Below are 57,671 nucleotides of genomic sequence, written 5' to 3' on the forward strand. Positions count from 1 at the left end.
TGAACAACTCAATACAGCTAAAACTAATTGCTACTCACTTATTAGCACAAAGAGATGAAAACCCAGCACGTTCAAACTTTCCTAAAGAGTTAGTACTAGACTCGACTGACGATGCAATAGAAGTACAAAAGTTGATGATTTACTTAAATGATCAAACAGTATATGGCTGGAAGTGTATGCTGCCTTTAGATAATGGCTCAATTATATTAGCGCCTCTTTTACATGCACCTATAAAACAAGCTGAAAATTGCCCACTGTATACAACAAAAAATAAAGCGCTTATTGAACCAGAAATTGCATTTATTTTACAAAGCGATTTACCAAGTAATAATACCTATACAAATGAAGACGTGGATACTGCATTTGCTAGCGCCCACTTGGCACTTGAGCTTATCCAAAAAAGGTTTGATGAAGACACTCCAAGCACTCACATTGAAAAGCTGGCCGATGGCCTATCTAATCAAGGCGTGTATTTAGGCCCACAAATAGATAAAGCCAAAGCGTATAACGCAAGTACTGTAAATATTAACGTTAAGCAAACTGAGTTGGAGTTAAACCTGGCGGGTGTGCATCCTGCAGAGCTTGCGCAGCTTCCACTTTATTGGGCGGTTAATTACTTATCAGCAAAGGGAATTAATTTAAAAGCAGGGCAAGTGTTTATAACTGGTTCTTACTGTGGTGTTGTTGAGCTTAATACCAATGAGCAAACATGTATTACATATGAAGATTTAAATACATTTAATGTGACATTTTTATCCCATTAAGCGTAATACACATTTTAACGGTCATAATAAAACAACCCACTAATTAGCGGGTTGTTTTTTATTTGGCTAAATTTTAATTATTGATTTTAGAGAGTAGTGCAGGATTTATTACGAGATTTCGTACGCCGTGAGCATGATCTTCATTAAAGGTGTTACTTTCACACCATTTGCCAACACTGTTTATATCAACCTTTGCTACTTTTGGTTTAACTGACCATGTTACTTGAAAAGGAGAGCCTGTCTCGTTGTAACTAGGACCAGTAGTTGAACCGCTATAAACAACCGGTTTACCCGTATTTGTAGGTGTAGCAATAGCTTGATAGTAACCATTAACAGATGACACGGTGCTTATTTCAGCAAAATCAAGTGCGTTAGCATCGTTTACTAATACATATACTTGGGCTTCAACACGTAGTTGCGGATTTTTAATCGAATCACTTAAACAGCTACCCAAGGTAGGGCCTGGTTTTACAATTGCTGACGTATGAACGTTATGAACCTCAATGGTATCGCCAACTAAAAGCGCGCCGTGATCGCTCGGACAAATTTCAATTTTTGCTGGTTTACTTTCACTTTTAGTTAAAGAGCCTGAATATAAGTAGCCACTTTTAAAGCCTTTTCCATTACCATTTCCGGCATATTTACTAAACTCGCCACCGGCATGTTCAGCATTTTTATGAAAGTGTATATTACATAAGTTCATATTTGATGAAGTTGGGGCATGAGAGAAAACTACGGTGTTTTCGCCTTTATAATTATCAATATTGCGTGGAGATTGTGGGCCAAAGCCTTTATTCGCAGTGTTTTTAGCAAGTGCTGCACGCTGCATTTTTATTATGTCGTCATTTGCTATTTCGTGGTTAGCTTTAGCTAGCGTATTAAAAGACAGGATAGTGATTACAGCAGAAATTACACTTATTTTTGTTTTGATTGTCATTGAGTCAGTGCCTTTAAATCATGTTTTACGTAACAATTAAGTTAACAGATCTTGTTTTTCGTAAAATAATCCTAAAATAATAAATAATCAAACTATTGCAAAGCTATTTTATAGATAAGTCGTATTTTAAAATAAGTGCATCTATATAGCGGGTGCGTAATGTGTGTTGTTTTTCATGATCGGCGCCATGCCCTAATGCTTTGTTTAAAAGCTTCATGGCGGGGTGCAGTAGCGCTCTTTCTTCTTGGTTTAAGCTCGTTTTACTGCGCAGTTCTGTAATGTCGTCAACTAATAGCCTGCCAATATCTACCGAGACTATTTCGTCTATTAATCCATTTTGAGTAAGCACGCCGTACTTACTGCATAAAAACTGTTGCCAAATTTGCTGCAAGTGCTCGTCTATTTCGCAGCCAAATAGCTCTTCGCTAAACGTAAATCCTTGCTGAGCGAGTTTAGTTAGGCTTGCAGTATATTGCTGTGCAAAATAATTAAAAGCATGGCTTGATGATTCTATTTTTTGTTTTAAAAGACCTTGACCCCAATTAACACAGCCGCGCGGGTAATAGTCGTCATACTCTTCGCATTCATACAAACCTGAATATGAGCTGCAGCTAAGTTGACTTTTAATACAGTAACTTGGTTTTGGGAAAACGCTTCGCTCTTGCCAAGCTAAAAGTGTATCTGCATCTATATTTAATGCTTGGCACAGTTCATCGGTGTTATAAAAATGAGTTGCTAAGTAATCAGATAAACGCATAAAGCCTCTGGTATCGTTAAAAATAAAGTACTGTTCATATATACAGTTGTTCATTTTGTATTACCAAACTTAATAACACAAGAGATTTTATAATTAAATGTGGGTTTACACCTCCAAAAGTACCGGCAATTATGTTACAAATAGCGCAAGTTTTATAAATAATGATTTTTTATGCGCACCCTAGACCAAATTAAACAAGCAAGCCTTATTACAGCTATTAAAACGCCATACTTAGCAAACGGTGAAATAGACCTAGCAAAGTACGATGAACTCGTAGAAATACAAATTGCAGCAGGCGTTGACGGCATTGTAGTTGGTGGCACAACAGGCGAAGGCCAGTTAATGAACTGGGAAGAGCATTTAATGCTTATAGCGCACAGTGCAAACAAGTATGGTGACAAACTGGTTATTGTTGGTAATACCGGTAGTAACAACACCCGTGAAGCGATTAAAGCAACTAAATATGGCTTTGCCAGCGGTATGGATGCAGCACTGCAAATTAATCCGTATTACGGACGTACGTCAATTGCGGGTGTTAAAGAGCACTTTAAGCGCGTACTTGATATTGGACCTGCCTTTATTTACAACGTAGCAGGGCGAACAGGTCAAGACCTAACACCTGATATTATTGAGCCACTCGCTAAACATGAATATTTTATTGGTGTAAAAGAGTGTGGCGGTAATGAACGTATTGCCCATTATGAACAACAAGGTATTGCATGTTGGTCGGGTAACGATGACGAAAGTCATGATGCGCGCCACACACATAAAGCGCACGGTGTTATTTCGGTTACTTCTAACCTTATACCTGGTTTGTTCCGTCAGTTAATGGATACTAAAAATGATGAGTTAAATACATCATTACAACCATTAATGAACTGGTTGTTCTGTGAACCAAACCCCATTGCTATTAATACCGCGTTGATGATGACAGGTGCAGTAAACCCTGTATTTAGATTACCGTATTTACCGCTTAGTGATGAGCAGCAAGCTCAAGGCGAAGTATTAATTAATGAGTTGAATAACAACGATGTTGTTGGCGGCACAGCTAAGTGTATAAAGCAGGACGATATAGCCCTCCTTTCCTAGCAATATGAGCAAGCACTGAACAAAGTGTTAGTTCAGTGCTTTTTGTTAATGATTATTTACTTCTATTGCTAAAATCGGTAAAATTCCTTCCCTTATATCTTATAAAATATGCAGAGCTGTGAAATTTGTTGTTGAAGAACTCGCTATATGGATAAAGCCCGAACAGCGACAAATAAAAGAGAGTAATTGGTTTGATTCCTCTGTATTAAATCTTAGTTGGGTGCCTGCTATGCAGCGACGCCGAATGACTTCCTTTATTAAAATGGCACTCTTTAGTGCTCATCAAGTAAGCACTCAAGGTAACTACGTTAATTTACCGAGTGTTTTTTCTTCTCGCCACGGTGATTTTCACAAAACGTCTAACTTACTTATTGATGTAGTAAATGATCAGCCACTGTCGCCCACTGGTTTTGGGTTAAGTGTGCATAATGCCGCATCGGGACTTTTTGGGATAATACAGGGTAATACAAGTGCTACAAATGCTATTGCTGCAGGAGCCGAAAGCTTTATTTATGCACTCGTAGATGGCTTTGTAAGACTTGCTGATAACGATCAGCAACACATGTTAATAGTTCATACCGATGAGACTCTCCCCGATATTTACGCTCAGTACGCCGATGAACAGCAAATAGCACACTCTATTGGTTTAATAATAAGAGCGCCGCAAAAAGGCGAACCCCATTTTAGTTTAAACAAAGTATTTAATACGGGCATGGAAAAAAGCGACTTACCAATGAGTATTCAATGCGCTAAAGCTTTGTATGAGCGAAGCAATACATTACTTGTTCATAACACGCTTGAGCACGATTGGCAGCTTACATACCATGCTTAAAAATGTACAAAGGCTATGTGGGTTGATTTGGCGGACTATTGCTACTGCATTTTGCTTTTCAGTTTTTGGAATGGGTGGTTTAGTATTAGCCTTTATTGTTTTTCCTGCTCAGCGCCTATTTCAAAGTGACTCAGTTAAACAAAAGATTAAGGCTCGAAAAACAGTACATTACAGCTTCAAATTGTTTGTTAGTTTAATGCATGTAACGGGCGTTATTCGATTTCATGTTAACGATAAAGCAAAAATTGAAGGCTTAAAAGGGCAACTGATATTAGCAAACCATCCTTCTTTAATTGATGTTGTTGTCTTAATTTCGGTAGTAAAAAATGCAGATTGCGTAGTAAAGGCGCATTTATTTAAAAATCCTTTTATGCGCGGCGTTATTAAAAGCACCGGCTATATAAGTAATGACGATCCGCAGGAGCTATTACGAGAGTGCGAGCGCAGTTTGCAAAAGGGTAATAACTTAATTGTATTTCCTGAAGGGACACGGACAGAGCCTCACAAAACATTAAAGTTTAAACGAGGCGCTGCAAATATTGCAATTAGATGTCATGCGCCCATTACTACTTTTTTAATTAAAATGAAGCCAAACACTTTAACCAAGGGCACACCTTGGTATAAGGTCGCGCCATATCAGGCGCATTTTACAATGGGGCTTGCGAGCCAGCAGTTTAATTGTGCAACGTACGACAGCGATATGCCTGCGATGCAATCACGCCAATTGACTAAAGATTTACAACATTATTTTACACAAGAGCTAAAAAATATATGAGCGAATTAAAAGAACAAATAAAACAACTGATTATCTCAAGCCTTGACCTTGAAGACATGACCACTGCTGACATACAAGATGATGACGCTTTATTTGTAGATGGCCTAGGACTAGACAGCATAGATGCATTAGAGCTTGGTCTTGCGATAAAGAAGCAATTTGATGTGAAAATAGATGCAAACTCTGATCAAACTAAAGCGCACTTTGCCTCAGTTAATTCTTTAGCAAAATTTATTGAACAAGCACGTTCTTAATATATAAAAGTAGGAAGAAAGATGAAAACCGCTGCTGAAATTTATGATGTATTACACGGCATTTTAGAAAACGAATTTGAAATAGACCCAGAAGATATTAGCTTAGAGACTAACCTGTACCAAGATCTTGATTTAGACAGTATTGATGCAGTTGACTTAGTTGTGAAATTAAGAGAAATCACAGGTAAAAAAATTGAGCCTGATGCCTTTAAACTTGTGCGCACAGTGCAAGACATAGTCACCGAAATAGAAAAGTTAGTTAACTAATACTATGTTAAAAGCAGTTTTAACAACGTTAATTATGATTTGCTTGGCTTGCTACCCTATTATTGTGTACGTAGGCCTTACGCGTTTTAATAGTCAGATTATTACAGTATTACTGCTATTTTTACTCGGGCTTAGACTTTGGTTAAGCAGAGCCTTGTTTGATAAAATGCCGTGGTTAAAGCCCGCTACATTTTTAGCTGCCATTACTATTTTGATTTCCAAGGTAATGGATAGCGATTTAGGGCTGCGTTTGTATCCCGTAATCATTAATTTAGTCATGTTAGTTGTGTTTGCGTATTCTTTGTATAAAGGGCCTTCTATTATTGAAACCTTTGCGCGCATTACTGAGCCCTCACTTGATGAAAACGGTGTAATTTATACAAAAAAAGTAACGCTAGTGTGGTGTGTTTTTTTTGTATTAAACGGTGGCATTGCCCTGTACACCAGTATTTTTAGTAGCCTAGAAACCTGGGCTTTTTATAATGGTTTTATTGCTTACTTAGCTATGGGCACATTGTTTGCTATAGAGTGGCTAGTCAGACAAAAAGTAAAAAGGAACGCCGGTGTTTAATGCTTTTCAAAGTAATGCGATAAGAACATGTTTTAATCATACTGATAATGATATTTCGGAGCGTCAGTTTGTTAGTGATATAAACGAAGTTTTAGCAAAGCTATCAACGTTAAATGCTAAATCATCGGTTGTTTTATACACCACAGACACCTACAAATTTGCCGTGTACTTATTTGCTTTGGCACTACACGGAAACACAGTGATTTTGCCGCCTAATGGGCAACCTGCAACGTTAAACTCCTTGCTTAAACAAACACCTTTTTTTATTGGTGAGTCTGAATTAGTAGCCGATTTAGAGGCTGATTTTTTAGATATAGGAACCTTAGTCAATCAACCTCACTTTGTATCTATTGAAACAATTAAATGGCCTCAAGAAGGCACAATTGTTTTTTACACGTCGGGCTCGTCGGGTAAAGCAAAGCCAATTGTAAAAACGTGGCAGGTAATAAATAAAGAATTAAGTACATTAATTAATAGCTACGCACTGATTGATAATCCTATTTTTATAGCGAGTGTTTCGCATCAGCATATATACGGCTTATTGTTTAGATTGTTGTGGCCATTACGTGCAGGAAAGGTTGTAAATACAGAGCTATTGCATTATCCAGAACATATAGCTACAAAGCTCAAGTTATTTAAAAAAGTAGTGTTTGTTTCAAGCCCAGCGCAGTTAAAACGGTTATGTATTGATAATGTTTTAGTGGATGATAAGTCTCATTTACAATGGATTTTCTCATCAGGTGGACCGCTATTAAACGAAGATGCTGTATCGTTGTTTACGCAATTAAATAAACCAGTTACACAAGTTTTTGGTAGTACCGAAACCGGTGGTATTGCATATCGACAAGTTACTTCACTTGAAAAGGTTAGCCTTTGGCAGCCTTTTTCGGGTATTAAAGTACGGGCTTTGGACGATCAGCGTTTAATTTTAAACTCACCGCTCGTTCGCGACAAAAATTACCCTTTAGATGATAGAGGCGAAGTACTTAAAAATGGTCAATTTAGATTATTAGGCCGATTCGATCGAATTATAAAATTAGAAGAAAAACGATTAAGTTTAGATGAACTAGAACAACATTTGTGTACTAGTGAGTGGGTAAGTGAAGCTAAAGTAATCGCCTTGCCTGGTGAGCGGTTAATTGTAGGCGCTATTGTTGTGCTTACGCATAAAGGGCAGATATTTTTTAATGGTGACGGTAAGTTAGCTACAAATAATTTATTAAAAGCGCATGCATTAGCGCGCTTTGAGCGAATTTGTATCCCTAAAAAGTGGCGTTTTGTAGATCAATTACCATACAACTCACAGGCAAAGTTAAATTTAAAAGCATTGGAGAGTCTTTTTGCAAAAGTTGACTAAAACACAGCCTGATTTACTGTCTTGTGAAAAAGCAGAGCAAAAGTATAAATTAAGCTTACTAGTTCCTCATGATTTAGATTATTTCAAAGGACATTTTACGGATGGCCCAATACTCGCAGGTGTTGTGCAATTAGACTGGGCTGTGGCTGCAATTTGCAAACATTATAATGTTCAGCAACCTGTTAAAAATGTTGAAGTATTAAAATTTCAGGTAGTGATTACCCCAGGTATAACAATCGAATTATTGCTAGAGCAAAAAGCAGAGAATAAATATACCTTTTCGTATAATTCAAACAAAGGACAGCATGCATCTGGCCGTGTTATTTTTGATAGCCTGATAAATGAATAACTTTTGTATTGTTATCCCAAATTATAATCACATTACGGTTATTGATGATGTACTGAGCCAATTATCGTCATTTAATCTTCCTATTATTATGGTTGATGACGCAAGCAACGTCGAAGCTAAAAATGTGTTTAGTAAGCTTGATGCAAAACACGCGCAGTTGAGTGTAGTTACCCACGACGATAATCAAGGCAAAGGCGGCGCGGTACAAACCGGCTTAAAGCAAGCATATAAGCTAGGTTTTTCGCATGCGATACAGGTTGATGCTGATGGTCAGCATGACTTATCTGATATTAAAAAACTAATAGCGCTTTCAAACGCTCAGCCTAAAGCGCTTATAAGCTGTTGCCCAATATATGACGATTCAGTGCCTAAACACCGTTATTTAGCACGTTATTTAACGCATGTTTGGGTATGGATTGAAACGTTAAGTTTTACAATTGTAGATTCGATGTGTGGCTTTAGAGTATATCCGCTTGAGCAAAGTACAAAGCTAATTGATGAGGTATCGCTTGGAAAACGCATGGATTTTGACCCCGAAATTTTAGTGCGTTTATATTGGCGCAATGTGCCTTTTGTATTTTTACCTAGCCAAGTAATTTACCCCGAAAATGGGCTTTCTCATTTTCAGCCATTACACGATAACGTGCGTATTTCGTGGTTACACACCCGCTTGTTTTTTGGAATGTTGATTCGCTCTCCTGTGTTAATTTGGCATAAATTAAAGAGGCGTTATGGCCGCTAAACACTGGTCTAAAATGCAAGAGCGCGGTAATTTCTTAGGTATTCAAATACTGTTATTTGCTCATAAATTACTGGGTAGAAAAGGGCTGTGGATTGTTTTGTTTCCTGTGGTTTTTTATCTTTTTTTAACAGGAAAAGTAGCGCGTGTAGCATCTAAAGCGTTTTTAGCGCAGGTTAATGTTTACCAAGGCAGTAAACAACCTGTTACGTTTAAAATGCAATTAACGCACTTTTGCAGTTTTGCAGATAGCGCATTAGATAAAATTGATGCTTGGCTTGGGCGAATAACCCAACGTGATATTAAATACACTAATGAGCATTTATTTGCTGAGCTAGATGAGCAAAATCAAGGGGCTATTTTTATAGGTTCCCACTTGGGTAATTTAGAGGTGTGCAGGGCACTTAGCCAGCACCGCAGCAGTAAAAAAATAAATGTACTGGTGTTTACCCATCACGCTGTTGAATTTAATAAAATGCTTAAAAAGATTAACCCAGATGTGTCGGTTAATTTAATACAAGTGACTGATATGGGGCCTGACTTAGCTATTTTACTAAAAGAAAAAGTAGAGCAGGGAGAAATAATCGTTATTGTTGGTGACAGAACAAGCACAACAACGGCTTCTCGGTCGGTACAGGTACCGTTTTTAGGCAAAAATGCCCCATTTTCACAGGGGCCTTTTATATTAGCCGCGCTGCTTGATTGCCCTGTTTACTTTTTGTTTTGTTTAAAAGATAAAAAAAGCAAAAAGTATCAAGTGATATTTGAACGTTACAGCCAGTCATTAAAAATGCCTCGACGAGAGCGACAGCAGGCGCTAACACTTATTATTACTGACTATGCACAGCGTTTGAGTTATTACGCAGCTTTATATCCTTATCAGTGGTTTAATTTTTACGATTTTTGGAAAAGTGATCAGCAGGTAGTGCGCGATCAATCAATGGAGAACAAGTGTGACTGAACAAAATATACAGCTTTTTGGCAATCAGCGATTATCAATTGAAGATATTGTTCGAGTTGCCTTTAATGAAACACAAGTGCAATTAAATAGCTGTGAAACTTTTAGCGTTAAAATTAATAGCGCTTTGCGTTTTTTAGACACACTTTTAAAAGAAGATGGCGTGATTTACGGCGTTACTACTGGTTACGGTGATTCTGTAACGGTGGCTGTACCCCTTGATTTAGTTGATGAATTACCTCTGCATTTAACTCGCTTTCACGGCTGTGGACTCGGGGATGTATTTAATAAAGTTCAAGGGCGTGCAATTTTAGCGACCCGCTTAACATCACTTTCTCAGGGCTACTCTGGTATTAGCTGGGAAATGCTGCATCTACTTAAAGATTACTTAAATAACGATATAGTGCCTGTGATCCCGCAAGAAGGGTCAGTAGGTGCCAGTGGCGATTTAACACCGTTATCTTACGTTGCAGGTGCGATGGTAGGCGAGCGTGATGTGTTTTACAAAGACCAAGTACGTAACAGTGCTGAAGTTATGAAAGAAGTTGGCTTAGAATCTCTAACACTAAGGCCAAAAGAAGGTCTTGCCGTTATGAATGGCACAGCGGTAATGACTGCATTAGCGTGTTTAGCGTTTGATAGGGCTAATTACTTAGCTAAACTGGCGAGCCGTATTACTGCATTATCAAGTTTAGCGCTTAAAGGAAATAGCCATCATTTTGATGAGATATTATTTTCAGTTAAGCCACATCCTGGGCAGCAGCAAATTGCACGTTGGATAAGAGACGATTTAAACCATCACGATCACCCTCGTAATGCAGACAGACTTCAAGATAGGTATTCAATCCGTTGTGCACCCCATGTTATTGGTGTTCTGCAAGACAGTCTGCCGTTTTTTAGGCACATGATAGAAAACGAGCTTAATTCAGCAAACGATAACCCAATAATTGACGGCCAAGGTGAGCATGTATTACACGGCGGGCATTTTTACGGAGGCCACATTGCAATGGCAATGGATAGCATGAAAACAGCCGTTGCAAACCTTGCTGATTTAGCAGACAGACAAATCGCTTCTTTGGTTGATACTAAGTACAACAATGGGCTACCTTCAAACTTGTCTGATAGTGCACCAGAGCGCCGTTATATTAATCATGGTTTTAAAGCGGTTCAAATTGGCTGTAGTGCTTACACAGCAGAGGCGTTAAAACTAACCATGCCGGCCAGCGTTTTTTCTCGCTCTACAGAGTGTCATAATCAAGATAAAGTGAGTATGGGAACTATTGCGTCTCGCGATTGTTTACGTATTTTACAGCTAACAGAACAAGTGTTAGCAAGTACGTTATTAGCAAGTATTCAAGGTGTTAGATTGCGTATAAAACAAGGCGATCTTGAGTTTTCGACTTTAACGCAAAATATGCAAAACATGTATACCGATATAACTGATTACTTTGAAAACCTCACTGAGGATAGACCAATGGAAGCCGTGCTAAGGCAAACAATAGGGTATATTCAAACTAAACGTTGGGCGTTGTATGAATAGTAAAGGTGCATTATTAACGCATGTGGTAGAAATCGAAATTCCATTTCATGACTGCGACCCAATGAATGTTGTATGGCATGGTAACTACCCACGTTACTTAGAAGTAGCGCGCTGCGAGTTACTGCGTTTATTTGATTATGATTACCCGCAAATGCATGAATCGGGCTACGCGTGGCCTATTGTTGATATGCAAATAAAGTATGTCGCCTCAGCAGTATTTACTCAAAAAATTAAAGTAGCGGCTTATTTAAAAGAATACGAGAATAGACTACGGATTGATTACGTAATCACTGACTCGCTAACTAATAAGCGCCTTACTAAAGCCTCAACCACGCAAGTTGCGGTTGAGGTTAGCTCCAAAGAAATGCAATTTGAATCACCCGCTATTTTATTTAATAAGTTAAAAGCGGTTTTGAATTAAATTTTTATTTTATAGGCGATTAAATGAATTTTTTAAAATGTTTTACATTGAGCATAGCTATTAGCTTTTTACTGTTTTGCACTGTAGTAAATGCAGCAGCTATTAAAGGTGAGTTTAAGCAATATAAGCAATTTAATGGATTTGCTAAGCCTTTTATTTCGTCGGGTGTTTTTTCGTTAATTGATGAAAAGCTCATTTGGCAAGTGAAAATGCCTGTTGAGAGTATGCTCATAATAGAAAACGGCAAAGTGCTTGCACAAAATGCCAATGGTGAGTTAATACCACAACCTGGTAGCGAGCAATTTGTAGGGTTACTGAGTGACTTACTCAGCGTAAATATGAGTGCGCTGGAAACACGTTTTGATATTGCTAAAATGCAAGACAGTTGCACACAGTTAACACCAAAAGAAGCGATGTTACAGCAATTATTTAGTGATTTTATTTTATGTGAAACTGCTAAGCAAGTGAGCAGTATTACACTAAATGAGCACTCAGGAAATAACACAAAAATTGAGTTTACTTATTCCAAATAAAATTATGTTTTTAAATAATGCAGTGGTTAATTAAGGGAATAGTGCAGTGACAAAACGAATTACCGTTATTGTAGGGTGGTTTAGCAGTTTAATTTTACTTTTTGCTGCAGCTTTTTGGCTGTCTAAACCAACGTTTAGCGCCGATATGTTTAGCTTATTGCCAAAGTCGCACTCCCAAATTGCACATGCGGAAGATGTTTTTTTTCAGCAAAATGCTAACCGTATTATGTTCTCGTTTGCAGGAAATAATAAAAATAAAGCATTTGATGATTTCCAAAAATGGCTCGACGATAATGCAATTAAAAGCACATTTAACTTTCCGTCCGTTAACGATTTAGCGCAAACATTCTCACCTTTCAAACATGCGTTATTAAGTGATACTTACAAGCAAATATTAATCAAAAAAACAACGTTTGAATATTATTACCTTGAGCAATTAAATCAGTTAGGCAACCCATTTGTAAGTGCTACCTTAAGCAAAGATACAAGTTTGAGCTTAGCGGCATTTATAGAAGATAACTTAAAACAAAGCCAATTGTTTACGCTTGAACAAGGTCGTTTAACTCGACGTTTAAAAGGCGTTGAATACAGTGTCATTTTGGCAAACTTAGCGCCCGAAAATTTAGGGGTTAATAAATCAATTGATTTAGCTGGCTCGATAATTAAACAGATTAATATACTTAATAAAACCTACCCTGATTTAAGCATTACTTACTCTGGTGTGCTATTTCATACGGCTGAAAATGCTGAACAAGCTAAATACGAGATGAGCCTGTTTGGTGGCATTAGCTTATTAGCCCTTATTGGTATGGTATTTTGGGTATTTAGGCGTTTAAACAGTATTTTATTAGCAAGCTTTACCGTACTGAGCGCACTTATTGGTGGCGCTATCGCTATGGTGTTGCTGTTTAATACTATTCATTTATTAACGCTTGTTTTTGCAGTTACCTTGATTGGTATTGCCATTGATTATGCATTCCATGGTATGACTGACTTAGCAAAAAAAGAGCATGAAAAAGGCTACAGCAAAGGGACACAATCTGCGCTTTTACTCTCTCTTATTACGACTACGCTGGGTTATTGCTGCTTACTAGGTGCACCACTAACGTTATTATCTCAAGTTGGTGTGTTTGTTATTGCGGGTTTAGTGAGTGCTTGGCTATTTACAGTTTTAGTTTTGCCATTGTGGCAATCTACACTCAGGTTATCGCCTTCGAGTTTATTGATGAGTCAAAAGCTCATTAAGGTTTTTTTATACTGCAATAGTTTAAAAAAACCAATACTCATTACGTTATTAGTCCTTATAAGTGCGTTATTTTTGATAAAACCTATTAGCTTTAATGACGATGTAAAGCTATTAAATGCAAGCTCCGAACATTTAATGCTAAACGAAAAAAAGCATTTGTTATTACTTGGGCAATGGGATAGCCAAATTGTTTTTATGTTTGCAGATAGCGACGAAGCGCTATTACAAAAACAAGAACAATTTTTAAAACGCTTAACCCAACTAAACCCTAATTTTAAACATAATAGCATTAGCCATTGGTTGCCTAGTTTACAAAAGCAGAGGGATAACCAAGCCTTGTTTGAACAGGCAAAAAACAAAGGGACTTTGAATATTGCTGAGCGCGTTACAGGGCAAGTGCTAGCAAGTACAAAAGCGCCCTTATTAACTTATGAAACACTCGCCACGAGTACATTTAAACCATTACTGCTTTCTCAAATGGTTGTTGAGTCAGAACAATCGATAACGTGGGTGTCTATTTCGGGTATTTCATCTGATCAACTAATTAATGAGGTTGAAAAAAACAATGGAATTTACCTTTATAATAAACCTAAACAAATTAGTGCTTTATTAAGTGATTACCGTGAATATTTACTATTAAGCCTAGTGCTTGCGGGTTTTATTAGTTGGCTGCTTTTTAGTTGGCGATTTACGATTAAGATAGCGCTGCTGCAGGTGACCATTTTATCTGTTGTGGTGTTGAGCATGCTTTGGGTATGTAATGCGATTCAAGGTAGCTTGTCGTTATTTAATTTACTCGGTGCGTTACTTGTTATTGCCTTAGCAATTGATTACCTCGTTTTTTATCAAATAAATAAGTTAGAGCCCAAAAATGTGTTAGCGATTAGCTTATCGGCTGCGTCATCAATGTGGGTATTTGGCATGTTGAGTGCATCTGATACACCGGCTATTTTTAGCTTTGGGCTGAGTGTAATGGTAGGGATTTTAGCTATTTACTTTTTATCACCGCTGAGTGTTTTAAAGCCTCAAAAGGAACAATAATTTGAATAACCTTGAGCAGTACGATGTTGTTGTTATTGGCGCTGGGCCTTCTGGTGCATTGGCTAGTAGTCTTTTAGTTCAAAAGGGATGGCGGGTACTGGTACTTGAACAGCAGGCGTTTCCACGTTTTTCAATTGGTGAAAGCTTACTGCCGCAATGTATGGCGTACTTAGAAGACGCGGGCTTAATCGATACACTACATAACAATGCAGCGGCTTTAGGTTTTCAGTTTAAAGATGGCGCTGCTTTTCATCGGGCAGGGCAAAATACAACTATAAATTTCACTGAAAAATTTACTAAAGGCCCAGACACTACGTATCAAGTGAAAAGAGCCGACTTTGACAAATTATTAGCAGACAAAGCACAAGGACAAGGCGTAGAAATCAGATATAAGCACACGGTGGTTGACTACTGTGATGAGCCAAATGGTGCATCATTAGTGGTACACAATGAGCAGCAGCAAGCTTATCGCGTTAATGCCCGATTTGTATTGGACGCAAGTGGCTTTGGGCGTGTATTACCAAAATTGTTAGATTTAGAGCTTCCTTCTAACTTTCCTGTTCGAAGCGCTTATTTTAGTCACTTTAAAGACAATATTAGTGATACAAGCTTCGATCGAAATAAAATTTTGATTACCGTACACCCTCAATATTCAGACGTGTGGTATTGGCTTATTCCCTTTAGTGATGGTACTGCGAGTATTGGGGTTGTGGCGCAGTCAGAGCGTTTTAATGATGATGAATCTAGCGATTTACTAAATCAATTTATAGAGCAAGACCCTTATTTAAAAACACTGTTAGCACAGCGTGAGTTATTAACTCCAGCAAAAAATATAAAAGGCTACTCGGCAAATGTGAGTAAGTTATATGGTAAGCACTTTGCTTTATTGGGTAATGCGGGGGAATTTTTAGACCCGGTATTTTCATCAGGTGTAACAATTGCACTCAAATCTGCAAATTTAGTTGCCCCACTTGTTGATCGCTATTTAAAAAACGAAGTCGTCGATTTTGACGCTCACTACGCACAGCCATTACAAGCTGGAGTCGATTGTTTTAGAACATTTGTAACAGGGTGGTACGATACGCGTTTTCAGGATGTGATATTTTACTCTGAACAAAATACTCAGGTGCGAGAAATGATTAGTGCTATTTTAGCGGGCTACGCATGGGATACAAATAACCCATTTGTTGCACAAAGTGAACGCCGTTTAAATGTGTTGGCTCAGTTATGTCAAAATTAATTAAGTATGTGGTGTGTAGTGTATTTATATTTGCTGTATTGAGCGCATGTACGAGTTTTACAGCATCTAAAAATAGAGTGTATCTATCACCTAATATTCAATTAAATATTAATAGTGTGCCAGCACAAATGTTTGATAAGTCTTGGCAGCATGTTTTGTATATTACGAATCAGCAAAACACACACACTGTATTTGCCCAATTAGCTATAAATGACAAAGGTGCAATTAAGTTATTGTTAATGACAGTGCAAGGCTTTCCGATTATGGAGCTTGAAAAACCTTTAAATGGCCCAGTAAAAACACGAAATATGCTGGCGGTAGAAGGGATAGACCCTCATTATATTTTAGCGGATATTGCATTAGTACATTGGCCAGTAGCATTTTTACAAAAGCAGTTAGAGGGTGCTTTAATAGAGCAGGTTGGCTCTAATCGGGAAGTATTTAACGATGAAGGTACATTTATCACCATTGACTATAGTGATGAGTCGACAACGTTGAACAATATTTTACATCAGTATCAAATAACATTTAAAAAGGTAGAACAGTGACATATTGGCTGAATGATTTAGGCATTGTGAGTGCGATGGGCATAGGCCAAGATGCAACCACAACAAGCTTAAATAAATATAACCCTGCAACTCCTTTATTAACTTTAAATAAAAGTTTAAGTGCTGAGCAAACTCCGCTGTATGTCGGGCAAGTTCAGTCTATTGCTTTATCAAATAATAAACGTATCAATACATTTATTGATCTAGCTTTAGAGCAGATTAAGCCAACCTTAGATAAACTTTCGCATATTGATAAGTCGCGTATCGCAATTGTAATGGGTACTAGTACATCAGGTATTCATGATGGCGAAAGAGCGCGTAAAAACTATGAAAGTACAAAACTCTGGCCTGATGACTTTAGTTACAGTGATCAAGAGTTAGCTACACCCGCTCATTATATTGCACATAAAATAGGGGCTCTAGGGCCTTGTTACAGTATTTCTACTGCGTGCACGTCGAGTAGCAAAGCGTTAATTAGCGCCCGAGCTTTGCTAAATGCTGATTTAGCCGATGTGGTAATTTGTGGTGGTGCGGATAGTTTGTGCCAATTAACAATTAATGGCTTTGACTCGCTCGCTTCTTTAAGCTCGGGTTTATGCCAGCCTTTTTCTAGCACCAGAGACGGCATTAATATTGGTGAAGGGGCCGCTTTATTTGTAATGACTAAAAATAAGCCAATAACAAATAACGGCATTATGTTACTAGGCAGTGGCGAAAGCTCAGATGCGCATCATATGTCAGCCCCCGATCCTAATGGGATGGGCGCCCAAGCCTCAATGGAAAAAGCACTAAAAAGCGCAAAGTTATCCTGTGGTGATATTGATTATATTAACGCTCACGGTACGGCTACTGTAAAAAATGACGAAATGGAAGCACTTGCAATTAATCGCGTGTTTGGCAACAATACCCCGCTTAGCTCAAGTAAGCATTTAACAGGGCATACTCTTGGTGCTGCAGGCGCCATTGAAGCCGGTATATGTTGGTTATTATTAAAAGACAGCGGCCAACATATGCTGCCGTATAACGCGATTAAAGAAGGCAGTGATTTGGCTGATATAAAAATAATAAAACAAGCGTTTAAGCCCGCTCTTAAATATTGCTTATCTAATTCATTTGCGTTTGGCGGTAATAATGCCAGCTTAATATTGGGAGTTAACGTTGACTAATTACCCTATAGAGCAAGTAGTCCCGCATGATGCGCCTATGATTTTAATAGATAGCCTTTTAACACACAGCGAAGATGAAGCTCAATGCGGCGTTACTATAACTGAGCAAAGCCCTTTTTTTAGTCCTGCAATTAACGGCGTACCTAGCTATATTGGTGTTGAGTACATGGCGCAGTCTATTGCCGCTTACGCTGGTGCGTTAGCGAATGATGAAAATAAACCTGTAAAAATTGGTTTTTTAATTGGCACGCGAAAGTATCAAACTTATCAACCGTGTTTTAAAAACGGCAGTAAGCTGACTATTGAAGTGAAAAAGCTATATCAAGAAGAGTCAGGTTTAAGTGTATTTGAATGCCAAATACTCGTGTGTGAAACTCTACTTTGCCAAGCAAAAATTAATGTATTTCAGCCTGAAAACCCGTTGGAATTTATAAGAGAAAATCAATGACAAAAAGAATTTTAGTTACGGGTTCAAGCCGTGGTATTGGTAAAGCTATTGCGTTAAAACTTGCTGAGCAAGGGTTTGATATTGCAGTACATTGCAGAGCGGGTGTTGAGCAAGCTCAAGCAACATGCGATGAAATTAATGCATTAGGTAGAACCACCAGTTTATTACAATTTGATGTATGCGACAGAGAGCAGGCCAAAGCACAAATAATAGAAGATATAGCTCAGCATGGCGCTTATTATGGCGTGGTGTGTAATGCAGGTATTACTAACGATATGGCATTTCCTGCTATGCAAGGGGAAGACTGGGATTGTGTAATACGTACAGGCCTTGATGGGTTTTATAATGTAGTACACCCAACTGTAATGCCTATGGTACAAAGCCGTAAAGGTGGGCGAATAATTACAATGTCATCGGTGTCAGGTATTGCAGGTAACCGAGGACAAGTAAATTATAGTGCAGCAAAAGCCGGTATTATTGGGGCCACTAAAGCACTTGCATTAGAATTGGCAAAACGCAAAATCACAGTTAATTGTGTGGCACCTGGTTTAATAGAAACCGCGATGACTGATGAATTACCTATTGATGAAATGATGAAAATGATACCCCTTAAACGCATGGGGAGCGTTAAAGAAGTTGCGGGAACAGTCGCTTTTTTAATGTCTGATGATGCAGCTTACATAACACGCCAAGTGATTTCGGTTAATGGTGGCATGGTTTGATTAAACGCGTTGTTGTAACAGGGATGTCGGTGGTCACTGCATTGGGCGATGATTGGTCTGAATTCAAACAAGCCTTAATTAAAGGCGAAAATGCTGTTGTTACTATGCCAGAGTGGGATATAGCTGACGACCTCAATACTCGTTTAGCCGCGCCAGTTAAACACTTTGAGCGACCAGGTCATTACAAACGAAAACAAATCCGTTCAATGGGGCGAGTGTCACTTATGTCAACTCGTGCTACTGAATGCGCACTTGAACAAGCCAAACTACTCGAGCACGAAAGTCTAACAGATGGCTCTACGGGTATAGCGTATGGCTCATCTACGGGCTCTACTGAGCCATTACTCGCCTTTGCAAATATGATGGAAACGGGGTCGATGTCAGGTGTAACAGCCACGAGTTACATTAAAATGATGGCGCATACTGCCCCTGTAAATGTTGGTGTGTTTTTTGGTTTAAAAGGGCGTGTTATAACAACAAGCTCTGCTTGTACATCGGGATCTCAAGGAATAGGCTTCGCCTATGAAGCGATTAAGTTTGGCCGACAAAAAATAATGGTGGCTGGTGGAGCAGAGGAATTATGCATCACAGAGGCTGCAGTATTTGATACGCTTTATGCAACATCTACAAAAAATGAAACACCAAAACAAACACCAAGACCTTTTGATAAAAATCGCGATGGCTTAGTGATAGGCGAAGGCGCGGGTACACTTATTTTAGAAGAATACGAACATGCAAAAGCGCGCGGAGCAACAATATTAGCTGAGGTGGTTGGTTTTGGTTGTAATTCTGATGGACAGCACGTTACTCAACCAACATCAAAAACAATGCAACTAGCGATAGAAATGGCACTGCAAGATGCCAATTTAGAACCAGAAAAAATTGGTTACGTTAATGCTCATGGTACATCAACAGATAAAGGTGATATTGCCGAGTCTCACGCAACGTTTAAAGCATTGGGCAGCAAACCTATTAGCTCGTTAAAAAGTTATTTGGGGCATACATTAGGTGCTTGTGGTGCAATAGAAGCATGGGCAAGCATTAATATGATGGCAGATAACTGGTTTGCACCAACAATTAATTTAGATAACGTTGATGACGAATGTGCTCAGCTTGATTACATAAGGCATCAAGGGCGTGAGATTAATACCGATTACGTGATGAGTAATAACTTTGCGTTTGGTGGTATTAACACCTCTTTAATATTTAAACGCTATAAAGTAGATTAAACACGTTAAAAGATAAGTTATAACTAACTGTTAGCTCGTTTTTACTGTATAATTTGCGACCCTTGATAATGTGGCCGTAGGTTATACAGCATGAATTTTAAATCTTTTAGTTTCGCTCCTGAAATCATCCAGGCGTTGGACGAACTTAACTATCACACCCTTACGCCCATTCAGCGCGCAGCAATTCCTGCTGTTCGTAAAGGTAAAGACGTTTTAGCCAGTGCACAAACTGGTACCGGCAAAACTGCCGCGTTTGCTTTACCTATCATCCAAAAATTGGTTGAGTCTGAACTCAGCACAACTAATGCACCTCATGCATTAGTACTTGCTCCAACGCGTGAACTTGCAGAACAAATTGCAAATAATTTTAGAGATTTTGCAAAGCATACATCACTTAAAGTCGTTAGCTTATTTGGTGGTGTTAGCACAGCCGGCCAAGCAAATGCTTTAAAAGAAGGTGTAGATATTGTTGTTGCAACGCCAGGTCGTTTATTTGATCATATTCGTTTAGGTAACTTAAGCCTTGCAAGTGTTAAGCACCTTGTTCTTGATGAAGCTGACCGTATGCTTGATATGGGCTTTATTGAAGATATGCAAAACGTTATTAAAAGCTGTGCAGAAGAGCGCCAGATTTTACTTTTCTCTGCTACATTCCCTGCAGCAATTAAACAATTTGCATCTAAAGTATTGAAACAAGCTGAAATAGTCCGTGTTGATCAAACTAACAGTACAGCAAGCACCGTTGAGCATGTTGTTTACCCAGTTGAAGAACGTCGTAAGCAAGAGCTACTTTCTGAATTGATTGGTAAGAAAAACTGGCAACAAGTGCTTGTCTTCGTAAACATGAAAGAAACAGCTGATGAGCTTGTTAAAGAGCTTAACCTCGATGGTATTCCGGCAGGCGTTTGCCACGGTGATAAATCTCAAGGTAACCGTCGTCGTGCTTTACGTGAATTTAAAGAAGGCAAGGTACGCGTATTAGTGGCTACAGAAGTCGCTGCTCGTGGTATTGATATTGATGGCTTACCTCGTGTAATTAATATTGATTTACCATGGCTTGCAGAAGATTACGTTCACCGTATTGGCCGCACAGGTCGTGCTGGTCGTCAAGGTCAAGCAATCTCATTTGTTAGCCGTGAAGAAGAAAACACTTTGTTTGAAATTGAAACGCTAATCGGCCAAAAAATCAAACGTGTATATTTAGAAGGTTATGAAGTAAGTAACCGTGAAGTACTCATTGATAAAATTGGTAAAAAACCAGCGCATTTACGCCGTACACGTTCTAACAAGTTATCAGGACAAGCAACCGGTGAAGCGAGAGCAGTAAATCGCTCACGTATTTCAAGCGTTCGTAAAAGCTTAAAAGGCGAAAAACTGTCACTTAAAAAGTCATAGTTAACGCCGTTTAGTTTAAAAAACCTGAGTTTACTCAGGTTTTTTTGTGCCTGGTGATAACACCTCATCAATAATATTTGCGTATACATAAGCCGCTTGCTCGTCCTCTTTATTTGCTATTATGGACAAACCAACCGGTAAACCACTTACTTTTCCGACCGGTAGGGTTATGTGCGTTGTGCCAGCAATAGCAGATAACGAACTACTACTGCCATTAAAATTATCACCATTAACTAAGTTTGTTTTCCAGGCCGGTGATACTGTAGGCGCTATAACAATATCAAGCTTGTTGTTTTTATATACATTAACAATGGCTGTCGTTGCTAAAGTGCGATAGCGTTCTTTAGTCTCCTGGTATTTTTGTTTGTTAGTTAAATCAATAGCCTGCGATTGAACTAGGATGTCTTGCTCAAAGTGGGGCATTTCTGTTTTTTTATTTTGAATATTAAAATTAATAAGTGCTTTTAGGCTTTTAACAGCCACTTGTGTTGGAGTGTTTGCGAGGTAATGATTAATTTCGGCTTTGAAGTCGTAAAGTAAAATATAGTATTCATCAGCAAATAGCGTATCTAAGTTATCAGTAATATCTACATTAATAACAGTGTGTCCAGCCTGTTGTAATGCTTGTAACTGCTTGGCATAAAGGCGCTGCGTTTCAACTGTAAATTTGTCGCTAGGCAGTGCACCAATAATAAGTGACGATTTTGATTTTATATTACCTGTTTTTAATTCAAACCCTGTAGTTGTTGCATCAAGGGAGTCCTCACCTTGCAAAACAGATAAAACCAGCAGCGAATCTTTAAGAGAATGCGCCATCGGCCCTACTGAATCTTGGCTACTTGAAAGAGGCACAACACCTGAGCGTGATACTTGGCCCATACTCGGTTTTATTGCATAAACTCCATTTACTGAAGCTGGGCACGTAATTGAACCGTCTGTTTCAGTCCCTAATGCTATGGGCGCAAAGTTAAGTGCTACCGCAACAGCAGAACCTGCGCTAGAACCACATGGGTTACGTGTTACATCGTGCGCATTATGTGTTTGTCCGCCTACGGCACTCCAGCCTGAAGATGAATAGGATGAACGAAAATTTGCCCACTCACTTAAATTAGCTTTACCTAAAATTATAGCGCCCGCATTACGTAGTTGTTTAACAACAAAAGCATCATTATTAGTAACGTTATTTTTAAGTGCTAAAGAGCCAGCCGTTGTAGGAAGTGTGCCTTTAGTTTCTATATTATCTTTAAGAAGTACAGGTATTCCATGTAATGGCCCAGCCCAAGTTCCATTGACGGCAAGTTCATCTAACGTTTTAGCTTGAGCAATCGCTGTAGGCTCTAAACTAATAACCGCATTATAGTGTGGATTAAGTTTATTAATTCGGTCTATATAATTTTGGGTGAGTTGCTGTGCATTAATAGAATTATTTTTATATGCACTGTGAATTTCATCGATGGTTTTTAGTTCTTGTGCTTTAGCGTTAAAAATTGCCAATACACTAAGCAACGAAAAGGTAAATGTTTTGATCATTATTGAGGTGCTTAAGGTGTTATTATTTTCTATACATTTAGCACAAAAAAGCCTCACAAAGTGAGGCTTTTCGATAAACAGCTTAAAAAAGAGGTTTAAGCGTTTTCTAGCATAGACAGTGCGACCGCTTCAGCCGCTTTAATACCATCAATACCCGCTGATAAAATACCGCCAGCGTAGCCTGCGCCTTCACCTGCAGGGTAAAGCCCTTTGGTGTTAATACTTTGGAATGTTTTATCACGCTTAATACTAATAGGCGACGAAGTACGTGTTTCAACGCCGGTTAATAAACCGTCGTTAGTTGAAAAGCCACGAATTTGTTTATTAAACGCTGGTATCGCTTCGCGAAGAGCATCAATTGCAAATTGTGGTAGCACTTTACTCAAGTCGGTTAACTTAATACCGGGTGTGTAAGAGGGTTGTACTTCACCTAAGTTTTCTGATGATTTACCTTTCAAAAAGTCGCCAATTAACTGGGCTGGTGCATCGTAGTTGCTACCACCAAGCTCATACGCTTGCTCTTCAAGTTTACGTTGTAAGTCTATTCCGGCAAGTGGATTACCTGGGAAATCTTGCTCCGGTGATATGCCTACCACAATAGCGCTGTTAGCGTTGCGCTCACTGCGTGAATATTGGCTCATACCGTTGGTAACAACGCGGCCCTCTTCAGAGGTTGCAGCGACTACTGTGCCACCTGGGCACATACAAAAGCTGTAAACTGTGCGGCCATTGTCGCAATGATGAACAAGTTTATAATCGGCAGAGCCTAAAATTGGGTTTCCTGCATTTGTACCAAAACGACATTCATCGATCATTGATTGTTTATGTTCGATTCTAAAACCGACTGAGAATGGCTTTGCTTCAACATAAATCCCCTTTTTGTGGATCATATCAAACGTGTCGCGTGCGCTGTGACCAACGGCTAATACAACATGGCGAGTGTTTAGTTGCTCGCCATTTGAAAGCGTTAAACCTGTTACTTGCCCGTCGTCTAAATGAATATCGTCAACACGTGTGCTAAAGCGAATTTCGCCGCCTAGTTCTATTATACGAGCGCGCATTTTTTCAATCATGGTGACAAGTTTAAACGTACCAATGTGTGGCTTACTTACGTATAAAATTTCATCGGGTGCGCCAGCTTCTACAAATTCAGTAATGACTTTACGACCGTAATGTTTTGGATCCTTTACTTGGCTGTATAACTTACCGTCTGAGAATGTACCTGCGCCACCTTCACCAAATTGTACATTTGATTCGGTATTAAGTGTGCGTTTACGCCAAAAACCGAACGTGTCTTTTGTACGTTCACGTACCTCTTTACCGCGCTCTAATATAATGGGATTAAAGCCCATTTGAGCAAGTAATAAGCCTGCAAATAAACCACAAGGGCCAAAGCCAATCACGACAGGGCGCTCTGTTATATTTTCGCTGGCTTGGGCTACAAATTTATAGTTTGTGTCTGGCGCTACTTTTACATGTTGGTCTTTTTCAAATGCTGCGAGTAAATCAGCTTCGTTATCTACTTCTATATCGAGTGTATAAATAAGTAAAATTGCAGTTTTTTTACGTGCATCATAACCACGTTTAAACACATTAAAGCTGTGCAATTGTTCTGGTTGGATTTTTAGTTTATTTACAATTGCTTGGCCAATTGCATCTTCGTCATGATCAAGTGGCAACTTTATTTCGGTTAAACGTATCATTTATATCTCTTTTAGGTGTCATAGCGGGTTTTTAATTACCGCTCACAATAAGGGGATGTAGGGCACAGTTGGTGTGCAAACATAAGGCGCGTATTTTACGTTAAAATAGGGTGATATGGCACTTATTTATTGTATTTTTGGGGTGGATGGGTATGATCCGCAGCTGTTATTTAAAATCTTAGGTATTAAAATAGTATGGCGTTTGTAGTTACCGAAAATTGTATAAAATGTAAGTACACCGATTGCGTTTCAGTGTGCCCAGCAGATGCATTTTTTGAAGGCCCTAATTTTTTAGCTATTAGCCCAATTGATTGTATTGATTGTGGCTTATGTGTCCCTGAGTGTTCAGCTGATGCTATATACCAAGAAGATGAATTACCAGAATCTCAAAAAGAGTTTACTGAATTGAATGCTGAACTTGCACTGGTCTGGCCGCGCATTACAGAGGTTAAACCTGCACCAGAGGACGCTGATGTATGGAATGGCATAGACGATAAACTTAAACTACTCGAAACATAATACGTAACAATTAGTTACTCCTTTATCATTAAATAGTTAATTTTTTATTTCAAAGTATTAACAAATGTACCTGGATAAATTACAATCCCCAGCTTAAGTTACTCCCTATGAGTAATTACAGTCTAAATGGATGTTTATGCAGTACTTTATAACTATAATAAAAAAGTTTACCTTCCTATTTTTAAGTTTCGTTTTATTACTCTCAAGCCTTGATGTAGCGGCTAGTAAACAGCAAGTATCCTTATCTCGTATTGATTCAAATATCACTATTGATGGTGTTATGGATGAAGCGCACTGGCAAAATGCGACACGTATACCTCTACTCTACCAAGATGAGCCTAACGAAAAAGGCACACCTCCTGTAAAAACTGATGCCTTTATTTACGAAGATGGCACAAACTTATATGTTGCCTTCATTGCAGAGGATCCAAACCCTGAACAAATTCGTGCATCACTTCGTGACCGCGATACGCTATGGGAAGACGACGTAGTCATTCTTGTTATTGATACATTTAATGATGAACGCAGTGGTTATGAATTTCATGTGAATCCCCTTGGTGCACAAGGCGATATAAGAATGACCGATACTGATGGATGGAGCTCAGATACCTCATGGAATGCTATTTGGGATAGCGCGGGACAAATTAACGAGAAAGGTTACATTGTTGAAATGCGTATTCCTTTTAAGGCACTGCGCTTTCCTGAAAATAAAAAAGAGCTAACGTGGGGTTTTTCAGTCATGAGAAACTACCAACGTGATGTTTTATATCAGCTATCAAATATGGGATTTGATAGAAATATAAAATGTAGCCTTTGTCAGTTTGATAAGTTAGTGGGTTTTAGCGATATTGAATCGAGTAAAAATATTCAATTAACCCCTACATTGACAGCACTTCGTAATGATAATAAATCTGAATTACCGGGTAACTGGGATAATGGTGATATAGATACCGAAGTGGGCTTAGATTTGCGCTGGGGTTTAACCAAGGACGCTGTTTTAAATGCGACTATCAACCCAGATTTTTCGCAAGTAGAAACAGACTCTTTAGAGCTCGATGTAAATACAACCTTTTCTATTTATTATGCTGAAAAACGTCCTTTCTTTTTAGATGGAGCTTCTTACTTTAAAAGCAGCTTATTTGAGCTTTTATATACACGTACAATTGCAGAGCCTACTTTAGGTGCAAAATTAACGGGTAAAACGGGTGATCATAGTTATGCGTTAATGCTCGCTGATGACGACAATAGTAATATTTTACTGCCAACGAATCAGGGCTCTGGCTTTGCAAGCTTAAACGAAAAAACGAATGCGGCCGCAGGGCGTTATCAATATGACCTAGGTCAGCAGGGTACTATTGGCCTTTCAAGCACGCACAGAGAAAGTGATGACTATCACAACACTGTATTATCAGTGGATGGTAGCTACTGGTTTAATCAATCGGATACTCTTTTGTATCAAGTATCATCTGCTGATACACGTAACTCTGAATTTTTAATTCAAAATTATAACTTATCTGAAACTCAGTCAGATGAAGCATATGCCCTGGAACTTACCCGCGATAAACGTGATTACAAATTATTTGCATCTTATGAAAATATTGGGCAGGACTACCGCACCGATTTAGGTTATCAAGCTAAAGTTGATTATGAAAAAGTAGGCTTTGGTGGCGGACAAACATGGTACAGAGATGAATCTGATTTACTTACCTCATGGTCATACGAAGCTGACTGGGATAAAACGTGGGCGCAAAACGGCGACTTACTTGAAGAAGAATACGAAGGCTTTTTAAGCTTTAAAGGCCAAAAACAATCTATTTTTGAAATTGGTTTAGTGCACCGTTATGAAAACTTTAATGGCAATTTTTACAATCAAAATATTGGTTATATTTACACAGGGTTCAAACCGACTAAAGATTTAAAGCTCACCTTATATACCGAATATGCAAGCCGTATTGACTATACAAATGAACAGCTTGGTGATGTGTTTAACGCTCAAACACAAGTTATATGGGATATTAACGACCACTGGCAGCTCGATGTAAAACATAACTACAGTCAATTAGACAACCCGCAAGGGAAACGTGTGTTTACTGCTAACTTGGTCGACTTTAGACTTCATTATAAATTTAGCATGCGTTCAATTCTTAAATTAATTTTACAATTTGAAGACATTGATAGAGACGAAAACGCCTACTTTTACCAAGTTAGTCAAATCAATAAAGACTATGGCAGCCAGCTTGTTTACTCATATAAAATTAATGCGCAAACACTGTTTTATTTGGGTTACTCAGATAGAGGTTACCAAGACGATTCTCTTAAAAATATTGAGCGAGATCAGCGTACATTTTTTACAAAAGTTAGCTATGCATGGCAGCTTTAAATAAAAATAATAATTGTACCTGCGATAGTTGTTACATTCCTAGGTTGTGTAGCAAGGCATGATTTTGAAGAATAATTTTAGGAAATGGTGTATTGAAGCATCGGGAATGTCAGAAAGGATTAGCAAATACAGATACTAAAGGCTGTAATGGTGTGGCCTAGATTGACGCGGAAGAAAAAACAAAAGAGAGCTTATCGACGGTATGTATTAAATTTTAAACAATTAGAACCTTTTTGTTTATTTTTGTTAATGCCACCTATACTATATATCAAATATAGTTAGTTAATCCGTTATTGTTACAAATTTTTGTTATTCTAATGGCTTAGGATTATATCAATGCTTGCGTAGTACTAAATGCAAGCGATATAATCCGCTTTTGGTAATAGGTTTAATAGGAGAAGCAAAATAGATGGATTTTTTTTATGAGTAAACTTAAACCGTTCGGTTTTATTTTTCTAATTATAATTCTATTTTGTTTTTGCATAAACATAGAATTAACGAATCAGATTAATCGTATAAATTTATTTAGTACTAGTGTTGATATACGAAGTTTCGAAATAACGAATACCACTCTTGATATGGCTCCTTGGTATAATCCGATCTTAAATGGCCACTATATAATTGAGCAGCCCACTGCTGACTTTTTGCTTATTAAAACCACTGACACCCAGTTTGTAGCTGCTGATTCAAGTAAGTTAATTATAATGACACTTGCATCACCTATTAATTTTTTACTTTTATGTATCTTAATATTTGGTTCTGGCCTGTACTTACGTAGAGAACGTAGGAAGCGTCATTATAAAAATCAAATAGCGGAGCTTAATCTTCAAGCCAATAGCTTACTCACTGCATTTAATTTGCAAGTAAAACCGGCAGAGAATCCTTTGGGTGTAAGCAGCTTAAGCCAATCAATAAATAGTTTAAATACGCATGTGGCTAATTATGTAAAACAAACACAAACCAGTATATGCCAAGACAAACTGACGCTATTAATTGACCGCCATGCTTATATTGAACATATCGACAGACAAATTAATCATGCGAATCAGGAAGATCTCAAGTGTGCACTCCTGTTTATAGACCTTGATGGTTTTAAACAAGTAAACGATTCGTTTGGTCACAGTTTTGGTGATGAAATATTAGTTCAAGTTGCTAGCCGACTTGCGAATGTTTTACGCCACCATAAATTAAGTAACATAAATAGTGCTAACCAATTAGAGCAAAACTTATCAAGGTTAGGAGGAGACGAGTTCTCCATTTTTATAGAATTACTTGATGATAGCGACAGAGTTGTTGAAATTGCTAAGCACGTGCTAAGTGAGCTTGAAAAAGACTTTGTGCTTGGCAATAAAATAGTAAAAATTAGTGCCAGTATTGGTATTGCGGCTTACCCAGAAAGTGCATCAACGCCTCAAGCGCTTTTACAATTAGCCGATGTAGCTATGTATAGAGCTAAAAGTGATGGTAAGGGAATATTTAAAGTTTACTCGCCAGAAATGGGTAACAAAATGCGCCGTTACCATTATTTACTTGAAGAGCTGCGTTTAGCGGTCGCTTGTAAAGATTTTTACTTATCTTTTCAGCCAATTGTGCATGTTGAAGATTGTATGATTGATTATTTTGAAGCGCTTACCCGGTGGGACCACCCAGTTGAGGGTATGATCCCCCCTTCAGAATTTATTCCAATAGCAGAGGAGTCTAATTTAATATTAGAACTTGGCGATTGGATTATGCTTGAATCATGTAGGCAAATGGCTGCATGGCACAATGCAGGTATGCGTAAAGTAAAAATATCAGTAAATGTTTCGGGCATTCAATTAAAGCACCGTGACATTTATGATTGGGTAATGAAGAAGCTCAAAAAAACCGGTTTACCGGCTACGTCTTTAATGCTTGAAATTACCGAATCAACATTTATTAAAGCCAGTCCTAAAATAATTAAAGAGCTAAGTAGGCTAAGAGAAGAGGGTATCACTATTGCTATTGATGACTTTGGCACAGGTTTTAGCTCGTTGAGCACATTAGCGGATTTACCAATAGATGTTATTAAAATTGATCGCTCGTTTATAGCTCAAGCTAATAAAAGCCAAAAATATAATGATATATTAAATACAATTAGTGAGCTTGGACAAAAGCTTGGCCTTAAAATTGTAGCAGAAGGCGTTGAAGAAATAGGGCAGTTTGAACTTGTTAAAAAAATGGGTGTGAGTTCTGTTCAGGGTTATTTAGTAAGTCGACCTGAGTCATCAGCTAATGTAGGTAATAAAGTATTACGCAATAACACTAGTAACCTTTCAGCATCGGGTACAAGTGCTTGGGATATAGTTAGTTAGTTTACAAATAAAAATGCCACTCTAAATAGAGTGGCATTTTTTGTTTAATCAGTAATTATTGTATTAAAGATCAAATGTGCGAGAAACGGCAAGTACGATACGCTCATCAGCATAATCGTAATCTAAGCTTGTGTTTTCAGCGGCCACTTCAATACCAAACCCTTCATAACTAGTTTGATATGCTAAACGGTAATGATTGTATGATTTTTTCTCGTTTACGTCCCACGCCCATTTTTGTCCATCAAGCGAGTTTGAAATATCAAAGCTTGCACGTAGTGCATGATTTGGAGCCAGCTCATAGGTGTGTGCAATCATTGAGATTACATGGCCTCCACCTTGACCAAAATAATCCCAGCTGTACCAAAAGTTAAGCTCAGTTTGGCCGTATTCACTTGCATAACCAAACTTAGTGTAAGCTTCAGCGTAGTTACCATCGCTGTTATTACCTTGATAAGTGTAATAAGCAATACCGTAGTCAACGCTCAATTGCTCATTAAGCTGCACATACTTACCTACATAAGCATCAAGTTCAAAATCAGTGTCATCACCAAAATCAACATTTGAAGCCCATACGCCTGCGTATACACCGCTATCAAAAGCATAGTCTAAACTGCCTTGAATAGCAGGATCGCTATCAGTTTGGCTCACACCGTTAAATGTATAATCAGAGGCTGCTGTGATTGTTGTTGACCAATCAGCAGCTGCGGTTGTTGATAAAAGTGCAAATGGTAGTGCTACTACAAGTTGTTTTAGTTTGTTATTCATTGTTTATCCCTAGTGTACAGTGTCTATTTTTGTGTAATCAATTTTATTTTCTTTTGGTGAACTATCAATATTCGTTACTGTTTTAAATTTGTTATAGCCAATAAATGCGGCACAAACAAAGAACAAACCAATGACTAACGCGCCTACCCATTGAATTTGTAAAAATTCTAATTTAAACAATAACGTAAGTAGTGATAGAGCAACAACATTTCCGATCATGTATTTCATTTTGCCAAAACGCTTTACGGTAAAGTTTAGGTTATCTGTGTATAAGCGCACTAACGAATCAAGTGAGTTAATTACAAATACAATACCTACAAACACCATCGCAAAGTTTTTAATTCCCTGAGTCGAAATGCCTGCTTCGTGGTATTGGTATAGCACGCTAAACCAGATTGCAATTGGAATTGAAGGAAATATTAACATTGCACCAAGTACTTGGTATGTTTTAAGACCCCCGACAAAACGTGATGTAAATTGACCAATCATTATGCTCCACGCAAACCACCAAAATAAATAAAACTCATGATAGTCATTAAGTGGTAAAACAAATTCATTAAGATTAGCGAAATACGTTCCGATTGATCCTAGGTTATCTGTAAATGCTGACATCTCATTGTCGCCCATTGCAAAAGCGCCAACCCACATAAAGGCAATCAATGCTAAAAACAGCCACGTAGTAGAAATACTTAAAATACGAACATATTTAATATCTGTACTCGAGTACACAGCAAAACAAATAGCAGCGAATACGATTAGATAAAACTCAGGAGCTACACTTGAATCATCAGCCAATCCAGGTAAATACCAAGATAAATTGTTCAATAATAAATAAGCGGTGAATGCGCATGTACCAATAATTACAACATTATTGATAAATTTAACCCAAGGAATTTCGAAAAATTTCACTTTAGGTTCTATTACACAGAAATAAAAGCACGTAAGAAAGTAAAATCCCCAGATCAAAAATCCCCAGTAGCCAAACTCAATAGCCAGTGGATTTGCAAACGCGTATTCTGGGCTTGCTTTTATGTCTGCATAACCTGCAAACTCAGTTAAAGGAAACATTATAAGACCTACATCAAGGCCTGACGTAAATAGTATAGCGATAAAAGTAAACGTTTTTACCGGTGTTACACCTACTACGCGAACATTACCCCATTTAAGTAAGATAATAATAACCGCTAGTAAAGTAAAAATGATGCCAGCATTAAGCCAAATAGTCATTGTTACCCTCCAGTAATGAATAAAAATAATTCATAAGCACTCCGTATTTTATTGTTTTATTCTCGCATTAACACAACGTAACCTATTTACATCGTGTGCCACTGCAAGGCACGCATTGGTTTAGCCCGACGAGACCAAACCTAAGCATGTGGCTAAAGTTAGATCTCCGTACTACGTTGTGTTTCTTGCCAGTTTGTTGTTATGGCAACATTCACATCCGATTTCTGTAATGGTTCTTTACCTAAAATTATGTCAGCTGCTTTTTCGGCAACCATAATAGTAGGCGCATTCAAGTTTCCGTTAGGAACTGTTGGGAATATAGATGAGTCAACAACACGTAGTCCTTCAATACCATGTACTTGCGTATTTGAGTTAACAACGGCCATATCATCCTCACCCATTTTGCATGAGCAAGAAGGGTGGTAGGCACTTTCTACGGCTTGGCGTACAAAGGCATCTATTTCTTCATCTGTTTGAATATGTTTACCAGGTTGAATTTCTTCATCGCGGTATTCATCAAAGGCACTTTGTTCGATTATGTCGCGTGTTAAGCGAACGCACGCTCTGAAGCCTTCAATATCGTCTTGGTGTTCAAGGTAATTAAATAAAATGGTTGGTGGTTGCTCAGGGTTCGCAGAAGCAATAGTGACACTACCGCGACTTTTTGGTTTGTTATGACCAACATGTACCTGAAAACCATGACCTGCAAATGCACTTCTACCATCGTAACGCATAGCCGCTGGTAAAAAGTGATATTGAATGTCTGGCCATTCAACACCTGGTTTTGAGCGAATGAACGCACACGATTCAAAATGATTCGTTGCACCTAAACCCGAACGCGTTAATAACCAGCGCGCGCCAATCAAACCTTTTGATACAATGCCTAGCTTGCCGTTAAGTGTGATAGGTTGCTTACACTTGTATTGAAAGTAAAACTCAAGATGATCTTGTAAGTTTTGACCAACACCTGGTAAATGATGCTGTACTTCAACGCCTGCTTTTTCAAGCACTTGAGTATCACCAATACCAGAGAGTTGTAAAATATGTGGAGAGCCAATTGGCCCTGCACTTAGTACAACGTCTTTTGCAGCATGTGCAGTTTTAACGTCGCCATTTACTTTGTATTCAATGCCAGTGGCTTTTTTGCCATCTAAAATCACGCGTTGTGCTAGTGCACCTGTAATAATTGTTAAATTACTACGTGATTTAACAGGGTCTAAATACTCACGAGAAGCAGAGCTGCGCACGCCGTCTTTTACGGTCATGTGCATTGGGCCAAAACCCTCTTGCTGCGACGCATTATAATCATCTGTAGAAGCGTAACCGGCTTGTACACCTGCTTTGATAAAGGTGCGGTAAAGCGGGTTTTTCATTTCGTTGCCGTTATTAACGCCAAGCGGGCCTTTGCCACCACGGTAAGTATTTTCACCAAGGTAAAAGCTTTCTGCTTTTTGAAAATACGGTAAACACGATTGGTAATCCCAACCGTTTGCACCGTGTTGCTGCCATTCGTCAAAATCTTTTGCGTGGCCACGTACATATACCATGCCATTAATAGATGACGAGCCGCCTAACACTTTGCCTCGAGGACAATGCATCTCACGGTTATCTAAATGAGGCTCAGGCTGCGTATGAAACTGCCATGCGTATTTGTCACTATTCATAGGAATAGATAACGCGGTTGGCATTTTTATAAAAATACTTTTATCGCTACCGCCAGTTTCAAGTAGTAACACGCGGTTACTTGAATCTTCAGATAAACGGTTTGCTAAAACACAACCCGCCGAACCCGCGCCAACAATAATATAGTCGTAATGATTACTCATAGTAGGGCGCCTTAAAATGGGCTTTCTATGTCGGCCATACCAACATAAATAGACTTAGTTTGCGTGTATTGATCAAGAGTTTGTATACCATTTTCACGGCCAATGCCCGATTGCTTATAACCGCCAACTGGCATTTCAGCAGGTGAGTTACCGTATGCATTAATCCAACAAATACCGGCTTGTAACTTATGAATAACGCGGTGCGCACGTTTAATATCGCTAGTAAATACGCCTGCGGCTAAGCCTAGGTGAGTCCCGTTAGCGCGTGCAATAACATCGTCTTCGTCGTCAAAAACAAGCACGCTCATTACAGGGCCAAATATTTCTTCTTTAACAATAGTCATGTCGTCATTACAATCAATAAACACAGTCGGTGCCACAAAATAGCCATTTGGTGCAGATTTAGGTGAAAGCGTTGTACCACCGGTTAATAGCGTTGCACCTTCTTCAATACCTTTATTAACGTAGCTCATTACTAGTTCTTGGTGCTTTTTAGAAATAAGTGCGCCAAAGTTAGTATTTAAATCTTGTGGGTCGCCAGCAATAATGTTTTTCTCAGTGCGCGCTTTAAGCTCATCAATAAACTGCTGATATACATTTTTATGAACGTAAATACGTGTACAGTTAGTACAAATTTCGCCTTGCGTATAAAAGTTACCTAACATAGCAGCACTAACCGCTTGCTCAATGTTGGCATCATCAAATACTAATAGTGGAGATTTACCACCAAGTTCCATCGTGACATCTTTTAAAGTACCGGCAGCACTTGCTACTACTTTTTTACCTGTGCCTACTTCACCCGTAAATGATACTTTATCAATATCGCTATGCTGCGTTAGCCACTGGCCTACATCGCCCGCGCCTTGAACAACATTAAATACACCTGCAGGTACGCCAGCTTCAACAAAGACTTCTGCGAGTTTAAGTGCGCCCAGTGGTGTTTCTTCTGATGGTTTAAATATAAATGCATTACCAGCTGCAAGGGCAGGGCCCGACTTCCAACATGCAATTTGTAGTGGGTAGTTCCATGCACCAATACCCGCACAAATACCTAATGGCTCTTTACGTGTGTAGTAAAAGTCATCACCAACCATTTGTTGTTGGCCTACTTGTGCTGGCGCAAGGCCTGCAAAGTATTCAATTACATCAGCGCCGGTTTCAATATCAACACAATTTGCTTCTTGCATTGGTTTACCGGTGTCGAGTACTTCTACAAGTGCTAGCTCATCGTTGCGCTCGCGTAAAATAGCCACTGCTTTTAATAAAATGCGGCTACGTTCAATGGGTGTCATTGCTGACCACTGAGCAAAACCTTGCTTTGCACTGGCAATGGCTGCGTTTTGAATAAATTCGTCGGCAATTTCTACTGCGTAAATAACCTCGCCCGTTGCTGGGTTTGTTACATCAAATGTTTTGCCGTTCTGGTTTGCAAGAAAATGGCCGTTAATAAAATTTTGATAGACAGGTGTAGTCACGCTAGGCTCCATATTGCTTGATAAGTGAAAGTACGTAGCTTTTTGCTAACTTTTCACTGTGTTTAAACTGATTATTGTCTGATTTACTCAGTACTGCTCTTAACCATAGGCCATCGATCATTGCGGCGCTAAGTTCTGCAGCTTGCTTTGCTTGCTCAATAGGCATTAATTGCTTAAAAGAAAATGCTAAATTACTTTGCAAGCGTTTACTGTTTACGTTTTGTAGTCTGTGTAATTCTTCATCATGCATCGATTGCGCCCAAAAACTTAACCACGTTCGGGTTGTATCATTACGCTGTTGTACAAGCGCAAAGTTGGCTTCGATAATAAACATTAAACGCTCAGTGGCAGTGGTTTGATGATTTACTTTACTTATTAAGCCTTGTTTTAAGCTTGTTAGTAAGTATCTAACAGTGGCTTCAATTAACCCCTGCTTACCACCAAAATAATGACTAATAATACCTGACGATAAACCGGCATTTTTACTAATGCTGTTTATAGTTGTGCCTTGTAGTCCATTAGTTGCAACTGACTCTATAGTCGCGTCAATTAGCTGCTGACGTCTGACAGGTTCCATTCCGACTTTAGGCATAATTTTTATTAATTGAACGTTCAATAAACATAAGCTTAAGGTAATAGCTCTAACAATTCAAGGCTGAAGTAAATATCTAGATGCCAAAATGTAGATTAATCATTAATAAAAGCGCAACTAATGCGATAAAGAAGATAAGGTTTTACTTTGTTTTATTTTATTTAAAACAAAGGCTTGTGAATTTTATTTTGAAATTAAATAATAGTAATGATTTGTTTACAGCAACAAATGAATAAAATGTTCAATAATCATTAGTGCAGTAATAGTTAGAGTACTAATGGTATTAATTTAATGCAAAAGGGCACTAAACCTGCAATTGCTTAGTGCTCTAATAAATTTATATAGAGAGTAAACTTTGTAGTTTTATCGTTTTAAAGCGCTTGGTTTTGAAAGGTCAGGCATTATTAATAACGCCTTTAAAAAGTAGGGGGTAACGTCTTAGTCTATTGCCAATATAGTCATCAGCTAAAATTTGCTGGCAAATAAAGTCTATATCTTTGCTTGCTTCAAAAACCCAATCAAAGCGCTCTATAGCCAGTAAAAAACCACGCTTTAAATGAGTTTGAGCACGGTACTGTTCTAAATTGTCTTGAATAATTGAGACTTTGCTTGGATCAGCTCTAAGCTCTTCTACTACTTGGTTTATAAAAGTAGTATTGAGCTTACTGGTAGGGCGGTGTCTGCGTTTTCGTGGGTGCATTAGCTCTCGTTTGCAATGTTATATAATTTTTTCAAAAAGTCGTCTTTATGCTTTTCATGTTCGTAGTCAAGGTGGTAAGTATTATGAAAACCAAAGCGCAGTTCAACGCCGCTACCTTGTAGGTATACTGTGTAGCCATCTACGTCTGAATAAGCAGTAACACCTTGATAATGCTTGCCTTCATTAGTCATTTCACCTTTTTGAATTATACGTTCATATACGGCTAAAATCTGTTTATTGTCGATTTCGTTTTTCATGTTTTATGCCCTTCGTTTAGTAACTCATACGATACAGATATGAGGGTCGATCATCTTAAAAACAATAGCTAAAAAAGTGTGATATTGCTTTGTAATTTCGCTTTTTTAAATTATGCTCAAAACTCATTTATTGTTGAGCTTAGAGCATGATAGACAAGGCGTTACTACTAAAAACTCGTGAGTTATCGGATCAATTAATTGCATTGCAAACTCCAATTAGGATACTCGATGCTATTAATTGGGATAAACAAACTAAAGAGGAGTTTTTTAGACAGAAATGTCAAAAAAACCCACTCATCGATCGTGCATATTATCAACAGCGCGACCTTGGTTTTGTACCTAGCGAGTTACGCCAGGCATTTTCTACTTTGCACCGTAACATTATTAACCAATTGGGGCAGTTAAATCCGATTGCTCAATATATGGGAAAAATGTGCACCGAGTATAAAACGGTATTAAGTATGCTTGAGTATCGTGGAACGCCAGAGTTTCATGACTTATCAGTGGAGTTATTTGGACACCCTAAAGACTTATTCCATGCTGGTGAGCCCTCACTTTCTGAGCTAGCTAATATGCTAGATAAACCGCTGCAAAATTTACTTATAGCCGACATACTGCCTGACGACCCTAAAAATATTGATGCTGTTGATGCTGTGCGTATTTTGTCTGAGCAAGTAAATGCCAGTATGGCAGGCATAAATGTAGAGGTAATGCTTAGCGATGGTATTGTTAGTGATGCAGCCGCAGGTGCTAATAATATAAAGCTTAATCAAGATGTTAAGTTTTCTCAGCGTGAACTTGATATATTGGAAGTTCACGAAGGGTGGATACACGTAGGTACCACTCAAAATGGTTTAGCACAGCCGTATTTAACATGTTTGAGTAAAGGCACGCCTAGCTCTACTATTACCCAAGAAGGCCTAGCGGTATTAACCGAAATTATTACTTTAAAATCGACCCCAAGGCGCTTATCTAAATTAGTTAACCGTATTCAGGCCGTTACAAAGGTAATAGATGGCGCTGAGTTTGTAGACATTTACCGTGATTACGTAGCGCAAGGTTTATCAAAAGATGACAGCTACACACTCGCGCAGCGTGTATTTAGAGGCAGTACGCCAACAGGTTTGCCTTTTACAAAAGATATTGCCTACATTAAAGGCTTTGTATTGGTTTATAACTTAATACGCGTTGCAATACAGCTTGGTCGAATAGATAGACTCCCTTTATTACTGGTAGGTAAAATATCGATAGATGATTTTAGATTAATATCGCAGCTTCATGATTTAGGTGTAATTGAGAGCCCACAATTTGTGCCACCACACTTTAAAGACTTACGCGGTTTGGCAACTTGGTTGAGCTTTGGCCGCTTTATTGGCGATTTATCGTTTGAAAAGTTAGAAAACGATTATAAACCGTTATTTTTATAATTAATCAACATAACCTACCTACATAAAAAAAGCCCATAACGGGCTTTTTAAATAAAGTACTTTAGGTTTTGCTATCGAGCGTTGGTGCTTTCAAATATTTTGTCAGCTGAGGCTGCAACAAAACCAGTATAAAGCTCACCGTCGGCTTTAGGGTAACGAATAGCAAACTCATAAAAACAGCTAGGGATGCTCATATCACCGTCACTAAAGGTAACAGAGTATTCATCAGCAAGTGTTGACGATTGCTCTAGTAACACCTCTGGTGAGCCTTTAACTTCGCCGCCTGACGTATTAAGCGAAAAGCCGGCGTCTTTTAGGGCTTGGTTAACATCATGAATGTTATCAAACTTAGCAAGCGTATTAATATTTACGGTAAAGTGATTGGCGCGGTAACCCCACGCCGACATCCACGCTGCATATTCACTTTCAGCTAGCAGCTGCTTATAAGTATCGGTGCTTACTTGCCAATGCGTGCCTGAATACAAAAAGTTATCAGCTGTTACTGCGCTTTCGTCAATTTGGCTTACCATATCGGTTACGATAGCTTGTAACTCTGGCGAGCATTTTTCAACTAATAGCTCAGAAATAAACACTTTTGGCTGATTAGGATCGCTATGCTCGTAGTGCTTTGCATAGAGTTTTTTAGCTTCAAAATGGTACTCACCACATTCTTTGTAACCAATAGCTAAAAAGTGAGCAGCGAGCTTTTCAAGACCCACTTTTTCAATATTAAACGTACGCAGCGCAATATGATCGTTAATAATGTCATTTTTTTGCGTTGACCCTAAAAGGTCATGAATTTTGACTGCCGATGGTGTTACGTTTAAGTAGTTTTTCCAAAGGCTCTCAAATAATGTGTTTACATCAGTATGCATGTTAAATCCTTAAATCTAAAATTTTGGTTTATTACTTATTCAATTATCAAGCCTGGCGCTAGGGTTTGCGGTAAGCTCACTTTGTCTGACTCAACAGATGCCACAGGGTATGCACAATAATCAGCGGCGTAATAGGCACTTGCTCTGTGATTACCACTGGCGCCAATACCGCCAAATGGAGCTGCACTAGAGGCACCCGTAATAGGGCGGTTCCAGTTAACAATCCCTGCACGAATGCGCTTTAAAAAGTGAGTGTAATCATCTTCACTGTCGCTAAGTAAACCTGCAGATAAACCAAAGCTTGTGTTGTTAGCTTCAATAATTGCGCTGTCAAAGTCGTTGTAACGATACACTTTGATAAGCGGTCCAAAATGCTCTTCATCTGGCATGTCGGTAATGTTTGTTACATCAATAATACCCGGGCTTACAAAACCGGTGCCTGATTTTAATTGCTTAAGTTCAACAAGGATTTGCGCGCCTTTTGACACTAATTCACTTTGCGCAGCGACCATACCCAGTGCTGCTTTTTCGCTTATCATTGCACCCATAAAAGGCTGCTCTGTAGCAAAACTGTCGTCTACAACTATGTTTTTAGTCGCGCTTATTAGCTTTTCTAAAATAGCATCGCCATTGAGCGATTTTTCAATAAATAAGCGGCGTGCACATGTACAGCGCTGACCTGAGGTAATAAAGCCTGATTGAATAATATCGTGCACAGCAGCGCTTACATCACTCACATCTTTTACAATAAGAGGATTATTACCACCCATTTCAAGTGCTAAAATTTTGCCAGGGTGTCCTGCAAATTGCTTATGTAGTAAGTGACCTGTGTTTGAGCTACCGGTAAAAAACAATCCATCTATGTCTTTGTGAGAGGCAAGTGCTTTACCTGTTTCAATTTCACCTTGCACAAGGTTAATAACACCTGCTGGTAAGCCCGCTTTTAGCCAAAGTGAGAGCGTAAATTCTGCAACGTGCGGCGTCATTTCTGATGGCTTAAATATCACGGTGTTGCCTGCTAAAATTGCAGGAACAATATGCCCGTTTGGTAAATGCCCCGGAAAGTTATACGGGCCAAAAATAGCCACAACGCCATGCGGTTTGTGTCTAATAAATGCTTTAGCACCTGGCATTGGGTTTTCGGTTGTACCGGTACGCTCATGGTATGCTTTTACAGATATAGCTACTTTGCCTGTCATTGCGCCCACTTCGGTGCGGGTTTCCCATAATGGCTTACCTGTTTCGCGTGCAATTATGGTCGCAAATTCTTCACTGTGTTCTTTTAATTGAGCTGCGAAGTTTTCTAAAATGGCTATACGCTCTTCAAGTGGTTTGTCTGCCCATTGTAATTGCGCAGCTCTGGCTGCTTTTATAGCTGAATCTACTTGATCAGCGTTTGCGCCATTGCCTTGCCATACCACATCGCCATTACTTGGATTGATCGACTCAAATGCTGGACCAAGGCCCACATGCCACTGGTTATTAATTAGGTGTGTATTCATAAATAATTTACAGGCGGAAAAATCGCGCTGCATCTCCTTGACTTAAATTAAGTGCTTTAGCCACATCTTGGCTAATGACGAGAGTATGTTTTGCATGATTGTAATGTGCGTCTTTGGTAAATGTTGCTCTAAAGCCACTTACGCCTTGATTACATACAGCCAGCGTATCAGAGCTATTTTGTGATATGTGATCAAGCTCACCAATAGTAATAGGGCAAACTTGAGAGTCGCGAATGCTGCGAATATTACCAAGCTTTGCTTCAACCGTTGGGCCTGCGTCAAATAAGTCAACGTAGCCTCTGTGCTCAAAACCTTCTTTTTCTAATAATTTTAGCGCAGGTTTTGTTTTTTCATGCACATGCCCAATAACTGCTTGGGCTTTTTTGCTAAGCAAGTTCACATAAATAGGGTATTTAGGCATTAACTCGCTAATAAATACCTTATCGCCTAAGCCAACTAAGTGATCCGCTTCTGGAAATTCAATACTAAAAAAGTGCTCTTGCAGCCATTGCCAAAAAGGAGAATGGCCGTCTTCGTCGCTAACACCGCGCATTTCTGCGATAACAGTATCGGCAAAACGCTCGCTATGCTGAGCCATAAACAAAAAGCGTGAACGTGATAAAAATCGACCTGTTAAACCTTTACGGCTATTTTCGCGCAAAAATAATGTGCATATTTCAGAGCAACCTGTGTAGTCGTTACACATGCTTAAAATATCAACGGTGTTATATACATTTAAAGTAGGCGAGTGGTGTACTGTTTTACCTAAATGATAATGATATAAAGGCACCGATAAACCTACTGCGGCTTCTATAGCGGTTGTGCCAATAACGTCACCTGTTTCACTGTCCTCTAAAACAAATAAATAGCTTTCATCAAGTGGCTGGTTAATGTTTTTGGCAAAGCTTTTTTCAGCACGTTCAATTTTTTCTTTAAGCTGTGCATCGTCCACAGGTAAAGAGGTGAACCCATGACCGGACTCAATCGCTATTTGTTTAAGCGCGTCAAAATCATTGGCAGTAATAGGACGTAATACTTGCATTTATTGCTTGCTCCAATAGCACGCCAGTAGGCGTGCTAATTTAAACTATATTAACCGTTTACTACATCGCTAACGGCTTTTTCAAAGCGCGCTAAGCCTTCTTTAATATCTTCAAACGGGATAACTAAAGACGGTGTAAAGCGAATTACATTCATGCCAGCTACAAGGTTCATTAAACCATTATTAGCACTGGCTACTAAAAAGTCGCGTGCACGTCCTTCAAATTTGTCATTTAGTACTGCGCCAATTAATAAGCCTTTACCACGTACTTCGCTAAATACGTTGTATTTTTCGTTGATTGCGTTTAATCCGTCACGGAATAATTGCTCCCGCTCTTTAACACCGTTTAGTACGTCAGGTGTATTTACTGTATCAAATGCCGCTTCGGCTACCGCACAAGCAAGTGCGTTTCCGCCATAAGTAGAACCGTGAGTACCAATTTTTAAATGCTCAGCAATTGGTGTACGAGTGATCATAGCGCCAATTGGAAAACCACCACCCAATGCTTTTGCCGTTGTTAAAATGTCAGGAACAACCCCTAAACCTTCATAAGCGTATAAATCGCCTGTGCGACCAACACCTGTTTGTACTTCATCAAAAATAAGTAACGCGTTATGTTTAGTACAAAGTTCACGTACTTTTTTAGCAAATTCATCTGTTGGTGAAATAATACCGCCTTCACCTTGTAATGGTTCCATCATAACAGCACATGTTTTATCGCTGATCAGCGCTTCAAATGCTGCTATATCGTTAAAATCACAATGTACTATGTCAGCAGGTTTAGGACCAAAGCCGTCCGAATATGCAGCTTGCCCGCCCACAGTGACTGTGAAAAATGTTCGACCATGGAAACCTTTATTAAATGCAATTATTTGCGTTTTTTCAGCGCCATATACGTCCAGTGCATAACGACGCGCTAGCTTAAGCGCTGCTTCGTTTGCTTCTGCGCCTGAGTTTGCAAAGTAAACTTTATCAGCGAATGTTGCTTCAACCATTTTTTGAGCTAAACGAAGTGCTGGCTCATTAGTCATAACATTCGATAAATGCCAAATTTTTTCGCCTTGCTCTTTTAATGCTTTAACTAATGCAGGATGACAGTGACCCAAACAGTTAACGGCAATACCACCAGCAAAATCGATAAACTCGTTATCATTTTGATCCCAAACGCGTGAACCTTCACCACGAACTGGAATGATTGCTGATGGATTATAGTTTGGTACCATTACGTCGTTAAATAAGTCTCTTGTTACTTGCATTTTTACACCTAAATTTAATGGGCTTAGATAAAAGATTAGTTGCTAACTCAAAGAAGAATATAGCCTTTATTCTTCAGCAAACACGTTATTATTTCTTGTGGAGGTCATTATCGAAGGTTAGCTATTAAAATTGCAGTGCTATTTTGTGAAAAATGATTAAAATAAAAGACAAAATAACGAAGAAAATAACCATTATGATAACTCCACAAGATGAAAAGCTACTTTCTGTACTAAAAACAAACGCTAGAGCGAGTATTTCTGATCTTGCTCGAATGCTTGACTTATCTCGTTCAACGGTACAAAGCCGTATGCTCAAACTAGAAGAAACGGGTGTAATTAAAGGCTATAGCGTTGATTATGGAGATGACTACCTCAGTAAAATGGTATCAGCTCATGTGTCTATAAAAGTAAGACAAAAACTAACAACTAAAACAAATATTGAGCTTAAGCAAATTGATGCAATTTCGCAGCTCTATGCCATAAGTGGTGAGTTTGATTTAATTGCTGTAGTACAGGCTCAAAATTTAGAGCAGCTTAGCCATTTACTTGACGATATAGGAAATCTGGATGGAGTAGAGCGCACAACATCTTCTGTTATTTTAGAAACTAAATTTAAGCGCTAGAGTCAGTGAGTTTTTGTTTTAGTCGTTAAGTGAACACTCGGTATACTTTAGGTAAGTAATAGAAAGGCTAGGGTTTGTTGATCTTTCAAGGTTGAATTTTCAGTAGCCTGTTTAGTATTCAGGCAAGGCAGAGCCTATGCAGTGTGGTTACTCCCCATAAATGGGCGATAACGTAGCATTAATGCCAAACAGGCGCTGCTCAAAGGGTTCTTCCTAGGAGCTATTTACTCTTTGTTGCCTGCATGGATGTAGGTAAGGGGCGTGAGCAAGACGCGGAAGCTTTGCTCGGTTTTTACTTATTCTTACATGGGTGTAAGCCATTAGAACAACGCAGGAGCAGTTATTGAGCCCACTAGGTTACAAATCTCGCGCCGCGATTAAATAGCACCTAATTTGAACAAATTTTAATCCTCAAAGATCAACAGACCCTAGATATAAATGCATTAATTTAAATATTTAAGTGTACTTTTTATAAGCTAATAGCAGTAGAACATAGATTTAAATATTGAAGCCATTGATAAGATACAAAATTTTGTAAGGAGAATTTATGCTTTTTTAATATGCATGACTATACTCATTTTAATTTGTACAATATTTAGTAATGGATTATGCCTGCATATTTTTTTACCCTCTTATTGGGTTTAACTGAGCCTCTTCAGTTTGGGACAAACTTACCCACCAGTGCACCTAATAATGCAGTCAACCAAGTTGAGTGTATTTTATTTGAAATGGGAGCCCCTTTTCAGCTACAAACCTTGCCATGGTTACGTGCACGTCGAGAAGTAAAGTTAGACCGCTTAGATGGTTATTTCACAACTCATTTAATGCCTGAAATGAAGGCCTATGGGCGCATATCATCCCCCATATTTTTAGAAAGCTGGTACTGGTTTACTCATCCAGAGAGCATTAATAAACCAAAAAATAAAATGCGTTATGGTGCAGTAAGAGGGAGTTACCAGGCTAATTGGTTTAAAACTCAGAATATTATTGCTGAGGTAGAAGTAAATTCATTAGAAGAAATAGTAAATGTTATGCACCATAAGCGGATTGATAGAATTCTACTTGATTTAGACGATTTTGAATTAGCAGCCTCAAAGCTAGGCATTAATGAAGATGAGTATCAAAGAGAATTTTTTAGGTATGTACCTTTGGGATTATTTGCTTCGCATTCACTTATTAAACGCTTCCCTAAATTTATGCAGCAGTTTGATGAAAATATAAATACTTGCGCGCAGGCTCCATTTTCACTATCAAAAAGTGAAGAAAAGCAAATACTTGATAGATTGTCCAGTAGTGCTAAAACCTTACTAAACTTACCTAGTTTAGTAGAACAAGTTCAAATAAGTAATGAGTCTCCCTTAAGTGAATCTGAAATTAAAAGACTAGACCAGCTATGGATAAAAGAAAGTAAACAAGTAAAGCACCCTGATGGATTAGCTATGCTTAATTTACCGTTATCTAAAGTATTTAAAAAATGGCAATCTCAATTCAAAGGTGTTGTTACTGAGCTAATATTGACTGATAACCAAGGAAAAAACATCGCTATTAGTAAGCTAACCAGTGACTACTGGCAAGGAGATGAAAATAAGTTTACTAAAACATTTAAACAGTCAAAAGATTTTAACTTTGATAGCGTCACATATGATGCATCAACACATCATTTTCAAGTTCAGCTAAGTTTTCCTGTTTTAGATGATAATAATAGTCATATTGGAGTGTTGATTTTAGGTGTTGATGTAGAAAAAGCACTTCATTCGTCAAATGAAAAGAGTAATTAACTCATTACCTTTCACATAAGTTAGCTAAGCTTTAATGCTTTAGCTTAGCTAACTAGATGCTATGGAAGTGTTTTTTCTGAAATAGGTTTTTTTCTTATAACTTCTTTTTTGGCTTTATCAAGCTTTATAAAATAAGCATTACCGCCTATGCCTTTAAACTCTTCATCTGTAAATACAATCGTGTTGTCATCAAAAAAGGTGACTGCTTCTTTTTGAGTAACAATCCCTAAATCTATTTTTGATACATCACCAGAGAAAAACTTATCACCTTCAAAGTTTTCAAATAACCAAAGACTGGTTGAATCAAGTAAGACTAATTTTTTACGATCGGGGCTGAGCGCAGCAGAGGTTATCCAGCATAGTTTTTCAAGCGTGGTACACGTTTTAAAAGAGTCAATTAGTTCAGCATCAAAATTTGCTGCATGATCGCCCACTTTATACACTTTAGTAATACCATCGAAAGGTTCTGTGCGGTTTTTAGTAAATAAATATAAATGACGACCTAGTGCTACAAATGCTTCTAAATCAAAATTACGGTTATTAGGTTTTATTGGGCTTCCATCCATTTCAGGGTAGGTAAACTTAATTATTTCGGCTTGGGTCGTATCTGTTTTTATATCTATCGGGTTTTCTATTTTATAAATAGTCAGCCATCTACGATCGTTTTTGTTATTACCAAAATCCCCTAAAAAAAAGTGCCCAAATTTGTTTTGGGTCATGTCTTCCCAATCAATGTTTTTAGCATTTTCAACCAAAATTTCTTTGGCGATAGAACCATCTTTGTTAAGGCGGTAAAGCTTGGGTTCATTGCCTCCATCGTTAATAGCCCATAGACGTTTTTGTTTATCAAATTCAATACCTGAGATTTCTTTTAATTTAGGATCAACTGAGATTTCTTTTTTACTATAAAGGGTATAGATTGAAGAACCAACAAGTGTGGCTATTATTAAAAAGATGATGGCTATAGTTATTAAAATGCTTTTTTTCAACATGAAAATTATGATATTTCAGAGTATTAAGATGCTGTGTATTATCGCTGATGAAAGTACAGAACAAAAGAATTTTATAAATTTAGGCAATACTTTTGGATTATTTAACTTTAAATTCGATTAAATAAATAATATGTGATGTACGCTTAGTTGGTTCAAATATTGCTCTGTACTACTGAGCTTTTTAAAAAAGATTGTTTATATACTAACCGCACTTTTTAAGTGCAGAAAAAATGAATTGTTGCACTGTAATAATGCGTAAATAAAGTTTTGGTTAACTTACAACGTGTTTAATGATTTTGAATGGAATCCACATCGCCTTTTTGTTTAGTTGTATGGCCTGTGGCAAAGATTAAGTACCCTTTTTGGTTTAGTTGGAGCCTGCTATGTTGAATAAACGTTTTTTTAAAACAAAAGATGAAGCTGAAGTAACCTTTGAATTTTCTCATCCAGAGGCAGAAGAAGTTTGCTTACTAGGCGAATTTAATGATTGGCAACCTGTGCCAATGAAGCTTAATAAAAAACAAGGTGTGTTTAAATTTAAGCAACGCTTACCTATCGATCAACAATTTCACTTTCGTTATTTAATAAATGGAGACATTTGGGATAACGACCACCAAGCTGATGGTTATATTGGCAATACATTTGGCACAGAAAACAGCATAGTAAATACTCAACGCATTAATTAAGGCGATTCAATGGATGCTCTTTCGCAGTTGTTTTACCTGCATGGTATTGGCTTTGAATTCACTAAGTATACAGGTGAACAGGTGTTTTTTAGCGAAGACACGCGTAAACGTGCTTTGCAATGTTGCGGTGTTGATACAAATAACGAAGCCGAAATAACTCAACTAACTTATGATTTAGATGCATCGCTTTGGCTGGATTTAGTACCCAGTGTGAGTTTGGTTGACCAAAAAAAATGCGCTTTAAAGCTTCGTATAGACGAACGTCAGCAGTATTTAGCCGCCAACATTAATGTCCCTTCTCTTGGGATGAATATAGCGGTTGAGAACCTTTATAATTTGGTAGTTACAGGTGAATATTACTTACATGGCGTTCGCTATATTGAGCTAGCACTACCCATAGAAACTATGCCAATTGGCTATCATGACGCTAATGTTCAGGTAGGTGAGCAACACGCTATTACACAAATTTGGTGCGTGCCTGAGCAAGTCTATCAAGTTGAAGACACAAAGCGCACTGGATTATCTATTCAGCTTTACACATTAAAAAATAAAGCGCATTTAGGTATTGGCGATTTTGACGATTTACTAACGCTTACAAAATTATGTAGCTCGCAAAATATGGATTACATATTACTTAATCCACTGCATTTGTTATTTGCTGATATGCCAGAGCGTGCAAGCCCTTATAGCCCTAGTAGTCGGGCTTTATTAAACCCTCTTTATATTTCTATAGTATTAAGCGAAGACGCACAAAATAACGCAGTTCTACATGACCTCATGCAACGAGACGATGTAATTACACTTATAAAAAGTAATGATCAATTTATAGATTATGAAAATGTAAGCCGTATAAAGTATGCGTTATTTGAAGCGCTTTATAATCAGTTTGAATTAACGGCAAGTGATGAGCGTCGCCAAGCGTTTACTGATTTTTGTAATACTCATTCAACTACGTTAAATACCCTCGAATCAGATAACTTAACATTTGATTATTACCTGCAGTGGCAAGCGCATACGCAATTGGCACTGTGTCAACAAAGTTGTGCAGAGCGAGGTATGGCTATTGGCTTAATAAATGATTTAGCTGTTGGTTGTGCGGGTGATGGGGCCGAGTTTAAAAATCAAAAGCCACTGTTTAGCCAAGGTGCAAGTGTAGGTGCTCCACCAGATCCATGGGCCGAAGCTGGCCAAAACTGGGGGCTTCCAGCACTAAATCCTCAAAGTCTTAGTAATAATCACTACCAATTCTATCGCTCGCTCATTCGCGCAAACATGCAAAATGTAGGTGGACTTAGAATTGACCACGTAATGGCTATTAGGCGCCTATGGTGGTGCTTTGAAAGCAATGGTGAACAAGATGGCTGTTATGTTTACTACCCGTTTGAGAACTTACTCGCCATTTTAAAAATTGAATCACATATTAATCAGAGTATTGTTATTGGAGAAGATTTAGGCGTTGTGCCGCCAGAGGTAAGGCAGGCTTTGGCATCTAGCGGTATTTTTTCTAACAGCTTATTTTATTTTGAAAAACAACACAGTGGTGAGTTTTTATCGACAGATGAGCTAGCAACACAGTGTTTGTTAATGATAGCCAATCATGATGTACCGCCTTTTACAGGTTGGTGGCAGCATGCTGATTTAAATATTAAGCAACGATACAAGCTTATTACTTGCAATGAATACGAGCAATTAAAGCAACAACGAATAGAAGAGAAACATAGGATACTACGATTTATTAATCGCCATACCAATACAACCGAGCTTCTATTACATAGTAATTCAGTCGAAGTATATAACGCACTAGCATTATGTTTGGCGGGTTCTCAATCGCGTTTATTTGCAATACAAATAGATGATTTAGATGAGCAGAAGTATCCGGTTAATATCCCCGGGACAGACAAAGAATATCCTAATTGGCGACGTGTATTAACGCATACCAGTGAAGAAATTTTTACCAAAAATGCCTCACTTTTAGCTGCTATCGATTCAATAAGGAAAGGTTAAATGAGCAGTACAACTAATGAAAATAGTTACGATGCACAAGTGCATGCATTAAATACAGGACGATTTAAAGACCCATTTAGCTTTTTAGGGGCACATAAAACAGATGCTGAGGTTGAAATCCGTCTTTACTTACCTTGTGCAATAAACGTAAGTGTTACATTAAATAATAAAAGCATTGAGGCGCAGCGCTACCAACAAAGTGACTTATTTATAGCTAAAGTTGATGCTCTACCCACCGCGCCTTATCAATGCATTGCTAAGTACACAAATAGCAGCACTACCTTTTATGATGAATATAGCTTTGAAAGCACACTTGATGCAGAGGCAATGTATTTATTTAACGAAGGCAGCCTTGAACATGCTTACTCTCATTTTGGTGCACATTTTAGTACTCAACAAAACGTAGAGGGTGTGCGCTTTTGTGTATGGGCACCCAACGCAGCAAGTATTTCTATTATTGGTGAGTTTAATTTTTGGCAAGCTAATCGCCACTTTATGCGTTTTCATCCTGCAAGTGGTGTATGGGAGTTATTCGTACCAGGCCTTAAAGCCGACATGTGCTACAAATTTGCAATTACCGCGCAAAGTGGAGAAGTACTCGAAAAAGCCGACCCCTATGCCTTTAAAATGCAACAAGCACCGGGTACTGCAAGTGTTCTGCAGTATAAACCAGAACCTATAAAGCTTGGCGAAAAGGCACTTCAAAACAGGCAAAAACGCAATCATATTGATGCGCCAATTAGTATTTATGAAGTGCATTTAGGCTCATGGCAACGCGCTGAAAACAACCGTTATTTAAGTTACACAGAGCTTGCTGACAAACTCGTTAGCTACGCCCTTGAAATGAATTTTACTCACTTACAACTTATGCCAATAAGTGAATACCCGTTTGATGGTTCGTGGGGGTATCAGCCTGTTGGTTTATTTGCTCCTACTAGCCGTTTTGGCGACTACAACAGCTTTAAATACTTTGTAGAGCAGTGCCATAAAGCGAATTTGGGTATTTTACTTGATTGGGTACCAGGGCATTTTCCTAGTGATCCGCATGGTTTGCACCGATTTGATGGCACTCATTTATATGAGCATGCCGATAAGCGCCAAGGTTTTCATCCTGATTGGAATACCTACATTTATAACTACGACCGCCCTGAAGTTAAAAGCTTTTTGATTTCAAATGCTATGTATTGGTTACATCAATTTGGTTTAGATGGTCTGCGTGTAGATGCCGTAGCCTCTATGTTGTATTTAGATTACAGCCGAAAAGAAGGCGAGTGGGTTGCTAATTGTTATGGCGGGCGCGAAAACTTAGGTGCAATTGAGTGCCTAAAGCAAGTCAATATGCGCAGCTATAAAAACAACTCAGGCATTATGATGGTGGCTGAGGAGTCAACAGCGTGGCCGGGCGTCACGCAAAGTGTTGAGCACAACGGTTTAGGCTTTGGATATAAGTGGAATATGGGTTGGATGAACGATAGTTTGCATTACATGCAGCACGACCCTCTTTATCGTCAGCATCATCATCATGAAATGACTTTTTCGATGGTATACGCTTTTAGTGAAAACTATATATTGCCATTAAGCCACGATGAAGTAGTCCACGGTAAAGGATCGTTAATTGAAAAAATGCCAGGCGATGATTGGCAGAAATTTGCTAATTTACGCGCTTACTACGCATTTATGTGGGCACATCCGGGTAAAAAACTCTTGTTTATGGGCGGTGAAATTGCACAGCGAAAAGAGTGGGGACACGATCATTCTATCGATTGGCATTTACTTGAGCACCAAAGCCATAACGGTATAAAGCACACCGTAAAAGCGCTCAATACCGTTTATAAAAACCAACCCGCGTTGTATGAGCTAGATTCGAGCGCGGCTGGTTTTACCTGGATAGATAACAATAATAATCAGCAGAGTATTTTAAGCTTTGTTCGCTATGCTAAAAACGCAAAAGACTTTGTGGTTGTTATTGCTAATTTTACCCCCGCGTCCTATGAAAACTACGTTATTGGCGTACCGAGTAAAGGGCGTTATAAAGTTGTTTTAAATACAGACGATACTCAGTTTTTTGGCTCTGGCGTTGAGGTAACTAAAGATTCATCGCAGATAGTTCACGCTATAAATGAATCAAATCATGGGTTTAAACACAGTATTTCAATTGCCTTTGGTGGCTTAACAACTATTTACTTACAAAAGGTTGATGATGAGTAACCAATTTGATGTAGCCCCCGGTAATGTAGAACCGCTAGGTTCTAGTGTTATTAATAATGGGGTTAACTTCGCGCTTTATGCGCCAGGTGCAAGCCAAGCCTATGTGTGTTTGTTTGATAAAAGTGGCCATTCAGAAATTCTAAAAATGGCGATGAATATTAACGAAGGGGGTATTTGGAGTATTCATATTTCGCCATTAAGCGCCGGCGCACTTTATGGCTTTAGAGTTGAGGGTGAATATAACCCTAAAAATGGCCAACTATTTAACGAAAATAAACTACTGATAGACCCATACGCAAAAGACTTGTTTGGTGAGTTTACATGGAGCGAACGCCATTATGGGCAAATGCCAATTGGCACTAAAAGCACCGTAAATAATGCGATTGATATACCTAAGTCAAAAGTAGCACCCCCTACGTTGTATGCGCATAAAAAGCCAAACCACCGTTGGTCAAACACGGTTATTTACGAGTGCCATGTTAAAGGCACAACGTGTCGTCATCCTAAAATACCTAAATCTCTACAAGGAAAGTTTTTAGGGTTAAGCCACCCAAGCTTTATTGAGCATTTACAAAGCTTTGGCATTACAGCAGTTGAGCTTTTACCTGTTCATTCTTTTATTAGTGAGCAATTTTTAACAGGAAAAGGGCTGCAAAACTATTGGGGTTATAACACGCTTAACTTTTTTACCCCCCATAGAGACTATTTAGTAAACGACGATATAAACGAGTTTAAGCAAATGGTGCGCGAGCTTCATGCTGCCGACATAGAAGTTATTTTAGATGTTGTTTATAACCATACAGCAGAGGCTGGGGCCGATGGCCCTATATTATCGCTAAGAGGCTTTGATAACTTAGCGTATTACCGCACAGTGGAGGGTCAGCCTAATGTATACATAAACGATACCGGCTGTGGAAATACCATAAATATTGATCACCCTAAAACACTGCAACTTGTACTTGATAGCCTTCGTTATTGGGTTGAGGTAATGGGGGTTGATGGTTTTAGGTTTGATTTAGCGACCATTTTAGGGCGCTCAAAAGCAGGCTTTAGCTCTGCGCATACTTTTTTACAAGCAGTAGCCCAAGACCCTGTGCTTAATAAGGTTAAGCTAATAAGTGAGCCTTGGGATATAGGTCCTGGTGGCTATCAGCTTGGGGCATTTCCGCCGCCATGGCGAGAATGGAACGATCAATACCGCGATGTAATTAGACGTTTTTGGCAAAGTGAAACGGGCATAATTGCCAACGTTGCAAAACGTTTGCATGGATCGTTTGATATTTTTGAGCACAGCCAACGTGGACCGCTTAATAGCATTAACTTTATAACGAGTCATGATGGTTTCACGCTTGCCGATTTAGTGAGTTATGAAGAAAAACATAACGAAGCTAATGGTGAGCAAAACAGAGATGGGCACAGTGCAAATCACTCGTTCAACTGTGGAGTAGAAGGCTTTACCAGTGACTCAAAAATAAACGCACTGCGCTTGCAACAACAAAAGAACTTTTTACTTACTTTGATACTCTCAAAAGGTGTTCCCATGATTGCCGCTGGCAGCGAAATGGCGCACTCTCAAGGGGGTAATAACAATGCTTATTGCCAAAATAATCGCACTAGCTGGCTTGCCTGGAAAGATTCTCAGCTTAATCATTCGCTAACACGATTTATTGACGATGCTTTAAAAATTAGACGCGGGCACAGTGCGTTCAAACACAGTGTATTTTTAGATGATATAGACGAGCGTTTTACCGTTAAGTGGTTTACTGAACAAGGTAAAACCATGACCGACGCTCATTGGCATGAAGATACCAGACAGTTTTTAATGTATAGCTTACTTGATAAGCAAAACAATCATGCATTACTGATGGTATTTAATGCCAGTAAAAAAACAGTTTTTTGCCAAATGCCGCCTTCGCCTATTAATGCGCCGTGGCAAATGGTTTTATCAAGTGTAAATAATGCATCTGTGAGTAGTAATGAAGATGCGATGGTTGAAATTTCAGCACAAAGTAGTTGGGTTTTTAGTGCTAATTTAGAGGATGTAAGTCATGGCTAAACAAAGTGAACAAGTGTGTGTAGTAAAGGGCTGGCAAGAAGGTCCTGTTATAGATGAAAGTACGCTTAAAGATGACTTAACACGGCATTTTTATTATACCCTAGGTCGCGATAAGGTCGGCGAATCAAGACTGTATTTATACCATGCTTTAGCGCTGACTATTCGCGACAGACTTGTTGCCCGCTGCAGAGAAACGAACCAACAAATTAAGCAAGAGAAACGCCGCAAAACGGCTTACCTTTCTCTTGAATTTTTAATGGGACGTGCGCTGGGTAATGCAATACTAAACCTAGATTTAGACGACCAAGTTGCTGCTGCATTACAAGAATACTGCACAACAGTAGAAACGCTTGAAGATGCCGAGCACGACGCAGGCCTAGGTAACGGTGGTTTAGGCCGCCTAGCTGCTTGTTTTTTAGATAGCTGTGCAAGTCTAGCGTTACCTGTCATTGGTTATGGCCTTCGTTACGAATACGGCATGTTTAACCAATCAATTAAAGATGGTAACCAAATTGAGCAACCAGATAACTGGCTGCGCGAAGGGCACCCATGGGAGCTAAGCGCGCCAGAACATGCAAAACGTGTGAAATTTGGCGGCTACGTGCAAAGTTACACGGATAAATTTGGCCGAGAGCATCGTCAATGGATGAGTTCACAAGATGTATTAGCTGTCCCTTACGATGTCCCTGTCCCAGGTTATAAAAACAATATTGTAAATACGCTACGCTTATGGAAATCAGAAGCGACAGATGAATTTAATTTGACCGAATTTAATGCAGGCAGTTACTCAGAAGCCGTCGCTCAAAAAAACCTAGCTGAACAAATTACCATGGTGCTATATCCAAACGACAGTAGCGAAAATGGTAAAGAGCTTAGATTGCGCCAACAATACTTTTTATCATCTGCGAGTATTCAAGACGTAGTTGATCAGTGGGTTTCCCAACATGGCGAGAGCTTTAGCGACTTTGCTGATTTTCATGTTTTTCAGTTAAACGATACGCACCCAAGTATTGCTGTTGCAGAGCTGATGCGTATTTTAATTGATGATTACGAACTTGATTGGAACGATGCTTGGCAAATCACTACTAAAACAATGGCCTACACAAACCATACGCTACTTCCTGAAGCGCTTGAAAAGTGGTCTGTTTCGTTGTTTTCAAAATTATTACCACGCATTTTAGAAATAGTTTACGAGATAAACGCACGCTTTTTAGTACAAGTTGCACAGCAATGGCCGGGTGATGTTAATAAACAGCGTGCATTGTCGTTGATTGAAGAGGGCGATGAGCCGCAAATTCGTATGGCTTACTTAGCCATTGTAGGGAGTTACTCTGTAAATGGCGTAGCAGCACTGCATACCGAACTGTTAAAAGCGGGTTTATTTAAAGAGTTTTACGCGCTTTGGCCAGATAAGTTTAATAACAAAACAAATGGTGTTACACCAAGACGTTGGCTTGCGCATTGTAATCCCGTTTTAAGTAAATTAATCAGCGAAAAAATTGGTCATGACTGGGTTAAAAACTTTTCAACAATTAGCGACCTACGTCGTTTTTACGATGACAAAGCATTTCATGGGCAATGGCAAAATGCTAAACGCGAAAACAAACAGCGTTTAGTTGATTTAGTTAAGGCGCGCTGCGATGTTGATTTTGACGTATCGATGATGTTTGACGTACAAGTAAAACGTATCCACGAATACAAACGTCAGCTATTAAACATACTTCATGTTATTCATTTATATGACCGTATTCGCCGTGGTGATACCCAAGGGCTTGTTCCTCGCTGTGTTTTATTAGGTGGTAAAGCAGCACCGGGTTATTACATGGCTAAAAAAATTATTAAGCTTATTAATAACGTGGCAGAAGTTATAAATAAAGACCCGTTAGCAGCCCCGTATTTACGCGTCGCCTTTTTACCTAATTACAACGTAACCGCTATGGAAGTTATTTGTCCTGCAACCGATTTGTCAGAGCAAGTATCTACCGCAGGCAAAGAAGCGTCTGGTACTGGCAACATGAAGTTTATGATGAATGGTGCATTGACGATAGGCACGCTGGATGGCGCAAACATTGAAATTAGAGATGCAGTTGGTGCAGACAACTTCTTTTTGTTTGGGGCACAAGCTCATCAAATTGATGATATTAAGTCACGTTACAATCCTGAGCATTTAATCGCGCAAAATAGCGATTTAAATAATGTAATGCAACTGCTCGAAAGCGGGCATTTTAATTTATTTGAACCATGCTTATTTGACGACATAACAAATGCAATTAAGAGCCCGCACGATCCATGGCTTGTTGCTCACGATTTTGAAAGTTATGTAGCAGCTCAAAAAGAAGTTGATAAAGCTTACGCAGATCAGACCTACTGGACACAAATGAGTATTTTAAATACAGCAGCCAGTGGTATGTTTTCAAGTGACAGAACCATAAGCCAATACAGTGAAGATATTTGGCATTTAGAACCCCTCAATATTAGTGAAACAGACTTAACGACAACTAAAAGCCATGCCACTAACAGCCTAGACTAAATGGAGAGAGTATTATGCCTAATTATGCAAATCGCTACATAAGTAGCCTAACCAGAGAAACTTACGCGTTAATACTGGCAGGCGGACGCGGTTCTCGCCTGCATGAGCTAACCGATTGGCGAGCAAAGCCAGCAGTTTACTTTGGTGGTAAACATCGAATTATCGATTTTCCACTATCAAACTGTATTAACTCGGGTGTGAGACGTGTTGGTATTGCTACACAATATAAATCACATTCATTAATACGTCATGTAAACCGCGCGTGGGGCCACTTTAAAAAAGAGCTTGGTGAGTCGGTTGAAATACTACCTGCATCTCAGCGCCAAGGTGATGATTGGTACTGTGGCACCGCAGATGCTGTTTTTCAAAATATAGATATTATTCGCCACGAGCTTCCTAAATATGTGATGATTTTGTCTGGAGATCATGTGTACCGTATGGACTATGGTGCTTTATTGGCTGAACATGTGCAAAAGGGCGCAGATATGACAGTGTGTTGTATTGAAGTGCCCGTAGAGGAAGCCGCAGATACGTTTGGTGTAATGACCGTTGATGAAGAAAACAGAGTGTGTCGTTTTGATGAAAAACCAGCAATGCCTAGCTCCGTACCTGGCAAGCCAGGTACATGCTTAGCATCAATGGGAAACTACATTTTTAATACTGAATTTTTGTTTGAGCAACTTAAAAAAGATTCTGAGAATGAAGGTTCTGGCCGAGATTTTGGTCACGATATTATTCCAGCAATTATAGAAGAGCATAATGTATTTGCCTTCCCATTTAGAGATCCAAACCAAGAAGGGCAACCTTATTGGCGCGATGTAGGTACCCTAGATTCGTTCTGGGAGGCTAATATGGAATTGGTAATGCCTGAGCCACAACTCGATTTATATGACCCAACGTGGCCAATATGGACATATCAAGAGCAACTACCACCTGCTAAGTTTATTTTTGATGACGAAGATAGGCGCGGTATGGCCTTGGACTCAACCGTGTCGGGTGGGTGTATTATTTCGGGCTCTGCGGTTAGAAAGTCACTCTTGTTTTCTAATGTCCACGTTCGCTCATTTTGTACTATTGAGCAGTCGGTAATTTTACCCGGTGCGGTTATAAATCGAGGTTGTAAAATTAAGCGTGCGATTATAGATAGAAGCTGTGAAATACCTGCAGGTCTCGAAATCGGTTTTGACAAAAAAACAGATGAAGAAAACGGCTTTAGGGTATCTAAGAAAGGCATCGTTCTTGTTACTCGTGATATGCTCACTGAGCTTGCAAAAAAGTTAGAGCGCCAAGCGCGTGAGAATAAAAAGCTAGCGTAAAACACGTTAAATATTAAGCACGACAACAAAGCTTGCTCATTCATGAGCAAGCCCACACAGGTTTAAAGGAAGTAGTAAATTAATGCATGTATTAATGGTTGCAGCAGAAAATGACGCGTTACCAGGCGCGAAAGTAGGCGGTGTGGCAGATGTAGTACGCGATGCCCCAAGGGCGCTCGTAAAGCAAGGTATAACGGTTGACGTTGTTATTCCTGACTACGGGTTTGAGCCGCTTGAGCGTATTTATATAGGTGAAGTAACCGTTGCATTTAATGCTCAACCCCATGTATTAAAAGTTTTTGAAGTACAACAAGCCCAAAATAATGTAAGCCAAATTGTTATTAGCCACCCGCTATTTAGTGAGTCAGGCAGTGTATATTGTAACGATGCACCAGGGCGACCTTTTGCTACCGACGCGACAAAATTTGCTTTATTTAATGCAGCCGTCTGCGAAGCATTATTACAAGGTGTATTAAAGCGCCCTACAGCGCTACATTTACATGATTGGCACAGCGCTTGTGTTGCAGTTTTACTCAAATTTGAGCCCCGTTATAGCTCACTTAACACTTTACCCATTGCCTACACAGTGCACAATATTGCACTGCAAGGTATAAGACCATTTAAGCATGATGATTCAAGCTTAGAGGCATGGTTTCCGTCACTTAGTTATAATGGCCAGCAACTATGTGACCCGCGTTATCCACATTGCTTTAACCCTATGCGCAGTGCAATAAATCTGTGCGATAAAGTACATGTTGTATCACCAACCTACAGCCAAGAGGTTCTTGAACCTAGTAATTACGAGCATGGTTTTTTTGGTGGCGAAGGGCTTGAGCAAGATCTGCAAAATGCAGCAAGCCAAGGTAAGCTTGTCGGTATTTTAAATGGCTG

General features: G+C 38.8%; 51 protein-coding genes (1 of these 51 running past the window's edge). 35 read left to right on the forward strand and 16 right to left on the reverse strand.

Annotated features, from left to right (window positions below):
* Positions 1 to 764: 2-keto-4-pentenoate hydratase (locus CXF76_RS08445; RefSeq protein ID WP_232785109.1), on the forward strand; the 764-nt coding region annotated here is incomplete at its 5' end.
* Positions 765 to 837: 73 nt separating this feature from the next.
* On the opposite strand, the gene CXF76_RS08450 is transcribed toward CXF76_RS08445, so the two are convergent.
* A complete protein-coding gene (locus CXF76_RS08450) occupies positions 838 to 1,701 on the reverse strand; it encodes a delta-class carbonic anhydrase (protein ID WP_101163449.1) in 864 nt (287 codons plus the stop codon).
* A 103-nt stretch (positions 1,702 to 1,804) separates the two neighbouring features.
* The gene (locus CXF76_RS08455; RefSeq protein ID WP_101163460.1) at positions 1,805 to 2,458 is read right to left on the reverse strand and encodes a DUF6058 family natural product biosynthesis protein; all 654 of its coding nucleotides are present in this window, start codon (positions 2,456 to 2,458) and stop codon (positions 1,805 to 1,807) included.
* A gap of 171 nt (positions 2,459 to 2,629) precedes the next feature.
* On the opposite strand from CXF76_RS08455, the gene dapA reads away from it, so the two are divergent.
* The 21 genes from dapA to CXF76_RS08560 all read left to right on the forward strand — a co-directional run bounded on the left by dapA (position 2,630) and on the right by CXF76_RS08560 (position 21,178).
* Positions 2,630 to 3,547 carry a 4-hydroxy-tetrahydrodipicolinate synthase gene (gene dapA / locus CXF76_RS08460; protein WP_024608419.1) on the forward strand — a complete coding sequence of 306 codons (918 nt, stop codon included), beginning with the start codon at positions 2,630 to 2,632 and terminating at the stop codon, positions 3,545 to 3,547.
* A gap of 118 nt (positions 3,548 to 3,665) precedes the next feature.
* Positions 3,666 to 4,379 (forward strand): beta-ketoacyl synthase chain length factor, encoded by a 714-nt coding sequence (locus CXF76_RS08465; RefSeq protein WP_173585785.1) that lies wholly within the window; start codon positions 3,666 to 3,668, stop codon positions 4,377 to 4,379.
* A complete protein-coding gene (locus CXF76_RS08470) occupies positions 4,372 to 5,154 on the forward strand; it encodes a lysophospholipid acyltransferase family protein (RefSeq protein WP_024591741.1) in 783 nt (260 codons plus the stop codon). Before CXF76_RS08465 ends, CXF76_RS08470 begins: the two co-directional genes overlap by 8 nt.
* The gene (locus tag CXF76_RS08475; protein WP_007580830.1) at positions 5,151 to 5,408 is read left to right on the forward strand and encodes a phosphopantetheine-binding protein; all 258 of its coding nucleotides are present in this window, start codon (positions 5,151 to 5,153) and stop codon (positions 5,406 to 5,408) included. The genes CXF76_RS08470 and CXF76_RS08475 overlap by 4 nt, the downstream gene beginning before the upstream one ends.
* A gap of 21 nt (positions 5,409 to 5,429) precedes the next feature.
* Complete coding sequence (locus tag CXF76_RS08480) at positions 5,430 to 5,675, forward strand: acyl carrier protein (RefSeq protein WP_101163450.1); 246 nt, start codon at positions 5,430 to 5,432, stop codon at positions 5,673 to 5,675.
* Between the two features lie 4 nt (positions 5,676 to 5,679).
* Entirely contained in the window at positions 5,680 to 6,246 is a 567-nt protein-coding gene (locus CXF76_RS08485; RefSeq protein WP_024591742.1) for a hypothetical protein, read from the forward strand.
* Complete coding sequence (locus CXF76_RS08490; RefSeq protein WP_024591743.1) at positions 6,239 to 7,603, forward strand: AMP-binding protein; 1,365 nt, start codon at positions 6,239 to 6,241, stop codon at positions 7,601 to 7,603. The genes CXF76_RS08485 and CXF76_RS08490 overlap by 8 nt, the downstream gene beginning before the upstream one ends.
* Entirely contained in the window at positions 7,587 to 7,952 is a 366-nt protein-coding gene (locus tag CXF76_RS08495; protein WP_024591783.1) for an ApeI family dehydratase, read from the forward strand. The genes CXF76_RS08490 and CXF76_RS08495 overlap by 17 nt, the downstream gene beginning before the upstream one ends.
* Positions 7,945 to 8,694: a glycosyltransferase family 2 protein gene (locus CXF76_RS08500; protein ID WP_024591744.1), complete on the forward strand. Its 750-nt coding sequence runs from the start codon at positions 7,945 to 7,947 to the stop codon at positions 8,692 to 8,694. Before CXF76_RS08495 ends, CXF76_RS08500 begins: the two co-directional genes overlap by 8 nt.
* Positions 8,684 to 9,652, forward strand: coding sequence for an LpxL/LpxP family acyltransferase (locus CXF76_RS08505; RefSeq protein WP_024591745.1), 969 nt, complete (start codon positions 8,684 to 8,686; stop codon positions 9,650 to 9,652). Before CXF76_RS08500 ends, CXF76_RS08505 begins: the two co-directional genes overlap by 11 nt.
* Positions 9,645 to 11,189 (forward strand): HAL/PAL/TAL family ammonia-lyase, encoded by a 1,545-nt coding sequence (locus CXF76_RS08510; RefSeq protein ID WP_024591746.1) that lies wholly within the window; start codon positions 9,645 to 9,647, stop codon positions 11,187 to 11,189. Before CXF76_RS08505 ends, CXF76_RS08510 begins: the two co-directional genes overlap by 8 nt.
* A complete protein-coding gene (locus CXF76_RS08515) occupies positions 11,182 to 11,610 on the forward strand; it encodes an acyl-CoA thioesterase (protein ID WP_007580812.1) in 429 nt (142 codons plus the stop codon). The genes CXF76_RS08510 and CXF76_RS08515 overlap by 8 nt, the downstream gene beginning before the upstream one ends.
* Before the next feature lie 23 nt (positions 11,611 to 11,633).
* Positions 11,634 to 12,143 (forward strand): outer membrane lipoprotein carrier protein LolA, encoded by a 510-nt coding sequence (locus CXF76_RS08520; RefSeq protein ID WP_024591747.1) that lies wholly within the window; start codon positions 11,634 to 11,636, stop codon positions 12,141 to 12,143.
* A gap of 46 nt (positions 12,144 to 12,189) precedes the next feature.
* Positions 12,190 to 14,430, forward strand: coding sequence for an MMPL family transporter (locus CXF76_RS08525; RefSeq protein WP_024591748.1), 2,241 nt, complete (start codon positions 12,190 to 12,192; stop codon positions 14,428 to 14,430).
* Position 14,431: 1 nt separating this feature from the next.
* Complete coding sequence (locus tag CXF76_RS08530) at positions 14,432 to 15,670, forward strand: NAD(P)/FAD-dependent oxidoreductase (RefSeq protein WP_024591749.1); 1,239 nt, start codon at positions 14,432 to 14,434, stop codon at positions 15,668 to 15,670.
* Entirely contained in the window at positions 15,658 to 16,218 is a 561-nt protein-coding gene (locus CXF76_RS08535; RefSeq protein WP_024591750.1) for a DUF3261 domain-containing protein, read from the forward strand. The genes CXF76_RS08530 and CXF76_RS08535 overlap by 13 nt, the downstream gene beginning before the upstream one ends.
* Positions 16,215 to 17,384: a beta-ketoacyl-ACP synthase gene (locus CXF76_RS08540; RefSeq protein WP_024591751.1), complete on the forward strand. Its 1,170-nt coding sequence runs from the start codon at positions 16,215 to 16,217 to the stop codon at positions 17,382 to 17,384. Before CXF76_RS08535 ends, CXF76_RS08540 begins: the two co-directional genes overlap by 4 nt.
* Positions 17,377 to 17,832, forward strand: a complete 456-nt coding sequence (locus tag CXF76_RS08545; protein ID WP_024591752.1) for an ApeP family dehydratase — start codon at positions 17,377 to 17,379, stop codon at positions 17,830 to 17,832. The genes CXF76_RS08540 and CXF76_RS08545 overlap by 8 nt, the downstream gene beginning before the upstream one ends.
* Complete coding sequence (gene fabG, locus CXF76_RS08550; protein ID WP_024591753.1) at positions 17,829 to 18,554, forward strand: 3-oxoacyl-ACP reductase FabG; 726 nt, start codon at positions 17,829 to 17,831, stop codon at positions 18,552 to 18,554. Before CXF76_RS08545 ends, fabG begins: the two co-directional genes overlap by 4 nt.
* The gene (locus CXF76_RS08555; RefSeq protein ID WP_024591754.1) at positions 18,554 to 19,783 is read left to right on the forward strand and encodes a beta-ketoacyl-ACP synthase; all 1,230 of its coding nucleotides are present in this window, start codon (positions 18,554 to 18,556) and stop codon (positions 19,781 to 19,783) included. Before fabG ends, CXF76_RS08555 begins: the two co-directional genes overlap by 1 nt.
* 90 nt (positions 19,784 to 19,873) lie before the next feature.
* A complete protein-coding gene (locus tag CXF76_RS08560) occupies positions 19,874 to 21,178 on the forward strand; it encodes a DEAD/DEAH box helicase (RefSeq protein WP_002958629.1) in 1,305 nt (434 codons plus the stop codon).
* A 30-nt stretch (positions 21,179 to 21,208) separates the two neighbouring features.
* On the opposite strand, the gene CXF76_RS08565 is transcribed toward CXF76_RS08560, so the two are convergent.
* Complete coding sequence (locus tag CXF76_RS08565) at positions 21,209 to 22,708, reverse strand: amidase family protein (protein ID WP_101163451.1); 1,500 nt, start codon at positions 22,706 to 22,708, stop codon at positions 21,209 to 21,211.
* 95 nt (positions 22,709 to 22,803) lie between these two features.
* On the reverse strand, positions 22,804 to 24,411 hold the full coding sequence (locus tag CXF76_RS08570) for an NAD(P)/FAD-dependent oxidoreductase (RefSeq protein WP_024591756.1): 1,608 nt from the start codon (positions 24,409 to 24,411) through the stop codon (positions 22,804 to 22,806).
* 195 nt (positions 24,412 to 24,606) lie between these two features.
* Here CXF76_RS08570 and fdxA point away from each other — a divergent pair, with 195 nt between their 5' ends.
* From fdxA to CXF76_RS08585, 3 genes are all read left to right on the forward strand, one after another.
* Positions 24,607 to 24,930, forward strand: coding sequence for a ferredoxin FdxA (gene fdxA / locus CXF76_RS08575; protein WP_002958626.1), 324 nt, complete (start codon positions 24,607 to 24,609; stop codon positions 24,928 to 24,930).
* 136 nt (positions 24,931 to 25,066) lie between these two features.
* Positions 25,067 to 27,310 (forward strand): carbohydrate binding family 9 domain-containing protein, encoded by a 2,244-nt coding sequence (locus tag CXF76_RS08580; RefSeq protein WP_024591757.1) that lies wholly within the window; start codon positions 25,067 to 25,069, stop codon positions 27,308 to 27,310.
* Positions 27,311 to 27,888: 578 nt separating this feature from the next.
* The gene (locus CXF76_RS08585; protein WP_407072741.1) at positions 27,889 to 29,643 is read left to right on the forward strand and encodes a putative bifunctional diguanylate cyclase/phosphodiesterase; all 1,755 of its coding nucleotides are present in this window, start codon (positions 27,889 to 27,891) and stop codon (positions 29,641 to 29,643) included.
* 63 nt (positions 29,644 to 29,706) lie between these two features.
* Here CXF76_RS08585 and CXF76_RS08590 read toward each other — a convergent pair whose 3' ends face one another.
* The 7 genes from CXF76_RS08590 to CXF76_RS08620 form a co-directional block, all read right to left on the reverse strand.
* Complete coding sequence (locus CXF76_RS08590; protein WP_024592113.1) at positions 29,707 to 30,408, reverse strand: TorF family putative porin; 702 nt, start codon at positions 30,406 to 30,408, stop codon at positions 29,707 to 29,709.
* Between the two features lie 9 nt (positions 30,409 to 30,417).
* Entirely contained in the window at positions 30,418 to 31,635 is a 1,218-nt protein-coding gene (locus CXF76_RS08595) for a BCCT family transporter (protein WP_024591760.1), read from the reverse strand.
* A gap of 158 nt (positions 31,636 to 31,793) precedes the next feature.
* The gene (gene betA / locus CXF76_RS08600; protein ID WP_010553012.1) at positions 31,794 to 33,461 is read right to left on the reverse strand and encodes a choline dehydrogenase; all 1,668 of its coding nucleotides are present in this window, start codon (positions 33,459 to 33,461) and stop codon (positions 31,794 to 31,796) included.
* 11 nt (positions 33,462 to 33,472) lie between these two features.
* On the reverse strand, positions 33,473 to 34,936 hold the full coding sequence (gene betB, locus CXF76_RS08605) for a betaine-aldehyde dehydrogenase (RefSeq protein WP_024591762.1): 1,464 nt from the start codon (positions 34,934 to 34,936) through the stop codon (positions 33,473 to 33,475).
* 1 nt (position 34,937) lies between these two features.
* Positions 34,938 to 35,513, reverse strand: a complete 576-nt coding sequence (betI, locus tag CXF76_RS08610) for a transcriptional regulator BetI (RefSeq protein WP_101163452.1) — start codon at positions 35,511 to 35,513, stop codon at positions 34,938 to 34,940.
* 409 nt (positions 35,514 to 35,922) lie between these two features.
* Positions 35,923 to 36,228: a hypothetical protein gene (locus tag CXF76_RS08615; protein ID WP_024591763.1), complete on the reverse strand. Its 306-nt coding sequence runs from the start codon at positions 36,226 to 36,228 to the stop codon at positions 35,923 to 35,925.
* On the reverse strand, positions 36,228 to 36,485 hold the full coding sequence (locus CXF76_RS08620) for a DUF3081 domain-containing protein (RefSeq protein ID WP_024591764.1): 258 nt from the start codon (positions 36,483 to 36,485) through the stop codon (positions 36,228 to 36,230). Before CXF76_RS08620 ends, CXF76_RS08615 begins: the two co-directional genes overlap by 1 nt.
* A gap of 146 nt (positions 36,486 to 36,631) precedes the next feature.
* Between CXF76_RS08620 and CXF76_RS08625 the strand changes: the two genes are divergently transcribed.
* Entirely contained in the window at positions 36,632 to 37,912 is a 1,281-nt protein-coding gene (locus CXF76_RS08625) for a flavohemoglobin expression-modulating QEGLA motif protein (RefSeq protein WP_008169642.1), read from the forward strand.
* A 71-nt stretch (positions 37,913 to 37,983) separates the two neighbouring features.
* On the opposite strand, the gene CXF76_RS08630 is transcribed toward CXF76_RS08625, so the two are convergent.
* From CXF76_RS08630 to CXF76_RS08645, 4 genes are read right to left on the reverse strand one after another with little or no spacing between them, the layout of a single operon-like run.
* Entirely contained in the window at positions 37,984 to 38,787 is an 804-nt protein-coding gene (locus CXF76_RS08630; RefSeq protein WP_024609188.1) for a DUF1338 domain-containing protein, read from the reverse strand.
* A 35-nt stretch (positions 38,788 to 38,822) separates the two neighbouring features.
* A complete protein-coding gene (gene astD / locus CXF76_RS08635; RefSeq protein ID WP_024609187.1) occupies positions 38,823 to 40,289 on the reverse strand; it encodes a succinylglutamate-semialdehyde dehydrogenase in 1,467 nt (488 codons plus the stop codon).
* Positions 40,290 to 40,296: 7 nt separating this feature from the next.
* Positions 40,297 to 41,331, reverse strand: coding sequence for an arginine N-succinyltransferase (gene astA / locus CXF76_RS08640; RefSeq protein WP_007580762.1), 1,035 nt, complete (start codon positions 41,329 to 41,331; stop codon positions 40,297 to 40,299).
* 50 nt (positions 41,332 to 41,381) lie between these two features.
* The gene (locus CXF76_RS08645) at positions 41,382 to 42,587 is read right to left on the reverse strand and encodes an aspartate aminotransferase family protein (RefSeq protein ID WP_007580760.1); all 1,206 of its coding nucleotides are present in this window, start codon (positions 42,585 to 42,587) and stop codon (positions 41,382 to 41,384) included.
* Between the two features lie 194 nt (positions 42,588 to 42,781).
* Between CXF76_RS08645 and CXF76_RS08650 the strand changes: the two genes are divergently transcribed.
* Entirely contained in the window at positions 42,782 to 43,210 is a 429-nt protein-coding gene (locus CXF76_RS08650) for an Lrp/AsnC family transcriptional regulator (RefSeq protein ID WP_002958609.1), read from the forward strand.
* 608 nt (positions 43,211 to 43,818) lie between these two features.
* A complete protein-coding gene (locus CXF76_RS08655) occupies positions 43,819 to 44,988 on the forward strand; it encodes a cache domain-containing protein (protein ID WP_024591767.1) in 1,170 nt (389 codons plus the stop codon).
* A 59-nt stretch (positions 44,989 to 45,047) separates the two neighbouring features.
* Here CXF76_RS08655 and CXF76_RS08660 read toward each other — a convergent pair whose 3' ends face one another.
* A complete protein-coding gene (locus tag CXF76_RS08660; protein WP_024591768.1) occupies positions 45,048 to 45,980 on the reverse strand; it encodes a hypothetical protein in 933 nt (310 codons plus the stop codon).
* Between the two features lie 383 nt (positions 45,981 to 46,363).
* On the opposite strand from CXF76_RS08660, the gene CXF76_RS08665 reads away from it, so the two are divergent.
* The 7 genes from CXF76_RS08665 to CXF76_RS08695 form a co-directional block, all read left to right on the forward strand.
* Positions 46,364 to 46,666, forward strand: coding sequence for an isoamylase early set domain-containing protein (locus CXF76_RS08665; protein ID WP_007580752.1), 303 nt, complete (start codon positions 46,364 to 46,366; stop codon positions 46,664 to 46,666).
* Positions 46,667 to 46,675: 9 nt separating this feature from the next.
* Positions 46,676 to 48,670 carry a 4-alpha-glucanotransferase gene (malQ, locus tag CXF76_RS08670; protein WP_024591769.1) on the forward strand — a complete coding sequence of 665 codons (1,995 nt, stop codon included), beginning with the start codon at positions 46,676 to 46,678 and terminating at the stop codon, positions 48,668 to 48,670.
* On the forward strand, positions 48,671 to 50,878 hold the full coding sequence (glgB, locus tag CXF76_RS08675; protein WP_024591770.1) for a 1,4-alpha-glucan branching protein GlgB: 2,208 nt from the start codon (positions 48,671 to 48,673) through the stop codon (positions 50,876 to 50,878).
* Entirely contained in the window at positions 50,871 to 52,934 is a 2,064-nt protein-coding gene (glgX, locus tag CXF76_RS08680) for a glycogen debranching protein GlgX (RefSeq protein WP_024591771.1), read from the forward strand. The genes glgB and glgX overlap by 8 nt, the downstream gene beginning before the upstream one ends.
* Complete coding sequence (locus CXF76_RS08685; RefSeq protein WP_024591772.1) at positions 52,927 to 55,464, forward strand: glycogen/starch/alpha-glucan phosphorylase; 2,538 nt, start codon at positions 52,927 to 52,929, stop codon at positions 55,462 to 55,464. The genes glgX and CXF76_RS08685 overlap by 8 nt, the downstream gene beginning before the upstream one ends.
* A 14-nt stretch (positions 55,465 to 55,478) precedes the next feature.
* Positions 55,479 to 56,780 (forward strand): glucose-1-phosphate adenylyltransferase, encoded by a 1,302-nt coding sequence (gene glgC, locus CXF76_RS08690; protein ID WP_002958601.1) that lies wholly within the window; start codon positions 55,479 to 55,481, stop codon positions 56,778 to 56,780.
* Positions 56,781 to 56,862: 82 nt separating this feature from the next.
* Positions 56,863 to 57,671 carry the 5' portion of a glycogen synthase gene (locus tag CXF76_RS08695; RefSeq protein WP_101163453.1) on the forward strand. 727 nt of this gene lie beyond the right edge of the window, so the window shows 809 of its 1,536 coding nt (coding positions 1-809); the start codon lies at positions 56,863 to 56,865; its stop codon lies beyond the right edge, outside the window.

The organism is Pseudoalteromonas sp. 78C3, from assembly GCF_002836695.1.
Classification (GTDB): Bacteria; Pseudomonadota; Gammaproteobacteria; order Enterobacterales; family Alteromonadaceae; genus Pseudoalteromonas; species Pseudoalteromonas arctica.

Bases quoted from the DNA above. Each gene is read 5' to 3' on its own strand.
- CXF76_RS08450 (WP_101163449.1), bottom strand. From the start codon at position 1,701: ATGACAATCAAAACAAAAATAAGTGTAATTTCTGCTGTAATCACTATC.
- CXF76_RS08455 (WP_101163460.1), bottom strand. From the start codon at position 2,458: ATGCGTTTATCTGATTACTTAGCAACTCATTTTTATAACACCGATGAA.
- dapA (WP_024608419.1), top strand. From the start codon at position 2,630: ATGCGCACCCTAGACCAAATTAAACAAGCAAGCCTTATTACAGCTATT.
- CXF76_RS08470 (WP_024591741.1), top strand. From the start codon at position 4,372: ATGCTTAAAAATGTACAAAGGCTATGTGGGTTGATTTGGCGGACTATT.
- CXF76_RS08475 (WP_007580830.1), top strand. From the start codon at position 5,151: ATGAGCGAATTAAAAGAACAAATAAAACAACTGATTATCTCAAGCCTT.
- CXF76_RS08480 (WP_101163450.1), top strand. From the start codon at position 5,430: ATGAAAACCGCTGCTGAAATTTATGATGTATTACACGGCATTTTAGAA.
- CXF76_RS08485 (WP_024591742.1), top strand. From the start codon at position 5,680: ATGTTAAAAGCAGTTTTAACAACGTTAATTATGATTTGCTTGGCTTGC.
- CXF76_RS08500 (WP_024591744.1), top strand. From the start codon at position 7,945: ATGAATAACTTTTGTATTGTTATCCCAAATTATAATCACATTACGGTT.
- CXF76_RS08505 (WP_024591745.1), top strand. From the start codon at position 8,684: ATGGCCGCTAAACACTGGTCTAAAATGCAAGAGCGCGGTAATTTCTTA.
- CXF76_RS08515 (WP_007580812.1), top strand. From the start codon at position 11,182: ATGAATAGTAAAGGTGCATTATTAACGCATGTGGTAGAAATCGAAATT.
- CXF76_RS08520 (WP_024591747.1), top strand. From the start codon at position 11,634: ATGAATTTTTTAAAATGTTTTACATTGAGCATAGCTATTAGCTTTTTA.
- CXF76_RS08535 (WP_024591750.1), top strand. From the start codon at position 15,658: ATGTCAAAATTAATTAAGTATGTGGTGTGTAGTGTATTTATATTTGCT.
- fabG (WP_024591753.1), top strand. From the start codon at position 17,829: ATGACAAAAAGAATTTTAGTTACGGGTTCAAGCCGTGGTATTGGTAAA.
- CXF76_RS08560 (WP_002958629.1), top strand. From the start codon at position 19,874: ATGAATTTTAAATCTTTTAGTTTCGCTCCTGAAATCATCCAGGCGTTG.
- CXF76_RS08565 (WP_101163451.1), bottom strand. From the start codon at position 22,708: ATGATCAAAACATTTACCTTTTCGTTGCTTAGTGTATTGGCAATTTTT.
- CXF76_RS08570 (WP_024591756.1), bottom strand. From the start codon at position 24,411: ATGATACGTTTAACCGAAATAAAGTTGCCACTTGATCATGACGAAGAT.
- fdxA (WP_002958626.1), top strand. From the start codon at position 24,607: ATGGCGTTTGTAGTTACCGAAAATTGTATAAAATGTAAGTACACCGAT.
- CXF76_RS08580 (WP_024591757.1), top strand. From the start codon at position 25,067: ATGCAGTACTTTATAACTATAATAAAAAAGTTTACCTTCCTATTTTTA.
- CXF76_RS08585 (WP_407072741.1), top strand. From the start codon at position 27,889: ATGGCTCCTTGGTATAATCCGATCTTAAATGGCCACTATATAATTGAG.
- CXF76_RS08590 (WP_024592113.1), bottom strand. From the start codon at position 30,408: ATGAATAACAAACTAAAACAACTTGTAGTAGCACTACCATTTGCACTT.
- CXF76_RS08595 (WP_024591760.1), bottom strand. From the start codon at position 31,635: ATGACTATTTGGCTTAATGCTGGCATCATTTTTACTTTACTAGCGGTT.
- betA (WP_010553012.1), bottom strand. From the start codon at position 33,461: ATGAGTAATCATTACGACTATATTATTGTTGGCGCGGGTTCGGCGGGT.
- betI (WP_101163452.1), bottom strand. From the start codon at position 35,513: ATGGAACCTGTCAGACGTCAGCAGCTAATTGACGCGACTATAGAGTCA.
- CXF76_RS08615 (WP_024591763.1), bottom strand. From the start codon at position 36,228: ATGCACCCACGAAAACGCAGACACCGCCCTACCAGTAAGCTCAATACT.
- CXF76_RS08620 (WP_024591764.1), bottom strand. From the start codon at position 36,485: ATGAAAAACGAAATCGACAATAAACAGATTTTAGCCGTATATGAACGT.
- CXF76_RS08625 (WP_008169642.1), top strand. From the start codon at position 36,632: ATGATAGACAAGGCGTTACTACTAAAAACTCGTGAGTTATCGGATCAA.
- CXF76_RS08630 (WP_024609188.1), bottom strand. From the start codon at position 38,787: ATGCATACTGATGTAAACACATTATTTGAGAGCCTTTGGAAAAACTAC.
- astD (WP_024609187.1), bottom strand. From the start codon at position 40,289: ATGAATACACACCTAATTAATAACCAGTGGCATGTGGGCCTTGGTCCA.
- astA (WP_007580762.1), bottom strand. From the start codon at position 41,331: ATGCAAGTATTACGTCCTATTACTGCCAATGATTTTGACGCGCTTAAA.
- CXF76_RS08645 (WP_007580760.1), bottom strand. From the start codon at position 42,587: ATGCAAGTAACAAGAGACTTATTTAACGACGTAATGGTACCAAACTAT.
- CXF76_RS08650 (WP_002958609.1), top strand. From the start codon at position 42,782: ATGATAACTCCACAAGATGAAAAGCTACTTTCTGTACTAAAAACAAAC.
- CXF76_RS08655 (WP_024591767.1), top strand. From the start codon at position 43,819: ATGCCTGCATATTTTTTTACCCTCTTATTGGGTTTAACTGAGCCTCTT.
- CXF76_RS08660 (WP_024591768.1), bottom strand. From the start codon at position 45,980: ATGTTGAAAAAAAGCATTTTAATAACTATAGCCATCATCTTTTTAATA.
- CXF76_RS08665 (WP_007580752.1), top strand. From the start codon at position 46,364: ATGTTGAATAAACGTTTTTTTAAAACAAAAGATGAAGCTGAAGTAACC.
- malQ (WP_024591769.1), top strand. From the start codon at position 46,676: ATGGATGCTCTTTCGCAGTTGTTTTACCTGCATGGTATTGGCTTTGAA.
- glgB (WP_024591770.1), top strand. From the start codon at position 48,671: ATGAGCAGTACAACTAATGAAAATAGTTACGATGCACAAGTGCATGCA.
- glgX (WP_024591771.1), top strand. From the start codon at position 50,871: ATGAGTAACCAATTTGATGTAGCCCCCGGTAATGTAGAACCGCTAGGT.
- CXF76_RS08685 (WP_024591772.1), top strand. From the start codon at position 52,927: ATGGCTAAACAAAGTGAACAAGTGTGTGTAGTAAAGGGCTGGCAAGAA.
- glgC (WP_002958601.1), top strand. From the start codon at position 55,479: ATGCCTAATTATGCAAATCGCTACATAAGTAGCCTAACCAGAGAAACT.